At 73.1% G+C, this 55,005-nt stretch carries 54 protein-coding genes; 29 read left to right on the top strand and 25 right to left on the bottom strand.

From position 1 onward, the window contains the following. Nucleotides 1-114: 114 nt before the first annotated feature. From ABEA93_RS32370 to ABEA93_RS32340, 7 genes are all read right to left on the bottom strand, one after another. Entirely contained in the window at nucleotides 115-1,320 is a 1,206-nt protein-coding gene (locus tag ABEA93_RS32370; RefSeq protein ID WP_345679444.1) for a cytochrome P450 family protein, read from the bottom strand. 120 nt (nucleotides 1,321-1,440) lie between these two features. Further along, the gene (locus ABEA93_RS32365) at nucleotides 1,441-2,502 is read right to left on the bottom strand and encodes a phosphotransferase family protein (protein WP_345679443.1); all 1,062 of its coding nucleotides are present in this window, start codon (nucleotides 2,500-2,502) and stop codon (nucleotides 1,441-1,443) included. Continuing rightward, the gene (locus ABEA93_RS32360) at nucleotides 2,499-3,296 is read right to left on the bottom strand and encodes an SDR family NAD(P)-dependent oxidoreductase (protein ID WP_345679442.1); all 798 of its coding nucleotides are present in this window, start codon (nucleotides 3,294-3,296) and stop codon (nucleotides 2,499-2,501) included. The genes ABEA93_RS32365 and ABEA93_RS32360 overlap by 4 nt, the downstream gene beginning before the upstream one ends. 71 nt (nucleotides 3,297-3,367) lie before the next feature. Continuing rightward, nucleotides 3,368-4,420, bottom strand: a complete 1,053-nt coding sequence (locus ABEA93_RS32355; protein ID WP_345679441.1) for a fatty acid desaturase family protein — start codon at nucleotides 4,418-4,420, stop codon at nucleotides 3,368-3,370. A gap of 156 nt (nucleotides 4,421-4,576) precedes the next feature. Then, entirely contained in the window at nucleotides 4,577-6,355 is a 1,779-nt protein-coding gene (locus ABEA93_RS32350) for an arabinofuranosyltransferase AftB family protein (protein ID WP_345679440.1), read from the bottom strand. Between the two features lie 401 nt (nucleotides 6,356-6,756). Next, nucleotides 6,757-8,214 carry an argininosuccinate synthase gene (gene argG / locus ABEA93_RS32345; RefSeq protein WP_345679439.1) on the bottom strand — a complete coding sequence of 486 codons (1,458 nt, stop codon included), beginning with the start codon at nucleotides 8,212-8,214 and terminating at the stop codon, nucleotides 6,757-6,759. Between the two features lie 287 nt (nucleotides 8,215-8,501). Further along, on the bottom strand, nucleotides 8,502-10,364 hold the full coding sequence (locus ABEA93_RS32340; RefSeq protein ID WP_345679438.1) for a glycoside hydrolase family 3 protein: 1,863 nt from the start codon (nucleotides 10,362-10,364) through the stop codon (nucleotides 8,502-8,504). A gap of 119 nt (nucleotides 10,365-10,483) precedes the next feature. On the opposite strand from ABEA93_RS32340, the gene ABEA93_RS32335 reads away from it, so the two are divergent. Next, on the top strand, nucleotides 10,484-11,563 hold the full coding sequence (locus ABEA93_RS32335) for an Lrp/AsnC family transcriptional regulator (protein WP_345679437.1): 1,080 nt from the start codon (nucleotides 10,484-10,486) through the stop codon (nucleotides 11,561-11,563). Nucleotides 11,564-11,584: 21 nt separating this feature from the next. On the opposite strand, the gene ABEA93_RS32330 is transcribed toward ABEA93_RS32335, so the two are convergent. Beyond that, a complete protein-coding gene (locus ABEA93_RS32330; RefSeq protein ID WP_345679436.1) occupies nucleotides 11,585-12,112 on the bottom strand; it encodes a nuclear transport factor 2 family protein in 528 nt (175 codons plus the stop codon). A gap of 69 nt (nucleotides 12,113-12,181) precedes the next feature. Further along, nucleotides 12,182-12,772, bottom strand: coding sequence for a TetR/AcrR family transcriptional regulator (locus ABEA93_RS32325; protein ID WP_345679435.1), 591 nt, complete (start codon nucleotides 12,770-12,772; stop codon nucleotides 12,182-12,184). Between the two features lie 101 nt (nucleotides 12,773-12,873). Here ABEA93_RS32325 and ABEA93_RS32320 point away from each other — a divergent pair, with 101 nt between their 5' ends. From ABEA93_RS32320 to ABEA93_RS32300, 5 genes are all read left to right on the top strand, one after another. Continuing rightward, the gene (locus ABEA93_RS32320; RefSeq protein WP_345679434.1) at nucleotides 12,874-13,287 is read left to right on the top strand and encodes a VOC family protein; all 414 of its coding nucleotides are present in this window, start codon (nucleotides 12,874-12,876) and stop codon (nucleotides 13,285-13,287) included. Between the two features lie 40 nt (nucleotides 13,288-13,327). Next, nucleotides 13,328-13,507 (top strand): ribbon-helix-helix domain-containing protein, encoded by a 180-nt coding sequence (locus tag ABEA93_RS32315; protein ID WP_345679433.1) that lies wholly within the window; start codon nucleotides 13,328-13,330, stop codon nucleotides 13,505-13,507. Then, nucleotides 13,497-13,871, top strand: a complete 375-nt coding sequence (locus ABEA93_RS32310; RefSeq protein ID WP_345679432.1) for a VOC family protein — start codon at nucleotides 13,497-13,499, stop codon at nucleotides 13,869-13,871. Before ABEA93_RS32315 ends, ABEA93_RS32310 begins: the two co-directional genes overlap by 11 nt. After that, nucleotides 13,864-14,733: a class I SAM-dependent methyltransferase gene (locus ABEA93_RS32305; RefSeq protein WP_345679431.1), complete on the top strand. Its 870-nt coding sequence runs from the start codon at nucleotides 13,864-13,866 to the stop codon at nucleotides 14,731-14,733. The genes ABEA93_RS32310 and ABEA93_RS32305 overlap by 8 nt, the downstream gene beginning before the upstream one ends. 153 nt (nucleotides 14,734-14,886) lie before the next feature. Then, a complete protein-coding gene (locus tag ABEA93_RS32300; RefSeq protein ID WP_345679430.1) occupies nucleotides 14,887-15,639 on the top strand; it encodes a dienelactone hydrolase family protein in 753 nt (250 codons plus the stop codon). A gap of 23 nt (nucleotides 15,640-15,662) precedes the next feature. Here ABEA93_RS32300 and ABEA93_RS32295 read toward each other — a convergent pair whose 3' ends face one another. Continuing rightward, nucleotides 15,663-16,481: a YqjF family protein gene (locus ABEA93_RS32295; RefSeq protein ID WP_345679429.1), complete on the bottom strand. Its 819-nt coding sequence runs from the start codon at nucleotides 16,479-16,481 to the stop codon at nucleotides 15,663-15,665. Between the two features lie 234 nt (nucleotides 16,482-16,715). On the opposite strand from ABEA93_RS32295, the gene ABEA93_RS32290 reads away from it, so the two are divergent. After that, nucleotides 16,716-17,117 (top strand): hypothetical protein, encoded by a 402-nt coding sequence (locus ABEA93_RS32290; protein ID WP_345679428.1) that lies wholly within the window; start codon nucleotides 16,716-16,718, stop codon nucleotides 17,115-17,117. 24 nt (nucleotides 17,118-17,141) lie between these two features. Here ABEA93_RS32290 and ABEA93_RS32285 read toward each other — a convergent pair whose 3' ends face one another. Then, nucleotides 17,142-17,510, bottom strand: coding sequence for a YciI family protein (locus ABEA93_RS32285; RefSeq protein WP_345679427.1), 369 nt, complete (start codon nucleotides 17,508-17,510; stop codon nucleotides 17,142-17,144). Between the two features lie 156 nt (nucleotides 17,511-17,666). On the opposite strand from ABEA93_RS32285, the gene ABEA93_RS32280 reads away from it, so the two are divergent. Continuing rightward, nucleotides 17,667-19,100: a pyridoxal phosphate-dependent decarboxylase family protein gene (locus tag ABEA93_RS32280; protein WP_345679426.1), complete on the top strand. Its 1,434-nt coding sequence runs from the start codon at nucleotides 17,667-17,669 to the stop codon at nucleotides 19,098-19,100. 67 nt (nucleotides 19,101-19,167) lie between these two features. On the opposite strand, the gene ABEA93_RS32275 is transcribed toward ABEA93_RS32280, so the two are convergent. After that, a complete protein-coding gene (locus ABEA93_RS32275) occupies nucleotides 19,168-19,617 on the bottom strand; it encodes a PPOX class F420-dependent oxidoreductase (RefSeq protein WP_345679425.1) in 450 nt (149 codons plus the stop codon). A gap of 199 nt (nucleotides 19,618-19,816) precedes the next feature. On the opposite strand from ABEA93_RS32275, the gene ABEA93_RS32270 reads away from it, so the two are divergent. After that, entirely contained in the window at nucleotides 19,817-20,347 is a 531-nt protein-coding gene (locus ABEA93_RS32270) for a GNAT family N-acetyltransferase (RefSeq protein WP_345679424.1), read from the top strand. Between the two features lie 457 nt (nucleotides 20,348-20,804). Here the strand turns inward: ABEA93_RS32270 and ABEA93_RS32265 are convergent, their stop codons facing one another. Beyond that, a complete protein-coding gene (locus ABEA93_RS32265) occupies nucleotides 20,805-21,230 on the bottom strand; it encodes a glutaredoxin family protein (protein ID WP_345679423.1) in 426 nt (141 codons plus the stop codon). A gap of 74 nt (nucleotides 21,231-21,304) precedes the next feature. Beyond that, nucleotides 21,305-22,747 carry an MFS transporter gene (locus ABEA93_RS32260; RefSeq protein WP_345679422.1) on the bottom strand — a complete coding sequence of 481 codons (1,443 nt, stop codon included), beginning with the start codon at nucleotides 22,745-22,747 and terminating at the stop codon, nucleotides 21,305-21,307. A 109-nt stretch (nucleotides 22,748-22,856) separates the two neighbouring features. Between ABEA93_RS32260 and ABEA93_RS32255 the strand changes: the two genes are divergently transcribed. The 6 genes from ABEA93_RS32255 to ABEA93_RS32230 all read left to right on the top strand — a co-directional run bounded on the left by ABEA93_RS32255 (nucleotide 22,857) and on the right by ABEA93_RS32230 (nucleotide 28,368). Then, the gene (locus tag ABEA93_RS32255; RefSeq protein ID WP_345679421.1) at nucleotides 22,857-23,138 is read left to right on the top strand and encodes a metal-sensitive transcriptional regulator; all 282 of its coding nucleotides are present in this window, start codon (nucleotides 22,857-22,859) and stop codon (nucleotides 23,136-23,138) included. Nucleotides 23,139-23,286: 148 nt separating this feature from the next. Beyond that, nucleotides 23,287-23,556, top strand: coding sequence for a heavy-metal-associated domain-containing protein (locus ABEA93_RS32250; protein ID WP_345679420.1), 270 nt, complete (start codon nucleotides 23,287-23,289; stop codon nucleotides 23,554-23,556). Between the two features lie 148 nt (nucleotides 23,557-23,704). After that, nucleotides 23,705-24,727: a hypothetical protein gene (locus ABEA93_RS32245; RefSeq protein ID WP_345679419.1), complete on the top strand. Its 1,023-nt coding sequence runs from the start codon at nucleotides 23,705-23,707 to the stop codon at nucleotides 24,725-24,727. A 180-nt stretch (nucleotides 24,728-24,907) separates the two neighbouring features. Next, the gene (locus ABEA93_RS32240) at nucleotides 24,908-27,256 is read left to right on the top strand and encodes a heavy metal translocating P-type ATPase (protein ID WP_345679418.1); all 2,349 of its coding nucleotides are present in this window, start codon (nucleotides 24,908-24,910) and stop codon (nucleotides 27,254-27,256) included. Between the two features lie 163 nt (nucleotides 27,257-27,419). Then, nucleotides 27,420-27,845, top strand: coding sequence for an SRPBCC family protein (locus ABEA93_RS32235; RefSeq protein WP_345679417.1), 426 nt, complete (start codon nucleotides 27,420-27,422; stop codon nucleotides 27,843-27,845). 73 nt (nucleotides 27,846-27,918) lie between these two features. Then, nucleotides 27,919-28,368 (top strand): GNAT family N-acetyltransferase, encoded by a 450-nt coding sequence (locus ABEA93_RS32230; protein ID WP_345679416.1) that lies wholly within the window; start codon nucleotides 27,919-27,921, stop codon nucleotides 28,366-28,368. On the opposite strand, the gene ABEA93_RS32225 is transcribed toward ABEA93_RS32230, so the two are convergent. The 4 genes from ABEA93_RS32225 to ABEA93_RS32210 form a co-directional block, all read right to left on the bottom strand. Continuing rightward, nucleotides 28,352-28,837 (bottom strand): carboxymuconolactone decarboxylase family protein, encoded by a 486-nt coding sequence (locus ABEA93_RS32225; RefSeq protein WP_345679415.1) that lies wholly within the window; start codon nucleotides 28,835-28,837, stop codon nucleotides 28,352-28,354. The two genes, ABEA93_RS32230 and ABEA93_RS32225, sit on opposite strands and share 17 nt — an antisense overlap. 103 nt (nucleotides 28,838-28,940) lie before the next feature. Continuing rightward, a complete protein-coding gene (locus ABEA93_RS32220) occupies nucleotides 28,941-29,225 on the bottom strand; it encodes an SHOCT domain-containing protein (protein ID WP_345679414.1) in 285 nt (94 codons plus the stop codon). Between the two features lie 47 nt (nucleotides 29,226-29,272). Next, nucleotides 29,273-29,725: a DUF6325 family protein gene (locus tag ABEA93_RS32215; protein WP_345679413.1), complete on the bottom strand. Its 453-nt coding sequence runs from the start codon at nucleotides 29,723-29,725 to the stop codon at nucleotides 29,273-29,275. Nucleotides 29,726-29,926: 201 nt separating this feature from the next. After that, on the bottom strand, nucleotides 29,927-31,435 hold the full coding sequence (locus ABEA93_RS32210; RefSeq protein ID WP_345679412.1) for an MFS transporter: 1,509 nt from the start codon (nucleotides 31,433-31,435) through the stop codon (nucleotides 29,927-29,929). 229 nt (nucleotides 31,436-31,664) lie between these two features. On the opposite strand from ABEA93_RS32210, the gene ABEA93_RS32205 reads away from it, so the two are divergent. Further along, complete coding sequence (locus ABEA93_RS32205; protein ID WP_345679411.1) at nucleotides 31,665-32,036, top strand: YciI family protein; 372 nt, start codon at nucleotides 31,665-31,667, stop codon at nucleotides 32,034-32,036. Beyond that, nucleotides 32,033-33,283 (top strand): RNA polymerase sigma factor, encoded by a 1,251-nt coding sequence (locus ABEA93_RS32200; protein WP_345679410.1) that lies wholly within the window; start codon nucleotides 32,033-32,035, stop codon nucleotides 33,281-33,283. The genes ABEA93_RS32205 and ABEA93_RS32200 overlap by 4 nt, the downstream gene beginning before the upstream one ends. Here the strand turns inward: ABEA93_RS32200 and ABEA93_RS32195 are convergent. Further along, nucleotides 33,280-34,170 carry an IclR family transcriptional regulator gene (locus ABEA93_RS32195; RefSeq protein WP_345679409.1) on the bottom strand — a complete coding sequence of 297 codons (891 nt, stop codon included), beginning with the start codon at nucleotides 34,168-34,170 and terminating at the stop codon, nucleotides 33,280-33,282. The two genes, ABEA93_RS32200 and ABEA93_RS32195, sit on opposite strands and share 4 nt — an antisense overlap. A 144-nt stretch (nucleotides 34,171-34,314) precedes the next feature. Between ABEA93_RS32195 and ABEA93_RS32190 the strand changes: the two genes are divergently transcribed. Together ABEA93_RS32190 and ABEA93_RS32185 are read left to right on the top strand one after the other, a co-directional pair. Next, nucleotides 34,315-35,352 carry a carboxymuconolactone decarboxylase family protein gene (locus ABEA93_RS32190; RefSeq protein ID WP_345679408.1) on the top strand — a complete coding sequence of 346 codons (1,038 nt, stop codon included), beginning with the start codon at nucleotides 34,315-34,317 and terminating at the stop codon, nucleotides 35,350-35,352. Between the two features lie 126 nt (nucleotides 35,353-35,478). Beyond that, nucleotides 35,479-36,015 (top strand): hypothetical protein, encoded by a 537-nt coding sequence (locus ABEA93_RS32185; RefSeq protein WP_345679407.1) that lies wholly within the window; start codon nucleotides 35,479-35,481, stop codon nucleotides 36,013-36,015. A gap of 30 nt (nucleotides 36,016-36,045) precedes the next feature. Here ABEA93_RS32185 and ABEA93_RS32180 read toward each other — a convergent pair whose 3' ends face one another. Both ABEA93_RS32180 and ABEA93_RS32175 read right to left on the bottom strand, forming a co-directional pair. Next, nucleotides 36,046-37,152 carry an acyl-CoA dehydrogenase family protein gene (locus tag ABEA93_RS32180; RefSeq protein WP_345679406.1) on the bottom strand — a complete coding sequence of 369 codons (1,107 nt, stop codon included), beginning with the start codon at nucleotides 37,150-37,152 and terminating at the stop codon, nucleotides 36,046-36,048. Continuing rightward, nucleotides 37,149-37,817 (bottom strand): hypothetical protein, encoded by a 669-nt coding sequence (locus tag ABEA93_RS32175; RefSeq protein WP_345679405.1) that lies wholly within the window; start codon nucleotides 37,815-37,817, stop codon nucleotides 37,149-37,151. The genes ABEA93_RS32180 and ABEA93_RS32175 overlap by 4 nt, the downstream gene beginning before the upstream one ends. A gap of 108 nt (nucleotides 37,818-37,925) precedes the next feature. On the opposite strand from ABEA93_RS32175, the gene ABEA93_RS32170 reads away from it, so the two are divergent. From ABEA93_RS32170 to ABEA93_RS32155, 4 genes are all read left to right on the top strand, one after another. Further along, on the top strand, nucleotides 37,926-39,437 hold the full coding sequence (locus tag ABEA93_RS32170) for a flavin monoamine oxidase family protein (RefSeq protein ID WP_345679404.1): 1,512 nt from the start codon (nucleotides 37,926-37,928) through the stop codon (nucleotides 39,435-39,437). 35 nt (nucleotides 39,438-39,472) lie between these two features. Continuing rightward, on the top strand, nucleotides 39,473-40,702 hold the full coding sequence (mtnK, locus tag ABEA93_RS32165; protein ID WP_345679403.1) for an S-methyl-5-thioribose kinase: 1,230 nt from the start codon (nucleotides 39,473-39,475) through the stop codon (nucleotides 40,700-40,702). 345 nt (nucleotides 40,703-41,047) lie between these two features. Beyond that, nucleotides 41,048-42,238, top strand: a complete 1,191-nt coding sequence (locus ABEA93_RS32160) for a PfkB family carbohydrate kinase (protein ID WP_345679402.1) — start codon at nucleotides 41,048-41,050, stop codon at nucleotides 42,236-42,238. Beyond that, nucleotides 42,235-43,167 carry a pseudouridine-5'-phosphate glycosidase gene (locus tag ABEA93_RS32155; protein ID WP_345679401.1) on the top strand — a complete coding sequence of 311 codons (933 nt, stop codon included), beginning with the start codon at nucleotides 42,235-42,237 and terminating at the stop codon, nucleotides 43,165-43,167. The genes ABEA93_RS32160 and ABEA93_RS32155 overlap by 4 nt, the downstream gene beginning before the upstream one ends. Nucleotides 43,168-43,189: 22 nt before the next feature. On the opposite strand, the gene ABEA93_RS32150 is transcribed toward ABEA93_RS32155, so the two are convergent. From ABEA93_RS32150 to ABEA93_RS32140, 3 genes are all read right to left on the bottom strand, one after another. Continuing rightward, nucleotides 43,190-44,929, bottom strand: coding sequence for a serine/threonine-protein kinase (locus ABEA93_RS32150; protein ID WP_345679400.1), 1,740 nt, complete (start codon nucleotides 44,927-44,929; stop codon nucleotides 43,190-43,192). 121 nt (nucleotides 44,930-45,050) lie between these two features. Beyond that, nucleotides 45,051-45,734 (bottom strand): hypothetical protein, encoded by a 684-nt coding sequence (locus ABEA93_RS32145; protein ID WP_345679399.1) that lies wholly within the window; start codon nucleotides 45,732-45,734, stop codon nucleotides 45,051-45,053. 66 nt (nucleotides 45,735-45,800) lie between these two features. Continuing rightward, nucleotides 45,801-46,787 (bottom strand): intradiol ring-cleavage dioxygenase, encoded by a 987-nt coding sequence (locus ABEA93_RS32140; protein ID WP_345679398.1) that lies wholly within the window; start codon nucleotides 46,785-46,787, stop codon nucleotides 45,801-45,803. 125 nt (nucleotides 46,788-46,912) lie between these two features. Here ABEA93_RS32140 and ABEA93_RS32135 point away from each other — a divergent pair, with 125 nt between their 5' ends. The 5 genes from ABEA93_RS32135 to ABEA93_RS32115 all read left to right on the top strand — a co-directional run bounded on the left by ABEA93_RS32135 (nucleotide 46,913) and on the right by ABEA93_RS32115 (nucleotide 52,229). Next, nucleotides 46,913-48,214, top strand: coding sequence for a CaiB/BaiF CoA transferase family protein (locus tag ABEA93_RS32135; protein ID WP_345679397.1), 1,302 nt, complete (start codon nucleotides 46,913-46,915; stop codon nucleotides 48,212-48,214). A gap of 78 nt (nucleotides 48,215-48,292) precedes the next feature. Beyond that, nucleotides 48,293-49,003 (top strand): TetR/AcrR family transcriptional regulator, encoded by a 711-nt coding sequence (locus ABEA93_RS32130; protein ID WP_345679396.1) that lies wholly within the window; start codon nucleotides 48,293-48,295, stop codon nucleotides 49,001-49,003. A 137-nt stretch (nucleotides 49,004-49,140) separates the two neighbouring features. Then, complete coding sequence (locus ABEA93_RS32125; protein WP_345679395.1) at nucleotides 49,141-49,593, top strand: large conductance mechanosensitive channel protein MscL; 453 nt, start codon at nucleotides 49,141-49,143, stop codon at nucleotides 49,591-49,593. Nucleotides 49,594-49,783: 190 nt separating this feature from the next. Beyond that, a complete protein-coding gene (locus tag ABEA93_RS32120; RefSeq protein ID WP_345679394.1) occupies nucleotides 49,784-51,238 on the top strand; it encodes an aldehyde dehydrogenase family protein in 1,455 nt (484 codons plus the stop codon). Nucleotides 51,239-51,359: 121 nt separating this feature from the next. Continuing rightward, nucleotides 51,360-52,229 (top strand): eCIS core domain-containing protein, encoded by an 870-nt coding sequence (locus ABEA93_RS32115; RefSeq protein WP_345679393.1) that lies wholly within the window; start codon nucleotides 51,360-51,362, stop codon nucleotides 52,227-52,229. Nucleotides 52,230-52,344: 115 nt separating this feature from the next. Here the strand turns inward: ABEA93_RS32115 and ABEA93_RS32110 are convergent, their stop codons facing one another. Continuing rightward, complete coding sequence (locus ABEA93_RS32110) at nucleotides 52,345-53,862, bottom strand: COG1470 family protein (protein WP_345679392.1); 1,518 nt, start codon at nucleotides 53,860-53,862, stop codon at nucleotides 52,345-52,347. Between the two features lie 259 nt (nucleotides 53,863-54,121). Between ABEA93_RS32110 and ABEA93_RS32105 the strand changes: the two genes are divergently transcribed. Next, complete coding sequence (locus tag ABEA93_RS32105) at nucleotides 54,122-54,745, top strand: response regulator transcription factor (RefSeq protein WP_345679391.1); 624 nt, start codon at nucleotides 54,122-54,124, stop codon at nucleotides 54,743-54,745. Nucleotides 54,746-55,005 lie beyond the last annotated feature (260 nt).

Here is a 55,005-nt window from a genome sequence, read left to right as displayed (position 1 = left end):
CACCGCGCACACGAATTGTGCGGCACCGGGGGGCGAAAGTAAACGTGAGGGCCATCACGCCAATTCATCCAAATGGTTGATCGAAATGCCGTTTCCGGGAATGGAATCGGTCATTTACCGATGACCGGGGCGGGCGGGCTCGCCGGTGGCGACCGGCAGCGCGGCCAATCCGCGTACCCGCAGCGACTGTTGCCAGACGGCGGGGTTCCCGTCCGGCAGGCACAGGTCCGGCAGCCGGTCGAGCAGCGCGGTCAGCGCGACCTCGGCTTCGAGGCGGGCCAGGGGAGCACCGATGCAGTAGTGGACGCCTTGGCCGAAGCTCAGGTGGCGGTGCAGGTCGTCGCGGCCGGGGTCCACGGTGTCCGGGTCGGTGAAGCGCCGCGGGTCGCGGTTGGCGGTGGCGAGCGCGAGCATGACGGTCTCGCCGGCCGGGACCACCGCGCCGCCGATCTCGACGTCCTCGACCGGGAAGCGGCGGATGGCGAGCAGCGCGGGGGACTCGTGCCGGGCGACTTCCTCGACCAGGGCGGCGATGCCGTCGCCGCGGGCGGCGGCCCGGACGCGTTCGTCGGCGAGCACGGCGTAGGCGGCACCGGCGATCAGGTTGGCCGAGTTCTCGTAGCCCGCGAACAGCAGCAGGAACGCCAGCGAGGTGAGTTCGTCCTCGCCGAGCCGGTCGTCCGCGTCGCGTGCCGCGACGAGGTCCGACAGCAGGTCGCCGGACGGGTTCGCCCGCTTGTCCGCGACCAGGGCGGTGAAGAAGGCGTACATCTCCCGGACGATCGCCGCCATGCCCTCGCGGGTCGCCTCGGCGCCCAGCAGCCCGGCCGTCCACTCCCGGAATCGGCCGCGCGACGCCGCGGGCACGCCGAGCAGTTCGGAGATCGCCAGGACGGCGTACGGTGTCGCGAAATCGGCGACCAAGTCCGCCGACCCCTCGGCCGCCAGCCGCGCCGCCACGGCGTCGGCCAGCCCCCGCGCCGCGTCCGTCAGCGCCGGGCGCAGCTCCGCCACCCGCCGCGCGGTGAACGCGGACCCGGCGAGGCGGCGCAGCCGGGTGTGGTCCGGCGCGTCCATGTTGAGCAGGTTCGCGTCGAGCGCGGGCGGCAGCGAAAAGCCCTGGTAACCGCCGGGTTTGGCGTTCCGCTTGGACAGCGAGAGCCGCGGGTCGGCGAGCGCCCTGTGGACGTCCGCGTAGCGGGTGACCAGCCACACCGACGTCCCGTCCGGCATCGTCACCTGGTGCACGGGCCCGGCCTCCCGCAGCCGCGAGCCGATGCCGTGCGGATCCGCCGCGTATGCCGCCGCCATATCGCTCATGGCGGCGATCATCCCATCGCGGCGGACCCGCGGCGGACCCGCGGCGGACCTCGAACAGGTGTGGCTCAGGCGTTGCTCCGGCCTCGGACGGCCGTCGAACGGCCTTCGGCCGGACCGGAATCAGGCCCCGATCTCGTCCAGGAGCTGCCGCAGCGCCGTGGCCGGCGGGTTGTCGCGCCAGATCGTCTGAGCGGCCGGGATTTCACCGCGGGCGACACGGCGGTTCATGGCGCGGACGACGATGGCGGCGTAGCGGAAGCCCGCGAGGACCTCGAAGGGGGTGGTGTCGCCGGGGCCGCGCCCGGCCGCCGCAGCGTAGAGGGCCCGCTGTTCGGCGCGGTCCGGCTCGCCGTCGAGGCGGGCGATGCCGAGGGCCTCGTGCATCGTGCGGTCGAAGAACAGCCACCAGCCGAGGTCGAGTTCCGGCGGGGCGATGGCGACGGCCTCGAAGTCGGTCACGCACACCGGCTCGATGCCGCGCCAGATGATGTTGCCGGGGCGGGCGTCGCCCCAGGCGATGCCGGGTTCGCCGCCCTCGGGCAGGTTGGCGTGCAGCCAGGTGCGGGCCCGGTCGAGGACTGGGTGGTCGCGGCCGTCGAGTTCCCGGTCGGCGTATTCCGACCAGATGGCGAACTGGCGGGCGGCTGTGGGCTTTTCGCCGGGAGGCACGAGCCAGTCGAGGTCGGCGGCGTGCCGGTCGGCCCGGTGCAGCCGGGCGAGGACGTCGAGGCCGTTCGCGATCATCGTGCGCCGGTCGGCGGGAGCGGCGTCGAGGAACGGGCCCGCGGCGGTGTAGGGCGGGTTCTCGACCGGCACCCAGCCGTCCACGAAGCCCATGACGAAGAACGCCGACCCCAGCACGGCCGGGTCGTCCTCGTAGCCGATCAGCGGTGCGACGGGGATGTCCGCCGCTGCGGCCAGGCCGCGCATCGTGCGGTACTGGATGGCGATCTCAGGGCCGTCGTTCGCCGCCTGCGCGGGGTACATCGCCGGGTCGGCGGTCTCCCGGCGCAGCACGAGCCGGTGTTCGGTGTCGGCGGTGGTCGCGCGCAGGAGCACCGTTTCGGCGGAGAATCCGCTGCCGGGGCGGCCGTCCAGGGCGACCCGGACGTCGCCGCCGAGGTGCGGGGACAGCCAGCGGGCGAGCGCGTCGAGGGCGTCGCCGGTGAGGTCGCGGGTCACGACGCCGCCCTTCCCGCCGCGCCGTTCGCGGCCGCCGGGGCGGACACCGCGGTCACGTCGCGCAGCCACACCGGGGACGTCAGGACGCCGAGGATCGCCGCGGCGGCCTGGTCGAGGGTCATCGGGCCGCCCGGTCCGTTGTCGTGGACGTAGCCCAAGGCCTGCCACTGCGGGGACAGTTCGAGGAGCAGGTCGCGGTCCCACGACGCCATGATGTCGCTGCCGAGCGCCGAGCCGATCCGGACGTTCGCGACGCAGACGTCGGGGTGCTCGGCCTGCCACGCGCGGGCCATCGCTTCCAGGGCGGCCTTGCTGGCCGCGTACACGCCCATGCCCGGCAGCGGCCGGTCGACCGACGACGCGGACACCAGCACCGCCCGGCCTCCCGACGCGCGCAGGTGGGGGAGCGCGGCGGCGGTGACACGTGCCGCGCCGAAGACGTTGGTGGCGAAGGTGTCCGCCCACGTGTCCATGTCGGCGTCCGCGACGCGGCACAGCACGTCGACGGCCGCCGCGTACACCACCGCGTCCAGGCCGCCGAGCGCCGCGGCGGCGTCCGCGACCACGGCCGCGCAGGAATCCTCGTCGCGGACGTCGCACCGCAATGCGACCGCGCCGCCGCCCGCCTCCGCCGCGGCCGCCTCCACCCGGTCGGCCCGCCGCGCCGCGAACGCCACCGCGGCGCCCGCCTCCGCGGCCTGCGCGCCGAGCGCGCGGCCGATTCCCGAGGACGCACCGATGATCAGGATCCGCGAGCCGTCGAGGGCGCCCGTGCCCTTGCCGTCCCTGCCCATACGACCGCCTTCCGTTCTGCCGTGCCGATCAGGCGGTTTGTATCTTGACCAAGTCAAATAGACAAGCGGGCTCAGTGTGACGTCCGCAGCCCCGCGCCGACCCCGTGCATGTGGGACAGCGCCTGCCGGTACGACTCCACCGCCCCGGTCTCCAGGTACGGCACCCCCAGGCGCGCGCAGTACGCCCGCACGATCGGCTGCGCCCGCCGCAGGCCGAACCGCGGCATGTTCGGCACCAGGTGGTGCTCGATCTGGTAGTTGAGCCCGCCCATCAGCCAGTCGGTGACGCGGCCGCCGCGCACGTTGCGGGACGTCAGCACCTGGCGGCGCAGGTGGTCCCACTTCTCGCCCGGACCCGGCATCGGCATGCCCTTGTGGTTCGGCGCGAACACGAGGCCCAGGTGCACCCCCATCAGCGCGTGCTGGAGCAGGAGGAACGCGATCGCCTTGCCGGGAGACATCGCCGAGAACAACACCCCGAAGTACAGGCCGGCGTTCGCCGCGATCAGCGCCCCTTCGACGCGCCGCTCCGCACGCGACCGGTTCCGCAGATCGACGATGCTGCCGATCTTCAGGTTGAGGCCTTCGAGGAGCAGCAGCGGGAGGAACAGCCGCGCCTGGTGCCGGGTCAGCCATCCGGCGAAGCCGCGCCGGGAGGCGGCCTGTCCGGCGTCCCACACCAGGACGCCGGCCCGCACGTCCGGGTCCTTGTCGAGGTGGTTCGGGTTGGCGTGGTGCCGGTTGTGCTTGGCGATCCACCAGCCGCTGCTCATGCCCATGAGGAGATTGCCGTGCAGCAGCGCCATCGCCCGGTCGGTGCGGTGGCTTCGGCCGATCTGGCGGTGTCCGGCGTCGTGGCCGACGAACATCGCCCGCACCCCGAACAGCGCGGCCGGAACGGCCAGCGCGAGCTGCCACCAGCTGTCGCCGAGCAGCGCGACGCCGGCGAACGTGCCGACGAGCAGCGCGATACCGGTGCCGATCGACAGCGCGTAGCGGAGCGGGCGGCGGTCCAGCAGCCCGGCGGTCTTGAGGTCGGCGAGGAGCGGGGCGAAGTCGCTGCCGCGCCGCCGTTCCTCCGCGGTCTTCGGTGGGGCAGGGGCGGCCAGTGCGGTCGGTGCCATGGGAACTCCCGGGAGCGGATTGCGGGTTCCCTGGCGACGCTAGGTGCGCGGATGGTGCTGCTTCGATCCGGCGAGCCCCCGGACTGCGGCGGACCGACCCCCGGGGAAAGGTGGGGCCAGACCCCCCATGCCGGGGGCCTGGCCTCCTGGACGCCGTCAGTGCGCTCCGCAGAATTTCGCCTCCGCGGCGAACGGGTCGCGGGGGATGCGCAGCGCCGTGCGGTGGTAGGCCCCGGTCAGGTTGCGGAGGAAGCGGGACGCGGTGAGGGGTTCGCGGACGGACGCGAGGAGTTCGCGCAGGTCCCCGCACCCGAGCGCGTGCCGGGCGGCGGCCAGCGATGCCGGGGTCACGGCGGCGATCCCGGGGACGTCGGTGACCGACGGGTCCAGTTCCAGCGCGAGCAGCCACACGTCGCCGAGGGGCTTGCGGTGCCCGGGCCAGTTGCGGTGCGCGCCGGGTGCGTACTCCAGGTGGGCGCCGACGGTGTTGGCGAGGCCCCAGGTCTCCACGATGTACTGGTCGAGCGGCACCAACGCGCCGGTGACGCCGAGGAATCCGCCGGGGAACGACACCCGGCTCGACCCGTGCCCGGGGCCGAGCGGCAGCAGTTGCCCGACGCTCATGTCGGGGGCGAGGCGGACGAGCACGGGGCGGTCGGCGGCCATGCCCGCCGCAACCGCGTCGCGCAGCTTCGGGAACGCGGCCGTCCACGCGGCGACGTGGTCGGCGTTCGGCGAACCGGTCAGTGCGATGTCGCTGTCCCGGACCCGGATCGAAATCGTGGTGTCCCGAGCGTGGTACGCCGCCGGATGCCACGGCCCGACCACGGCCACGGCCCATACGGACGTCGCCGCCGCGACCGCGATCGTCCCGGCGCGCACGGGCACCAGCAGGACCGGCACCAGCGCGAGGAACAGGGCGGGGAGCAGCATGCGTCCGTGCATGTAGTCGCCGCCGATCCGCACGACGTACCCGGCGTGCAGCGCGGCGGCCGCGACCGGGACGAGCGGCACGACCCACCGGACGGGCGCCGGACGGGAGCGGAGCAAGTGCGCCACGGCCAAGGCACCCAGGAGGGCGAGGGGCACGTACAGCCACAGCGGCCCGGCGAAGTCCGCCGCGTAGCGCAGCCCGCGGACGGGATCGCTGTCGCCCGGCTCCTTGGTGAGGCCGGGCATCGGAACGAGCAGGCCGTAGTAGCCCGCCCGGAACACCTCGTACGCGGCGGGCAGTGCGAGTGCCGCGGCGAGTTGCCCGGCGGCCTGCCGCGGACGGGGCCGCCGCACCCACCACAGTCCGGCGAGGAACACCACCGTCGTGATCGCGTAGTCGGGCCGGACGAGGAATCCGAGACCCGCCCACACCGCGTACCCCGCCCGGCCGCGGGCCTCGGGGGAGCGGTACGCGCGGACCAGCAGCCACCAGCATCCGGCGAGCCAGAACGTGCCCAGCCCACTGTCCAGTCCGGACCCGGCGAAGTCCCAGAACACCGGGACGGCGAGCAGCACGAGCGCCCCGGCGGGCAGCAGGTGCCGCGGGCCGGCCGCGGTGTGCAGGCGACGGGTGGCGTCGAGCGCGACCGCGAACCCCGCGGCGGTGAGGAGGATGCCGGCGAGGACCGCGGTGAAGCCGAGGTCGCCGGGGGTCACCGCACCGAACGCGACGAGCAGCCACTGCCACAGCGTGCTGGTGTCGGCTTCGACGCGCTCGCTCAGGTTCACGGTGGGCCCGTGCCCGGCGAGGATCTGCCGGACGGTCCGCAGGAAGATCGTGCCGTCGTCGGTGAGCGCACGGTGCCGCCACCCGAGCACCGCCAGGGCGAGGACGGGCAGCACGACGGCAAGCGCGTTCCCCCACCGGGCGCGGGGTACGCGCGGGGACTCCGGAACGGTGGATTCCGCGGGTGCGGCGGAGATCGCCGTGGCGGTGGTCACGAAGGCTCCTGGGGTGGGTGTGGCGCGCCGACGGGCGTCGTGAGCAGGCGCTCCAGTGCCCGTTTCCCCACCCCCCGAACCGCCCCAGCCGAGACACGCCCCAATTCCGCCGAATCCCCGCCGACTCGCCCGCTTGCCTGGGCGCGGCTGGTGCGGGCCCGCCCGCGCCGGCCCGTCCGCCTACGCGATCACTTCGCCACGCGCTCGTCCGTGCGCGGCCTCCCGTGTCCGGCTTCCGTCCGTGGCCGCGTCTCGACGGGGAACGTTCCGACCGGTGGCCGCCTCCCGTGCGCGACAACGCGAAACGCCGGGCTCCGCAAGGGCAGTGCCCTTGCGGAGCCCGGCGTCGTGTGCGCGGGGTGCCGTCCGGATCGCGGTCGTCCGGATTCGGCGCGTCCGGCTTAGTCCACGCCGAATTCCATCGCGGCGCGGTCCAGCAGCTGGTCCTCGATCTGCTCTTCCTCGTCGACCTCGCCGCGGGCCGCGATGGCCTCGGCGCCGCCCTCGGGCAGGTTGCCGATCAGGCCGGTCGCGGCCGCCTGGGCGGCGCCCATCGCGGGGTGCGCGGTGCCGATCAGGCCGATGCCGGTGTAGAGCTCCAGCTTGGCGCGCGAGTCGGCGATGTCGAGGTTGCGCATGGTCAGCTGGCCGATCCGGTCGACCGGGCCGAACGCGGCGTCCTCGGTGCGCTCCATCGACAGCTTGTCCGGGTGGTAGCTGAACGCCGGGCCGGTGGTGTTGAGGATCGAGTAGTCCTCGCCGCGGCGCAGCCGCAGGGTGACCTCGCCGGTGACGGCCGCGCCGACCCACCGCTGGAGCGACTCGCGGACCATCAGCGCCTGCGGGTCCAGCCAGCGGCCCTCGTACATCAGGCGGCCGAGGCGGCGGCCTTCGATGTGGTACTGCGCGAGGGTGTCCTCGTTGTGGATCGCGTTGACCAGCCGCTCGTAGGCGGCGTGCAGCAGAGCCATGCCCGGCGCCTCGTAGATGCCGCGGCTCTTGGCCTCGATGATCCGGTTCTCGATCTGGTCCGACATGCCCAGGCCGTGCCGGCCGCCGATGGCGTTGGCTTCCATGACCAGGTCGACGGCGGAGGGGAACTCCTTGCCGTTGATGCTGACCGGGCGGCCCTGCACGAAGCCGATCGTGACGTCCTCGGTGGGGATCTCCACGGAGGGGTCCCAGAACCGCACGCCCATGATCGGGTCGACGGTCTCGACGCCGGTGTCCAGGTGCTCGAGGGTCTTGGCCTCGTGGGTGGCGCCCCAGATGTTGGCGTCCGTCGAGTAGGCCTTCTCGGTGCTGTCCCGGTAGGGGAGGTCGTGCGCGACCAGCCACTCGGACATTTCCTTGCGGCCGCCCAGCTCGGTCACGAAGTCCGCGTCGAGCCAGGGCTTGTAGATCCGCAGGTTCGGGTTGGCGAGCAGGCCGTAGCGGTAGAACCGCTCGATGTCGTTGCCCTTGAACGTCGACCCGTCGCCCCAGATCTGCACGTCGTCCTCGAGCATGGCCTGCACCAGCAGGGTGCCCGTGACGGCGCGGCCGAGCGGCGTCGTGTTGAAGTAGGCGCGGCCGCCGGAGCGGATGTGGAACGCGCCGCAGGCGAGCGCGGCCAGGCCCTCCTCGACCAGCGCCGCACGGCAGTCGACCAGGCGTGCGACCTCGGCGCCGTACGTCTTGGCGCGGCCGGGCACCGACGCGATGTCGGGCTCGTCGTACTGGCCGATGTCGGCGGTGTAGGTGCACGGGACGGCACCCTTGTCGCGCATCCACGCGACCGCGACCGACGTGTCGAGCCCGCCGGAGAAGGCAATGCCGACCCGCTCGCCCGCGGGAAGAGAGGTGAGGACCTTGGACATGGGAAGAGTATGCAGGGTTTCGCATGAACATGCAAAGCCGGTTTCTGCGGCGCGTCGGCGGGATCCCCGCCGCAGAGCCGCCGAGCGCTCCGCCTAAGCCCCGGCGGTCTCGTCGCGTCGTACGGACAATACGCCCTGAAAGTCGGACAACCGGCCGAACGCCGCCACCAGGTAGAGCAGGGTCGCCGCGCCCATCTACGCCGGCCCAGCCACGCCGGCCATCGCCACCGCGCAGGTCAGCCACACGCCCGCGGCGGCGATCCGCGTGGGACGCGCGAGGGAGCGGATCACGCGTAGTCCTCGCCTTCTGCAGAAGCGTCGGGCTGTGCGTGGGGTCCTGTGCCGGCTGATCTGCCGGGCGGTGCGTCGGGGGTGGTGCGCGGCGCGGACGGGTGCCCGAACCGGAACAGCGGGTCGGCGGTGTCGAACGGCACGTCCTCGCGCGATTCCTCGACGGCGCGCATCGACGACGGCAGGTCGAACGGCAGCCGCCCGACGGCCTGCGCGCGGCCGAACACGACGTCCAGCACGAGGTCGTCCGCCGCGCCGAAGTCGCCGAGCAGCAGCGCCGTGCCGTCCACCAGCCCGGTGAGCACCGCCGGCCGGTCGAGGCACACGCTCACCGCGAGCGGCACCGCGGCGCCGAGCTTGCGGAGCCGGTCGAGTTCCTCGGCCGGGAACTCCAGGGACCCGGCGTGGAAGCCGCCCTCCAGGAAGCCGTCGCGTTCCTCGTAAGGGGCGCCGAGGCGCACGACCGCGGCGTCGGCGTCCTCGGGTCGGGCGACGACGGTGCCGTACGCGGCGGCGGCCTCCGGGCCGACGTTCTCCACGTAGATCCGGCCGCCCGCGGGCAGCGGATCCCCGGTCAGCCGGACGAGGGCGCGCTGTTGGACGGTCCGCCCGAGCGCGCGCGTTTCCGCGGCGCCCACCAGCTCCTCGGCGGCGTCCGCGTCGACGTACGGGTCGTCGAACAGCCCGAGCCGGAACTTGTCGCGCAGGATCCGCCGCACCGACGCGTCGATCCGCACCTCGGTCACCGCGCCGGACCGCACCGCGTCCACGATCAGCTCCGGCCGCGTCTCGCCGCCGAACTGGTCCACGTCCGCGTCGAGCAGCATCCGCACCTGCTCCTCCAGCGGCAGGTGCTCGACGCCCCAGTTGCGGGCGGGCAGCGTGCCGCGGCCGGGGATCGTCATCCCGGCGAGCAGGTTGAAGTCGGTGCAGATGACGCCGTCGAAGCCGAAGCGCTCACGCAGCAGCCCGACGAGGACGTCGCGGTTGAAGCACGCGCCGACCTCCGCCATGCCCGTGCCGGCCGGGATGCCGTAGCCGGGCATGACCTGCGCGCAGCCGGCCTCCAGCGCGGCCCGGAACGGCCGCAGGTGGTAGTCGAGGTTGCCGCCCGGATAGGCGCCGAAGCGGCCGTACGAGAAGTGCGGGTCCTCACCGTCCGCGGTCGCCCCGCCGCCCGGGAAGTGCTTGACCATGCACGCGACGCTGTCCGGCCCCAGGTCCGCGCCGCCCTGGAAGCCCTGGATGTACGCGACGAGCATCCGCGACGCCAGGCCGGCGTCCTCGCCGAACGTGCCGTGGATCCGCGCCCACCGCGGCTCGGTCGCCAGGTCCGCCATCGGGTGCACCGCGACCCGGATGCCCACCGCGCGCAGCTCGCGCGCCGCCGCGGCGGCGAACTCCTCGACGAGTGCGCCGTCGGCCGTCGCGGCCAGCCCGATCGGCTCCGGACCGCGGCTGAACCCGCCGGTCAGATGCGCGACCAGCGGATTCGCCGCGAAGCCGTGCCGCGGGTCGGACGCCAGCGTGACCGGGATGCCGAGCCGCCGAGCCGCCGCCAGATCTTGCAGGTGATTGTTCCAGCGGGCCATCACCCCCGGCCCGGGCATGGTCATCAGCAGGAAGTTGGTGATGCCCAGGTCGCTCAGCTCGGCGGATTCCTCTGGGAACACGCCGGGGTTGAGGGTAAAAATGCGCCCGTGGCACATCTGCGCGGCCTTTTCGGCCAACGTCATGCGGGCGAGCAGGTCCGCGACCCGGTCCGCCACGGGCAGGCGCGGGTCCTCGTACGGCTCCATCGTGCCGTTGTGGTTCAGATCGCGGAACAACGTCCCGTCGTGATGGCGCAGCAGTTTCACCGTTCGTCCTTGCGGGTGTCGTCGGCGGTACACGGACCGGCCGGGGATCACCGCCAGAGTTGCCGGTGCACGCCGCACGTCCGCGCGGATGGCCGAAGTCGTCCTGAGGGGCCCTACCGATGCGCGATTTGAACGCCTCACCCGGCCCCGATGCTCTGGATGAACTCGACCTGGCGCTGGTGAACGCCCTCCAGCTCGCGCCGCGCGCGTCCTGGTCCGACCTGGCCCCGGTCCTCGGCGCCGCTCCCGCCACGCTGGCGCGGCGGTGGCGGCGGCTGACCGGGACGGGGGCGGCCTGGATGACCGGCTTCATGGGCGTGCCGCAGGGGATTCCCTCGCAGGTCGGCAAGGCGGTGCTGGTCGAGATCACCGTCGCACCCGGCCGCATCCCGCACGTGGCCGCCGAGCTGTCGCGGCAGCCGAACATCATCAACATCGAGTACCTGACCGGGGGGCGCGACCTCTTCGCCTGCGTGTACGCGCCGGACGCGGGGCGCCTCGCGCACTACCTCCAGGTGCGGCTGCCCGCGGTGCCGGGCATCACCGGGATCCGCGTGCAGATGCCGCTGCGCCTCTACAAGGACTCGGCCGCGTGGCGGCTGCGGGCGCTGGACCGCGACCAGCGGCGGCAGCTCGTCGAGCTGGGCCGGGTGACCGCGCCGGCGCCGTTCGCCCTGGACGCCGACGACCTGGCGATCGTCGGGCAGCTCGGGCCGGACGGCCGGCTCAGCACCGCCGAACTCTCCCGGCGCCTGGGACTGAGCGGCGTGACGGTGGCGCGGCGGCTTTCACGGCTGATGGGGGCCGGATATGCGCGGTTCCGGTGCGAGGTCGCCCGGTCGTTGACCGGCTGGCCGTGCACGGCGACCTGGTGGCTGCGGGTGCCGCCGGACGAGCTGGACGCCACCGCCGCCGAGCTGTCCGAGGGCGGGGACGTGCGGATGTGTGCGACGGTCACGGGCCCCGCGAACCTGATCCTGGTGATGTACCTGCGGTCCGCGGCCGACGCCGGCCTGCTGGAAGCCGACTGGGCGCGCCGCTTTCCGCGGATGGCCGTGCAGGACTCGGCGATGACGCTGCAGGTCGTGAAGTGCCTCGGCCGGCTCGTCGACACGAACGGGTTCGGCACCGGGTTCGTGCCGCTGGGGATGGCCGACGAGGGCGGAGCGGAGCGGGGGAAGGCATCGGTGCCGGCGTGACCGCGCCGGCACCGCACGGCCTCAGCCCAGGAACTGCCGCGACGGGTCGGCGCCGTCCCGGGACGACCCGCCGTCGTGCTTCTCGATCGCGGTCATCGCCGCGTCGTGGAGCGTCACCGACTGCAAGTCCGGGACGTGGCGGCGCTCGTCGATGGCCCAGCGGCCGTCCCGCAGCGACCAGCGGTCGAGGTAGCGGCCGCGTACGACCGTCTCCGCCGTGCGGTCGGGGCCCGCGGCGGACTGCAGGGTGACCGTCACGTACGACTCGCTGACCGCGGTGTCGCCGTCGACCTCGACGAGGGCGTTGGTGATCTGGTGCGAGTGCCCGGTCATCCCCTCGTGCTGGACCCACACCCAGTCGACGAACTCCGCGCCGGTGCCCTGGAAGAACGGCCGGTAGTCGGCGGTCCCGCCGGTATGCCAGACGGCCAGGGCCGCGTCGCGGTCCATCCGGTCCAAGGCGCGGCAGTAGCGGTACAAGACCTCGGTGATGGCCTGCTTGGCGAGCAGGACGGACAGGGCATTGCCGGACACGGCGTCGTCGGTCATGGCGCCCGAGTATTGCCTGACGACCTATCAGAAACAAGGTGATCGGAAAGCCCCGTGCGGCGGCCTTCGTCAGGTCCGGAGCGACCGCAGCATTCGCCCCAACGCGGCCTGGGTGTCCGCCAAGGCGCCGTTCGGCGGTGCGGTGGCGAGCCACAGCGCGGCCTCGTTCATCGCGCCGGACAGCAGGTGGACCAGCGGTGGGATCGGCTGCCGCGCGATCACCCCCGCCTCGGCCAGCTCGGTCAGCGCCTCGGCCAGGTGCCGGGCGGACGCGGCCTCGTCCATGGCCCGCCACTCGCTCCAGCCCAGCACCGCGGGCCCGTCGACGAGCATGATCCGCTGCCGCCGCGGATCGGTGGCGGCGGCCAGGAACTCCTCGCATCCGGCGGTGAGGCGGGTCCACGGGTCGTTGTGCGCCTCGGCCGCCTCGGCGACCTGCCCTCCGACCTCGTGCTGCACCTCGTCCAGCACCGCCCGGAAGAGGTCGGCCTTGTTGGCGAAGTGGTGGTACAGAGCCCCCTTGGTCACCTGCGCGGCAGCCACGATCTCCGCCAATCCGACCGCGCCGTAGCCCCGTTCGGCGAACAGACCGCGCGCCGCGCGCACCAGTGCCCGCCGGGTCTCCTCCCGCTGCCGTGCCCGCACGCCCTCGTTCCGCATGCCGCTCCCTCCGCGACCGACCGGTCGGCCCGCCGGTTGACATACCGATGGTACGCGAATAGCTTCTTTCGCATACCGATGGTATGCGAAAGGGGAGCGCCATGCGTCCGACCAGCCTTTATCCCGTGATCGGTACCGCGAAGATCGACGAGTCGCGCGACTTCTACACCCGCCTCCTGGGCTTCGAAACGACGTTCGCCGCGGACTGGTACGTGAGCCTCCGCCTCCCCGGCGACCCCGGCCACGAACTGGCCCTGCTCGACCACGCCCACCCGACCATCCCGGCCGGCTACCGGGTGCCCGCCCAGGGCGTCCTGCTCAACTTCGAAGTGCCGGACGTGGACGCGGAATGGGACCGCCTGGTCGTCCGCGGCGGGCTCGCGCCGCTGCTCCCGATCCGCGACGAGGACTTCGGGCAGCGCCATTTCATCGTTGCCGACCCGAACGGCGTGCTGATCGACGTCATCACCCCCATCCCGCCCACCGCCGAGTTCGCGGAGCAGTACACGGATTAAGGGCGTGCGCGCCGACGACTAGATTGCTAGCATCCTAGTTATGGCGGCCGAACGACAGGTCAAGCAGTTCAACGTCTACCTACCGGTCGACCTCGTCCGCGAGGTCAAGCATCACGCCGTCGACACGGAGCAGTCACTCTCCGCAATAGTCGAAGCGGCACTCACGCAATACCTCCAACGCGCGGCGGACGCCGGAAAGGAGCACACCGATGGCGACTGAAGGCATCGAAGGATTCCTCGTCGAGACCCGCAACTACGGTGCGACGGCGGCGTTCTGGAAGTCCCTGGGCTTCCGGAGCGTGCTGGAGACCGAGCACGGCTCCGGGCACTGGGCCCACCCGTCCGGCGGGCCGTACGTGTTCATCGTCGAGCAGCAGGACCGCGAGCTGACCACGTACCCGGTCCTCAAGGTCGCCGACTCCGCGGCGTTCGCCCCCGAACGGGAGCCCGACTTCGCGCAGCCGTTCACGCCCACCCACTGGGGTGTCGACCAGGCACTCGTCCGCGACCCGGACGGGCGGATCGTCGCCCTCGAAGCCCCGCTGCCGGAAGACAGGCAAGCGGACGGACACCATCATGGCTGAGCCCGTGCGCCCGGACGGCGAGCAGGAGCCCGACCACACCGCCGTGCGCGTCGCCCTGTGGCGCGCCCTGCACGTGCAGGCCGACGCGCCGCCGCACGTCCTCGACGACGAGGTCGGCCTGAAGCTCGCCGACCCGGGCGACGACTGGCGGGCGCGCGGCGACATGACGATGCCCGGCGTCGAAGGGGTCCGTGCGTCGATCGCCGCCCGCGCCCGGTTCGTCGAGGACCTGGTCGCCGAACAGGCCGACGCGGGCGCGACGCAGTACGTTGTGCTCGGCGCGGGCCTGGACACCTTCGCCCAGCGGCGCCCCGAAATCGGCTCCCGGATCCGGGTGTTCGAGGTCGACCAGCCCGGCACCCAGGCGTGGAAGCGGCGCCGGCTCGCCGAACTCGGCTATGCCGTCCCGCCGTGGCTGAGCTTCGTCCCCGTCGATTTCGAAGCGGGCGACTCGTGGTGGGAGCGCCTCAAGGCCGCCGGCTTCGACCCGGCGCAGCGGACGGTCGTCGCGTCGACCGGAGTCAGCATGTACCTGACGCGCGAAGCCAACATGGCGACGCTGCGGCAGGTCGCCGAGCTGGCACCCGGGTCGGTGTTCGCGGGCACGTTCCTGCTGCCGCTGGACATGCTCGAGCCGGACCAGCGGGCGGTGCAGGACTTCTCGATGCGGAACGCCGCCGCGTCGGGCACGCCGTTCCTGAGCCTCTACGCGCCGGACGACATGAAGTGGGCGGCGTGGGACGCCGGGTTCTCGAAGGCCCGGCACGTGTCCCCGGACGAGTTGGCGGAGCGCTACTTCGCGGGCCGCCCGGACGGGCTCCGGCCGCCGCGGGCCGAGCAGTTCCTGGTCGCCGAGGTGTGACCCGGCGGGGGCCCGGCACCGGGCCCCCGCCTGCGGGTTGTCCGCTGCACGCGGACCGGCCGCGTTTCCCGCCGCGGGAGCGATCACCGGCGCATATCGTGGCGCACGCGGCTCGGTGGGGCCGCGTCCGCTACGGGGAGAGGCAGCGCCGGAATGAACGTCGTCGGGCAGGACGTGGAGATCGATGTCGACGGTTCGGCCATGGCCGCCTACACCGCCCGGCCGGCCGACGCCCGGCTGCGGCCCACGGTGCTGGTGTGCTCGGAGCTGTGGGGGCTGACCGACGACGTCCGGGCGCTCGTCCGGGACGTCGCCGCGCTCGGCTACGTCGCCGTGGCGCCGGACCTGTACCACCGCCTCGACGCCGACACCGCGCGCGGATTCGCCGAGACCGACGCCAACCGCACGCGCGCCTTCGAACTGGTCGCGCAACTGACCCCTGAAGGCGTCGAGCAGGACCTGCGCGCGTCCCTCGACTACGCGCACGCGCGGGCGGACGCCGCGGGAAAGCCGGGCATCCTCGGCATGAGCCTCGGCGGCCACCTGGCGTTCTACGCCGCGAGCCGCCTCGACCTCGCCGCGGCGGCGATCTACTACCCGGGCTGGCTGCCGGTCGCCGGGACGGCGCTCAGCCGTCCCGAACCGCTGCTCACCGTGGCCCCCGCGATCGCGGAACGCGAGGTGCGGCTGGAGCTGTTCTTCGCCGAACTCGACCACGTCATCGACGCCGGGCAGCGCGACACGATCGCCGCCGGGCTCACCGCGGCGGGCGTGCGCCACGAGATCACGGTGTACGAAGGCGCGGCCCACGCCTTCTTCTTCCCGGGGCGGGAGCCGTACGACAAGGCGGCGGCGGACGACTCGTGGCAGCGCGTGTCGGGACTGTTCAGGGCCGAACTGGGCTGACGCGCGGGCACCTCGCCGGTCGCCTAAGGGCACCGCAGCGGCGGCCCGAACCGGGTCCGCACCCCCGGCGAGAACAGCACGCTGACCGGGGGACCGGACACCGGCGGGAGACCCGCGCCGACCAGCAGGTCGTCCTCCCACGCCAGCAGCTCGGCGTGCCGCAGCGGCCACGGCGGGTGCTCGTTCGGCAGGTACAGCGTGCGGCCGTGCCAGGCCACGTGCAGGCCCCAGCGGGCGGTGAGGAAATCGGCCAGTTCGTCGGCCTCGTACGGGGGGCCGACGCGGATGTGGACGCTGCCGCCCGCGCCGCGCGGTCCGGGAGCGCGGCGGACCGTCGTGTAGCGGAATTCCGGGTGTTCCGCCGTCCCGAGCCGCTCGACGCGCATCCGCGCCCACATGTACGGCAGCGCGAACGCCGCCCGCGCCACGGCCACCGGCAGCAGCCGCGCGGCCTCCAGGGAGCGGAAGACGACGCCGCGCCGCCCGGCCCGGTCGACCGAGTACAGCCGCACGTTGGTCTCGGCGAAGCTGCCGAAGTAGGGGATCGCCGGGCGCGGGCCGAGCGAGATGCGGTCCATGCGGAAGGGCACCAGGCCGACGTAGGTGACGCCGTCGATCGTGTCCGGCACCGTGCCGGGCGGCAACAGCGGTGCGACGAGGGCAGGTTCGACCGGCCAGTGGAGGAACGTCAGGTCCAGCCAGCCCTGCGCGAGCAGGATGGGACGCACGGGGCGCGGCGCGGTGCGGGTGACCGGCTCGGGCTCGGGGGACAGCGGCGACGAGGGGGCCGACGGGTGCGGCGCCTCCGGGTGCTCGGGCTGCCGCGGCGGGGAGGTGGCCATGCCCCAGTGTGCCGCGGACGGGCGCCCGGCGCCCCGCCCGCGTGCCCGCGCATTGCGCCGCACCCCGCACCCACGCCCCAAGGTCCCGGTCGGCCGAACGCACGGCGGCCAAATGGGTGCACAGGCAGCGACGACGGACTCCGCCCCGTCACCCGGCGTAAGCGCTCGAACCGGTCGGCTGCTTTGCCGTGCCGATTGCGGTGCAGGGCCCGCCCGGCCGGGTAGCCCGACAGTATGCGACTCGGTAAGAAAACCCCGCCGCCGATGCGCGTGGCGGTGATCGTCCACGAGCCCGAGTCCGGCCCGGCCTCGCCGCGCGGCGCCCGGCGCCCCGGCAAGCGTGTCGTCGTCGCGGGCTCCCTCGCGGTACTCCTCGCGTGGCCCGCCGTGCGGGCCGCCCGTGCCCGCTGGAACCCGCCGCCGCCGGAACTCGACCCCCCTATTCCCCCGACCCGCGCCGACCCCGAGCGTCCGCCGCCGCAGTTCCACCTCGCGCCGGGACCGCTCGCGGGCCACTTCGAGCCCCGCGAACCGATGGAGATGCCGCACAAGCACATGCGCGACCGGACACTGCCGCAGGAGCTGACCGGATACGGCAACTTCGGAACGCGGCCGCGGCACCCGCCGGAGGAGTGAAGCAGACCGCCGACGACGGCCGCGTCACTCGCCGCCCATGCCGAACCAGTCGTGGACGGCGCGCACCTCCACCGCCACCACATGGAAGTCCAGGACCCGCCGGGCGATCTCCACCGCCCGCTCCCGCGACGCGCACTCGACCACGTAGTACGCCGTGACCTGCTCGGTCGCGGACGTCAGCGGCCCGCCCGCCGAGGATGCCGGCTTGGCGCCGCGCCACCGCAGCGCGGTCGTGTCGGCCGGATAGCCCAGTCCCGCGCCGTTGAGCATCTCGCCCGTCTCCGCCAGATCGCGGTGCAGCGCTTCGTGGCGGGCGAACACGTCGGCGCGCTCCGCCTCGGTCATCGCGGCGGTGGCGGCCGGGTCGGCGTACATCAGCACCAGGAACTTCATGCCGTGGTCCTCACCGCGAACTCCATGCCGGGCTCCTCACCGGGGACGTCCATTCCGCGATCCTCGCATCGATCCGCCAACTTCCCTGGCATTCCAGGCCAGTTCGCGCGTTATGCAATCGGTGCGCGGCGGCTGCCGGGCTGATTGACTGGCAATATGACCGACCCGATCGACGACCGCGACGAAGCCGCCGCCGCGCTGGAGCGGGTGTTCCGGGCCGCGGGCCCCTACCTCGACGGGCTGCCCGACCGGCCCGTGCGCGACGCCAAGGCCGAAGACCTGCTGCTCGGCCACCTCGGCGGGCCGCTCCCGGAAACCGGCGACGGCACTCTTGCCAGCGTCGAAGAGCTGCTCCGGATCGCCACCGAAGCCGCCACCGGAACCTCCGGCCCGCGCTTCTTCCACCTGGTCGTCGGCGGGGCGACCCCCGCCGCGATGGCCGGCGACTGGATCACGTCACTGGTCGACCAGGCCGCCGGGCTGCACGTGGCGTCACCGCTCGCCGCGCGCGCCGAGACGACCGTCCTCGCGTGGCTCAAGGACCTCTTCGGCATCCCCGCCTCCTACGGCGGCGTGCTCACCCCCAGCGCCACCCTCGCCCACGTCACCGGACTCGCCTGCGCCCGCACCTGGTGGGCCGGGCAGCACGGCGTCGACGTCGCCGCCGACGGGCTCTCCGGCCTGCCCGCGATGCCCGTCCTCACCAGCGGCCTCGTGCACCCGAGCACGCGCAAGGCCCTGCAGATCCTCGGTTGCGGACGCGACACCCTCCGCACGTTCTCCCGCGACGACACCGGACGCCTGGACCTCCGCGCGCTGGCCGACGCCCTCGCCGTACTCGACGGCGCCCCCGCGGTGGTCGTCGGCAACCTCGGCGACGTCTACTCGGGCGACTCCGACCCGCTCGACGCGCTGGCCGACCTCGTGGAACGCCACAACGCCTGGCTGCACGTGGACGGCGCGTTCGGCCTGTTCGCCGCCCTGTCGCCGCGCACCGCGCACTTCGCCCGGGGTGTCGAACGCGCCCACTCCGTCACCGCGGACGGCCACAAGTGGCTGAACGTCCCCTATGAGAGCGGCTTTTCCTTCGTCCGCGACCGTGAGTTCCTCGCCCGCGCCTTCGGCGGCTGGGGCGTCTCCTACCTGCCGGAGGCCGACGGCGCGGAAGTCGACTACAACACGCTCGGCCCGGAATCCTCGCGCCGCGCCCGCGCCCTGCCGATCTGGGCGACCCTGCGCGCGTACGGCCGCGACGGCTACCGCGCGATGGTGGAACGCCACCTCGACGCCGCCGCCCACCTCGGGCGCCTCCTCGACGCGTCCGACGACTTCGAACTCCTCGCCCCCGTACGGCTCTCCATCGTCTGCTTCCGCTACCGCCCGCCAGGCGTCCCGGACGACCGCCTCGACGACTTCAACACCCGGCTCGGCGAAGCCGTCCTGCGCGACGGCCGCTTCTTCGTCGGCACGGCCGCCTACCGCGGGGCGAAAGTCCTGCGGTGCGCGCTGGTCAACTGGCGGACGACGGACGCCGACGTGGAGGCGCTGCTGCCGGTACTGCGCGAGGTGGGGCGGCAACTGGCGGAATGACCGCGCGCCGGCTTCCGCGGGGCCGCCGGATCCCGGCCGCCCCGCGAAGCCGGCGCCAGGGCGCTCGTCAGTCTTCCGCGGCGATCTGCCGGGCGCCGCCCGGCTGGTCGCTGTCCTTGAGCCCGCCCCAGCCGTGCCAGCGGTCGATCTCGATCCAGGCGCTGACCCGGGCCCGGTCGCGGATCGCGTACGCCTCGCCGCCGTAGTGCCGGGAGAGCCGGTCGATGTCCGCCAGGTCCTTGTCGTCGCGGAACTCCACGACCCGGCCGATGAGGGACAGGTGGGTGTACCAGTTGCCCTCGTCGAGGATGGTCAGCGTCACGCGCGGGTCGTTGCGCACGTGGTCGAGGCGGCGGCGCCCTTCGTCCATGTTGACCAGGACGCGGCCGTCGTCCTCCCACAGGTACCAGGTGGCGGTGGAGACGGGCTGGCCGTCCTTGCGCAGCGTCGTGATGACGGCCGGGTTCGCCTTGCGTGCCATGGCGATCGCCTGCTCGGGCAGCGGCGGCTTGCTCACAGGGGTGTCCTTTCGGTCGCGCCGCGGCACCGGGGACCCGTGGTCGACGAACACGCCCGGCGGGTGCCCGCGGCTTCGGTCATGCCCCAGCCTTGCACCTGCCCGGGGGCAAGGCCGGGCGTGTCGCACCATGATCGGCAAAAAGAATGCGCGCCTGCCCCGCCCCGGCGCCGTCGGCCCCTCCGCGATGATGAGGATCATGAAGTACGACGTGCGCCGCATCGAGGCAGGGGAGTGGCGCGAACTCCGCGCCATCCGCCTGGAAGCCCTCGCGGACTCCCCGAACGCCTTCGGCACCAGCCACGGCGCCGCGGCCGCCCTCCCCGACAGCGCCTGGCGGGAACGGGCCGCCCGCGCCGCGACCGCCCCCGACGACGCGCTCTTCGTCGCCCTCGACGAAACCGGCACCTGGACCGGCACCGCCGCGGCCGCGCCGATCCCCGACATCCCCGGCACCGCCCATGTCCACGCCGTGTACGTCACCCCACCGCACCGCGGCCCCGACGGCCCCGCGCGCGCCCTCATGGACACCGCCGTCGACTTCGCCCGCGCCCACACCGCCTGCGCGTGGCTCACCCTGGGCGTCCACGAGGACAACCACCGTGCCCGCGCCTTCTACCGGCGCCTGGGCTTCACGGACACGGGCAAGCGGGTGCCGTACCCGCTGGACCCGGCGAAGGTGCTGCACATTCTGGGCTGCCCGGACTTCCGTGCGCCGCAGGGCGGTTGAACGTCGTCGAGGGAAGGCGGGGCCAAGAGAGGACCCGGCAGGCCCGCGTCGGGACGTGAGCGGGCTGGTCGGCCCGCCCACGCCGCGCGCGGCCTGCCGCGGCGGCGAGACGAACGGCGATGGGCGCTCGGTGGGAGGCCCGCCGACCGGCGGCGAGGATGGCCGATTCCCATAACTCGCCACGCGGGTGGGCTGGTTGCGCTGTCCGGTGGAGCCGGGCTGACAGCCTAGGCCCAGCCACGCGGAGCCGCTTGCGTTCAGCCGGGACAGCGCGGCGGAGGCAGGCCAAGGGGTGCCGGTGATCCCTGGCCTGCGCCGCGCGTGCCCGCGGCCTGCGGCATCGGGTGCGGTCCCGCTTGGGTCAACTTCCGCAGCGCGGCACTCAGCAGGCACGCCGCGAGGCATTTCGCCACGGGGTGCCGCAACGCCCGGCGCAAGGTCTCCGGGGGCGGCGGGGTCACCGGTCTTCGCCCGTCGGCCGCTCGCCGCACGGGCGAGGTGCCCGGCCGTCGGGCTGTTCCTCCGGCCGTTCCGCCTGCTCGCCGGGCCGATCGTCGTCGGGCCGACCACCGGCCAGGCCCCCGCGCCGCCCCTCGGGGACTCGATCGCCCGGTAGTTCCCCCGCCTTCCCGGCCCCCGCGCCGCCCCATCCGGCGATCATCCGCTCCACCTCCGCCGCGTCCGGCTCCACCACCAGCGTTCCGTCCGGCAGGGTGAGCGTGGGGACGCGCCGGCCGCCCTGTTGCAAGCGGTAGACGGCCTTGCGGGCCTTCTTGTCCTCGTCGATGTCGAAGTACTGGTAGGGGATGCCGCGTTCGTCGAGCAGGGCGCGGACTTCGGCGACGGTCGGGCACCAGGACGTTCCGTACATGCAGATCTCCACGGCGCGTACTCCTTCGTCAGGGGGATGGACACGTGCCGCCGACCGGGTCCGGTCGGCGGCACGGGGGCCGGGGCTCAGGCGACGTCGGCCGTCTCCCGCTCCGCGGCCTCGGCGTCGGCCGGGGCGGACGAGCCGCGCAGGGTGACGATCGCCAGCAGCGCACCCGCGGCGGCGATGCCCGCGGCGCCGAGGAAGGCTGCGGAGAAGCCGTCGGTCAGGGCGGACGCGTTGCCGATCCGCCGCGAACCGTGCGCGGCGGCGACCGCGGTCATCGCGGCCAGGCCGAGCGCCGAGCCGATCTGGTACGAGGTGTTGACGATGCCGGACGCCAAGCCGCCCTCTTCCGGCCGCGCGCTGGAGATCGCGGTGCCGAGCGACGGGATGAAGGCCAGGGACATGCCGGTCGCGGCCACCAGCGACGCGGGCAGCACGTCGACCCAGAAAGTGCCGTCGGCCCGGACGAACGACAGCCACAGCATGCCGCCCGCGAGCAGCGCCATGCCGGCGACGATCAGGTTCTTCGGCCCGAACTTGGCGATCAGGCGGGGCGCCACCGTGATCATCATGACCATGATCGCGACGGTCATCGGCAGCAGCGCAGAGCCGCTCGCGAACGCCCCCAGACCCAGCACCTGCTGCAGGTAGAGGTTGAGGAAGAACCACATCGGCACCCACGCGCCCGCCATCAGCAGCTGGGCGAGGTTCGCGCCGCCGAGGTCCGGGGTGCGCAGGATCCGCAGCGGCATCAGCGGCTCGGCCTTCTTCGCCTGGACCAGCAGGAACAGCAGCACCAGGGCGAGGCCGCCGGCCAGCACCAGCAGGGTCTCCGCCGAGCCCCAGCCGACCTCGGGCGCGCGGACCACCGAGTACACGACGACGGCGAGGCCGCCGGTGGCCAGGATCGCCCCCAGCCAGTCGATCGAGCCGCGGCGCGCCGGGGCGGACGGCATCAGCGACGGAGTGAGGACCAGGGTGAGCGCGACGACCGGCAGGTTGATGTAGAACACCCACGGCCAGCTCGCGTACTCGGTGATCAGGCCGCCGAGGAACACGCCCGCGGTACCGCCCGCGGGGGCCGCCGCGCCGTACAGCGCGAACGCCTTCGTCAGTTCCTTCGGGTTGCCGCCGAACAGCATCATCAGCAAGGTCAGCGCGGACGGGGCGATCAGCGCGGCACCGGCGCCCTGTACGGCGCGGCCGGCCAGCTCGACCCACACTTCGCCGGCCAGTCCGGCGACCAGCGACCCGACGCCGAGCACCACCCATCCGGCGGTGAACATCCGCTTGGCGCCGAACAGGTCGGACAGCCGGCCGCCGAGCAGCAGCAGGCCGCCGAAGGCGATCACGTAGGCATTGAAGACCCAGGACAGGTTCTCCTGCGAGAAGCCCAGGTCGGTCTGCATGTCGGGCAGCGCCACGCCGATGATCGACGTGTCCATGATGACCATGAACTGGGCGAGCGCGATGAGCGCGAGTGCCGCCCAGCGGCGCGGGTTGGGTACATCGGGCGCGGACATCTCCACCACTTCCGATACGGGGTATAGGTACCTCTGGATTTCCGAACGGCGCCGAACATACCCTAGGGGGGTACCGTATGTGAAGACGAAAGTTCGAGGAGGAGCTCCGATGGCCGGATATGCGGCGGACAAGAAGGCCTGCATGGCGCGGTTGAAGCGGGCAGAAGGCCAGGTCAGGGGCCTGCAACGGATGGTGGAAGAGGACGCCTACTGCCTGGATGTACTGACTCAGGTCTCCGCGATCACCAAGGCCTTGCAGGCTGTGGCGCTCAAATTGATGGACGACCACCTGGGTCATTGCGTGGCCGCGGAGGCGGTCGAGGGCCGCGGCGCGATCGAGGTGAAAGTGCGCGAAGCGACCGAGGCGATCGCCCAACTGGTGCACGCCTGAGGGGTGTTCGTCGAACCTGCGGACCCATCGCCGGGGATCGGGTCGGGGGGACGGCTTGACAAGATACCCGAGGGGGGTATGTTGTGAGTCGTGAAGCCGCCCGGACCGACCGGCGGCGCCCCCCACGATCCCGCCCAGGAGGCATCCCATGAGCACCACCACCGCGACCACCGCCGAGTACTCCGTCTCCGGCATGACCTGCGGGCACTGCGTCTCGTCGGTCACGGCCGAGGTGAGCAGGCTCGACGGCGTCACGGCCGTGAACGTCGACCTGGCAGCGGGCCGGGTGACGGTGTCCGCGGCTGGGGCGATCGACGACGCCGCGGTCGCCGCCGCGGTCGCCGAGGCCGGCTACCGGGTCGTCGAGGCCCCGAAGGACGAGAACCCGGGCACGTCCTGCTGCGGGAGCTGCCACTGAGCGGCGCCGATACCCGGCCGGGGTGTCGGCGAGCCGAGCCGGCACCCCGGCCGACACTCCGGCCGGGACCGTGGCCCGCGCACGCCGGCGCCCGAGCGCCCCCCCATGACCGAACCCCGAGCACCACCCCACGAAAAGGAGAACGGCCATGAACACGGCCACTCGCGTCGGCGCGTTCGCGGCCGGCCTCGCCCTGGCATTCGGCGCCGCGTACGGCGTCGGCAACGCGGTCGGCCCGGTCGGCGGCGGTTCGTCGCCGCACGGTCACAACTCGGCCGCGTCCCCGAGCGCCACGGGCGACGGCCACTCCGGGCACACCGCCCCGACGGCCGCCGGAAACGCGGCAGCCGCCAATGCCGCGGTCGCGGGCGGCCTCCAGGTCTCCGAACGCGGCTACACGCTGGTGCCCCAGCAGGAGCCCCTGCCGGCAGGTGTCCCGACCGAGTTCCGCTTCCAGGTCCTCGGCCCCGACGGCCGCCCCTGGACCCGCTACGACCGCGCCCACGACAAGGACCTGCACCTCATCGTCGCGCGCCGCGACATGTCCGGCTTCCGGCACGTCCACCCGACGCTCGGCGCGGACGGCACGTGGCGGGTCCCGCTCACCTTCGAGGCCGCGGGCGACTACCGGGTGTTCGCCGACTTCACGCCGTCCGGCGACCCGGCCGGCGGGCTGACCCTCGGCGCCGACGTGGCGGTGCCCGGCGACTACCGCACCGTGCCGCTGCCCGCGCCGTCGCGGACCGCCGAAGTCGACGGCTACACCGTCACGCTGAACGGCGACCTGGCGACCTCGGCGAGCATGCTGACGCTGTCGGTGAGCAAGAACGGCGTGCCGGTCACCGACCTCCAGCCCTACCTCGGCGCGTTCGGCCACCTTGTCGCGCTGCGCCAAGGCGACCTCGCCTACCTGCACGTGCACCCCGAGGGCGCGCCCGGCGACGGCAAGACGCCCGCGGGCCCCGGCATCTCGTTCCACGCCGGAGCGCCCAGCGCGGGCACCTACCGGCTGTACCTCGACTTCCAGCACGAAGGCATCGTGCGCACCGCCGAGTTCACCGTGACGGTCGACCCGGGCGCGGCCTCCGCCGCCTCGCCGACCCCGCCGGCCCCGAACGGCATGACCGGCCCGACCAGCCCGAGCGGCGAAGACGCCGGCCACGAGCACTGACCGCACGCCGCACCACCACTCCCGGCCGGCCTCGCGCCCCCGCGGAGCCAAGGCCGACGGCTGTTGACTACATACCCCCCTAGGGTATGCTGAGCAGGTGATCGCGGGACGGCGTGGGCCGCCACCGCCGGAGCACCACCCGTACCCCCGCACCACCGGGACATGACGAAGGAGCAGGCGATGAGTCCGGACACCGGGACCTCGGCGCCGCAGGACGCCGCGCGGATCGAATTGGCGATCGGCGGCATGACCTGCGCGTCGTGCGCCAACCGGATCGAGCGCAAGCTCAACAAGCTCGACGGCGTCACCGCGACCGTCAACTACGCCACCGAGAAGGCCAAGGTCACCTACGAGGGCGACGTGACCCCCGAAGACCTGGTCGCCCAGGTCGAGGCGGCCGGCTACACCGCGGAACTCCCGCCCCCGCCCAAGGCGCCCGGCGCCGCGGCGGACCCCGCGCCGGAGACCGACGCCGAGGGCGGCAGGATCCGCGCGCTGCGCGACCGGCTGATCGCGTCCGCGGTGCTCACCGTCCCGGTGATCGCGATGGCGATGGTCCCGGCCTGGCAGTTCACCAACTGGCAGTGGCTGTCGCTGGCGCTCGCGTGGCCGGTCGTGCTGTGGGGGGCCTGGCCGTTCCACAAGGCGGCGTGGACCAACCTCAAGCACGGCACCTCGACGATGGACACGCTGGTGTCGATGGGCACCCTGGCCGCGCTCGCCTGGTCGGTGTACGCGCTGTTCTGGGGCACCGCGGGCGAGGCCGGCATGACCCACCCGTTCTCGTTCGCCATCGAACGCAGCGACGGCGCCGGGAACATCTACCTCGAAGCCGCCGCGGGCGTCACCACGTTCATCCTGGCCGGCCGCTACTTCGAGGCCCGCGCCAAGCGCCGCTCCGGTGCGGCGCTGAAGGCGCTGCTCGAACTCGGCGCCCGCGACGTGGCGGTGCTCCGGGACGGCCGCGAGACCCGCATCCCGGTCGAACAGCTCGCCGTCGGCGACCTGTTCGTGGTCCGCCCGGGCGAGAAGATCGCCACCGACGGCACCGTCGAACAGGGCACGTCCGCGGTCGACGCGTCCATGCTCACCGGCGAATCGGTGCCCGTCGAGGTCGGCCCCGGCGACACCGTCACCGGCGCGACCGTCAACGCCGGCGGCCGCCTGGTGGTCCGCGCCACCCGGATCGGCGCCGACACCCAGCTCGCCCAGATGGCCAAGCTCGTCGAGGACGCGCAGAACGGCAAGGCGCAGGTCCAGCGGCTCGCCGACCGGATCTCCGGGGTGTTCGTGCCGATCGTCATCGCCCTCGCCATCGCCACGCTCGGCTTCTGGCTGGGCACCGGCGAAGGCATCGCGGCGGCGTTCACCGCCACGGTCGCCGTGCTGATCATCGCCTGCCCGTGCGCCCTCGGCCTGGCCACCCCGACCGCGCTCATGGTCGGCACCGGCCGCGGCGCCCAGCTCGGCATCCTCATCAAGGGCCCCGAAGTCCTGGAGTCCACCCGCCGCGTCGACACCGTCGTCCTGGACAAGACCGGCACCGTCACCACCGGCCGCATGACCCTCGTCGACACCCGCCTCGCGGAAGGAGAGACCGAGGCCGACGTGCTGCGTCTCGCGGGCGCCTTGGAGAACGCCTCCGAGCACCCCATCGCGCAGGCGATCGCCAAGGCCGCCGCCGAACGCACCGGCGACCTGCCCGAGCCGGAGGACTTCGCCAACGTCGAAGGCCTGGGCGTGCAGGGCATCGTGGACGGGCACGCGGTCCTGGTCGGCCGCACCCGGCTGCTCACCGAATGGGCCCTCGACCTGCCCGCCGACCTCGAACGCGCCAAGGCCGACGCGGAAGCCCTCGGCCGCACCGCGGTCGCGGTCGCCTGGGACGGCAAGGCCCGCGCGATCCTCGTGGTCGCCGACGCCGTCAAGCCGACCTCGGCGGAAGCCATCCGCCGGTTCAAGGAACTCGGCCTCACTCCGATCCTGCTCACCGGCGACAACACCACGGTTGCGCAGGCCGTCGCCGCGCAGGTCGGCATCGACCCCGACAACGTGTTCGCCGAGGTCATGCCGAAGGACAAGGTCGACGTGGTGACCCGGCTGCAGAGCCAGGGCCAGGTCGTCGCGATGGTCGGCGACGGCGTCAACGACGCCGCGGCGCTCGCCAAGGCCGACCTCGGCCTGGCGATGGGCACCGGCACCGACGTCGCGATCGAAGCCTCGGACCTGACCCTGGTCCGCGGCGACCTCCGCGCCGCCGCCGACGCCATCCGGCTGTCCCGCAAGACGCTCCAGACCATCAAGTCCAACCTGTTCTGGGCGTTCGCCTACAACATCGCGGCCCTGCCGCTGGCCGCCTCCGGCATGCTCAACCCGATGCTCGCCGGCGGCGCGATGGCCTTCAGCTCGGTCTTCGTCGTCTCCAACAGCCTCCGCCTGACCCGCTTCAAGGCACTGGCCGACAAGACGCCGGTCCTGGACGGCCCGGTGCCCCTCGCGGAGAACCCTCGGGTGGAGGCCGCGGTCTGACCGCGGCACCCGAAGAGTGGCCCCGTCGCAACACGCGGCGGGGCCGCTCGGCATTGTGGTCCAGGTCACATCGGGCCCGGCGATGACTCCGCGGACCCGCCCCGGTCTACCCCTTCGACCGCAGCAGCCGCGCAACGCGGCGCCGAACACGAGAGGTTCCGACATGAGCGAGAACGCCACCACCGGCTTCCCCTACACCGTCACCCGCGTCATGAACGCCTCCGTCGCCCGCGCGTGGGCCGCGTACACCACCGCCGCCGAGTGGCCGGCCTGGTTCGGCGCCGCCGAAGGCAGCGTCGAGATCGACGTCCGCCCCGGCGGCGCCTGGAAGTCCACGCTGCTCACCCCCGACGGCGGGCAGTTCCCGCTCACCGGCACGTTCCTCGAGGTCGAGGACGGGCACCGGATCGTCCTGTGGATGGACGTGCCGGGCGCCCCCGCCGAGGTCATGGCGATCACGTTCGCCGCGCACCCGGACGGCGTCGAGGTCGTCATCGACCAGACCAACGCCACCGAGGAAGCCCGCGACATGGCCCGCGAGGGCAGCACGATGATCCTGGCGGGCCTCGCCGCGCACATCGAAGCCTGACCGGGCGCCGACGGAGCCGTCTCTCCCCAGGGCTCGGACGGCCGTCCGGAACGGCCCGCTAGCGTGGGCCCCCATGCACGCCTGGCACCTGCGCCCCGCCTCGGCGGCCGACGTCGAGCCGGCCGCCGAACTGCGCGCCGTCGTGATGCGGCCCGACCTCGAACGGCTCGGCCGCTACGACGACCACCGCGTCCGGCAGCGCCTCCGCGACGCCTTCGAGCCCGCGCACACGTGGGTCGTCGAAGCGGGCGGAGCGTTCGCCGGATGCGTGGCGCTGCGCCCCGCCGACGGCGGCTATTGGCTGGAGCACTTCTACCTGGCGCCCGACGCGCAGGGCGCCGGCGTCGGCTCGGGTGTGCTGCGCGGCCTGCTCGACCGGTGCGACCGCGAACGGGCGGTGGTCCGGCTGAACGTCCTGCAAGGGAGTCCGGCGCGGCGCCTCTACGAGCGGCACGGGTTCGTCCCGGAGTCCGAGGACGCCGTGGACGTGTTCATGGTGCGGCCGCTCAGCCCTGCGCCGTGACGGCCGGGCGCACCGGGTGCTTGCTGAGGATCGACACCCGGTTGAAGGTGTTCATCGTGATGGCGACCCACAGGACGGCGGCGATCTCGTCGTCGGTCAGGACCGGCCGGGCCGCGGCGTAGGCGCTGTCCTGCGCGGCGGCGTCCGCGATGGCGGTGGCGGCTTCGGCGAGCGCCAGCGCGGCGCGCTCCCGGTCGCTGAACAGCTCGGTGTCCCGCCACGCGCTCAGCGTGCCGAGGCGCTGCGTCGTCTCGCCCGCGCGCAGCGCCTTGCGGGTGTGCAGGCTCAGGCAGTACGCGCAGCCGTTGATCTGCGAGACCCGCAGGTTGACGAGCTCGATCAGCAGCGGTTCCAGGCCGGTGTCCGCGGCGCCTTGGCGGACCGTCTCCCGGGCGGCGACGAACGCCTTGAACGCCTCGGGCGTCTGCTTGTCCAGGTAGATCCGGGCGGGCGGCGTCGGGACGGCCATGGGGACTCCTCGCTGAACAGGCGGAACACGCGTCGATGCGGCGCCTTCAGGGGCGCCGCATCGACTAGTGGATCACGCTCGGTACCGCAGCGGGCGCGGGCCCTCAGCCGTTCAGAATGCGCTGCTTCTGCGCCTCGAACTCGGCGTCGGACAGGACGCCCTGCTCCTTCAGGTCGCCGAGCTGCTTGAGCTGGGCGAGCTTGTCGTTCATCGGGTCGGACGGCGCCTCGGCGGGCGGCTGCTGCGCGTACACGACCTGCTGCGGCTGCTGCGGGGCTTCCTGCTGCGCCCAGCGGCCGGCCTGGCGCCGCGAGACCCGGTTGGACACGGCGGTGGCGGTGCCGGCGACGACGGCGGTCCGGGCGACGCCGCGGAGAAGACCTGGCATGGTTTCTGCCTCCTGCTTTCGGTGCGGGCGAACGGGTGCGGCGGGGTTCAGCCGCCGGCTTCGGCGGCCTCGAGCGCTTCGAGCGCGTCGACGACGGCTTCCACCGGGATGCGGCCGCTCGCGACGACCCGCGCCCCGTTGCGGCGCAGCGCGGTCGCGAAGGGGGCGGCCCACAGGTTCTCGTAGACGATGACGCCCGCGGCGGTGCCGGTCTCCAGGGCGGCGCCGGCCTCGGCGAGGTCGTCGTCGCCGAGCAGCCCGGAGGACGCGCCTTCGAAGACGGCCAGGTCGAGCTGCCCGTCCGCGTCGAAGTCGGCGATGTCGATGCCGACGATGGAGCCGTCCGGCTGCTTCGTGACGAACAGCAGGTCGAGAATGCGGATGATGCCGCGGTCGACCAGGTCGACGAGCAGGGGCAGCCCCTCGCCCTTCATACCCTCGCTGGGGAACTCGACGACGAGATAGTCGATCGGGCCCGTTTCGATGAGATCCTCGCTCACCTTGACTCCTCCGGTGGGTGGCCGCCTGCGGCGGGGGAACGTCGACGGCCGTGGTGCGGTCGCGGCACAGCCGAACGAGGCAGTCGTCGGTTTTTGAAACCGGCGCGGCCTTATCCCTCCACCATGCGCACCGCGGCTCCGGCCTCGCCACCGGAGCCGCGGTGCGGAACCCGCCGCCGTGGCCGGGTCCGTTCGAACGGCTTAGGCGTCGACCTCTTCGCGCACCGGGGTTTCCGTGCCGGTCGCGTCTGCGCCCGCGGCGGCGGGCCGCATCGTGGCGACCAGGACCGCCGCCAGGACGAAGATGCCCGCCGCGACCAGACCGGTGACGTGCAGGCTCGTGGTGAAGGCGTCCCGGGCGTCGTGCAGCAGCGACGCGCTCCGGTCGGCCGCGAGGGTGCGGCTGGTGGCGACGGCGTCGGCGACGGTCTCGGACGTGCCGCCCATGTGGTCGCGGTAGACGGCCGCGGCGAGCACGCCGAGGAACGCGAGGCCGAGGGACCCGCCGAAGTAGTTGCCGGTCTCCGACATCGACGCCGCCGAGCCGGCGCGCTCGGGCGGCACGGACCCGACGACCAGCCCGGTGCCCAGTGCGAACAGCGGCCCGGCGCCGAGGGCCAGGACGGTGATCCCGGTGATGACCAGCGGCAGCGCGACCGCGCTGCCGGGTTCGACGGCGACCAGCAGGACGCCGCCGAGCGCCGACACGACCAGGCCGCCCGCGATGGCGGTGGTCTGCGGGATGCGGCGGGCCAGCGCCGGGGCGGCCATCGTGCCGCCGGCCACGCCGAGCCCCATCGGCGCGAAGAGCAGCGCCGACACCGCGGGGGAGTAGCCGAGGACGCTCTGCAGGTACTGGGTCACCAGCAGCCCGGTGCCCGCCATGGCGATCCCGGCCAGCACCAGGCCGACGAGGACGGCGGTGAAGGGGCGGTTGCGCAGCAGCCGCAGATCGAGCAGCGGCGTGGCCGAGCGCAGCTGGCGGCGGACGAAGACCACGCCGATCGCAGCGCCCGCGATCAGCGCGACGGCGGGACCCGCGGACGCGTTCTCCACGGCGAGCTGCTTGATCCCGTAGATCATCGGGAGGACCGAGGCGAGCGACAGGGCGACGCTCGCCGGGTCGAGCCGCCCGGCGTGGTCGCTGCGGAACTCCGGGAGCAGGATCGGTGCGGCGACGAGCAGCAGCAGCATCGCGGGCACGGCGGCCAGGAAGACCGAGCCCCACCAGAAGTGCTGGAGCAGCAGCCCGGCGAGCACCGGGCCGAGGGCGCCGCCCGCGAACTGCCCGGTGGCCCAGATCGCGATCGCCTTCCCGCGTTGCCGGTCGTCGCGGAACATGTTGGTGATCAAGGCCAGCGTCGACGGCGCCAAGGTCGCCCCGGCGACCCCCAGCAGCGCCCGGACGACGATGAGCATCTCGGGACTGGTGGAGAACGCGGCCACGACCGACAGCACCGCGAACGCCGCGGCACCGATCATCAGCAGGCGCCGTCGGCCGATCCGGTCGCCGAGCGTGCCCATGGTGATGACGAGGCCCGCCACCATCAGCCCGTAACTGTCGCTGATCCACAGCTGTTGCACGCCGTCCGCGCCCAGGTCGGCGCTGAGCTGGGGGAGCGCGAGCAGCAGCGCCGTCATGTCCATGGCCACGAGGAACGTCGGTAGGACGAGGAGGCCCAGTCCCAGCCATGCCCGGTCGACTCGCATGTCGGAAGCTCTCTTCTGTCGTGGTGTCACTGTCGTGATGCCGTGGTGCCGTGTGCGTGTGTCGACCGGTGGTCGGAGCGGCGCCGGGCTTCTTGACGTCGGGCGGCGGAAAATCGGTGGCGGAAAATGCGTGCGGAAAATCGGGCGGGGGATGTCAAGACGACGGCGCCGGCTCCGACCACCACGCGAAGGGCCCCGCCGGGGGCCCGCGCACCACGAGGAGAACGAGATGCAGTTCCTGATCAGCATGCACGTCAACCCGGCCGTGCTGGACGCGCTGACCGACGCGGAGAAGGCGGCGATCGGCGACGGCCACGGCAAGTTCATCGCCGGCCTCAAGCAGTCCGGGGAGCTGATCACCACGCAGGCGCTGGTCGACCCGTCGCAGGCCGTGGTCGTGAAGGTCCGCAACGGGCAGCCGGTGGTGACCGACGGGCCGTTCCTGGAGGCGAAGGAATACCTGGGCGGCTTCTACCTGGTCGACTGCGAGAACAAGGAGCGGGCGATCGAGCTGGCCGCGCAGATTCCGGACACGGCCGTCGAAGGCCTGGGTGTCGAGGTGCGTCAGGTGATGTTCGCCGACGGACAATTGGAGGCATGACGGCCCCACCCTTCGAGGACCTGCTGCGTGAACTCACGCCGCAGGTCCTCGGCACGTTGATCCGCAGGTACGGGCAGTTCGAAGGCTGCGAGGACGCCGTCCAGGAAGCCGTCCTCGCGGCCGCCGTGCAGTGGCCCGCCGAGGGCGTGCCCGACAACCCGCGCGGCTGGCTGGTCACGGTGGCCTCGCGACGGCTGATCGACGCGATGCGCAGCGACCACGCGCGCCGCGAACGGGAGACCGCGGTGGCGGCCGAGGTGGTGCCGGAGGACGTCCCGGACACCGACGACACGCTCGTGCTGCTGTTCCTGTGCTGCCATCCGACGTTGACCGCGGCATCGCAGACCGCGCTGACGCTGCGCGCGGTCGGCGGCCTGACCACCGCGGAGATCGCCCGCGCGTTCCTGGTGCCGGAAGCGACGATGGCCGCCCGGATCAGCCGGGCGAAGCAGCGCATCAAGGCCGCGGGCAGCTCCTTCCGGCTGCCGGAGCCCGCGGAACGCGAAGACCGGCTGCGCGTCGTGCTGCACGTGCTCTACCTGATCTTCAACGAGGGCTACACCGCGTCCTCCGGCACCGAACTCCACCGCGCCGACCTCGCCCGCGAGGCGATCCGGCTGACCCGCATGGTCCACGCGCAGTTGCCCGACGACCCCGAAGTCACCGGCCTGCTGGCCCTCATGCTCCTCACCCACGCGCGCCGCGCGGCCCGCACGACGCCGTCCGGCGACTTGATCCCGCTGGACGAGCAGGACCGGACGCGGTGGGACGCGGAGCTGACGGGGGAGGGGATAACGCTGGCGAAGACCGCGCTGGGCGGCGCCGCCCTCGGCCCGTACCAACTCCAGGCCGCCATCGCCGCCACCCACGCCGACGCGGCCGCCGCCGAGGACACCAACTGGCAGCAGGTGCACGCCCTCTACATGATCCTGGAGCGCATCGCCCCGAACCCGATGGTGACCCTGAACCGCGCCATCGCCCTGGCGGAGGTGGAAGGCCCCGTGGCCGGAATGGAGTTGCTCGCGACTCTGGACGACGACGACCGCATGGCCGGCCACCACCGCCTGCTGTCGGTCCGCGCCCACCTCCTGGAAGAGACCGGCGACCGGGCCGCCGCCTACGACCACTACCGGCGCGCGGCCAAGGCGACGGCGAGTCTGGCGGAGCGGCGGTACTTGGAGATGCGCGCGGGACGGGTGCGGCCGGATGCGGAGAGCGCGGGTCGGCCCATGTCCGACCCGGTCTAGGCCGTCCAGGGGTTGACGCCGCCGAGGGCTTGCGTGGCCGCTGTGGCGGTGGCGACGAGGGTGTCGGCGATGCGGCGGCGGCTGCCGGGGTCCGGAGTGCCGTCGACGACGACGGTGAAGACGTACGGCTGGCGGCCGTGGCGGTCGAAGATCGGCGCGGTCATGTGCCGGACGACCGCGTTCGGGACTTCCTCGCCGGGCAGTTCGTACTCGGTGAAGGTCAGCGGCGGCAGGTGGCGGAACAGCTTGCGGAGGACCGCCTGGGGAAGGTGCGAGGAGACGAGCTGGGCGATGACGGCGTGGCCGATGTCGTCCGGACCCGCCTCGCACTCGACGACGTAGCCGCGCTGCCGGGCGTCCGCGGCGAGGGCGAAGACCCGGTCGGGGCTGCCCGCGAGGGGGACCAGCGGGGTGCGGGCGAGCCACGCGTGGAGGTCGGCGTCCGGGTTCCAGAGATTGTTGACCAGGCCCAACGGCGCCGCGGCGGGGAAGCGTTCGCCGACGAAGTCGCGCGTGTCGCCGGTGGCGAGGACGCCGCGGCGGTCGAGCACGACCACGTGGGCGTCGATGTTGGCGACCAGCATGCAGCTGCCGGCTTCCCGGTGCAGGGCCTCCAGGTGCGGGCGGATGAGGTCGAGCGGTGCCACGCTGCTCTCCGCCGCGGTGCCCATGCGCAGCAGGGCCGGGCCGGGGCCGTACGTCTTGGCGTCGTCGCGGGTGAGCAGACCCGCCGAGCTGAGGCTGGCCAGCACGCCGAGGCAGGTCGGCTTGCTCATCTCCAGCCGCTCGGCGATCTGCGTGAGCGTCAGGCGTTCGCCGGGGTGGTCGGTGAGCAGCGTGAGAATCCGCACCACGCGGTCGGCGGACGGGGATTGCCGGTCGGTCATCGTGCGCACGCCTCCCGCGGCCGGTCGATGGTTGACGGTGTGTCAGATCCGAACCTAGCATCGAATTCTCATATGCGAATCTCACATTCAGCATATGGAATCTGGCTGAGCAGGCAAGCGGACGTCGACCCGACAGGAGCGCACATGGCCGGCTGGTTGTCCCGTATCGAGGCGGAAGCGACGGACTTCCCGGGGACGTTGGGGTTGTTCCCGGAATTGCGGACGAGCTACGCCGACTACTTCACCCGGCTGTGGAACCCCGTGGTGCTCGATCCGCGGACCACCGAACTCGTCCGGCTGCGCATCGCCCAACTCCACGAGTGCGAGACGGAACTCGCGGTACGGACGCGTCCCGCAGTCGACGCCGGTCTCGACGACGCCAAGGTCGCGGCGCTGGCGAAGGGCGGGGGCGATCCGGCGTTCGACGCCGTGGAGTCGGCCTGCCTGGACTTCGCCGAGCAGTTCGTCATGGCGCCGGGCGGGGTCTCCGACGAGGACCGCACGCGCCTGACCGACCTGCTCGGGATGCCGCGCGTCGTGGGCCTGGCGATGGCTTGCGCGGTGTTCGACGGCTTCGCCCGGTTCCAGGTGGTGCTCGGCACGCACACCGTCGCACCCGCGCTTCCCGGTACCGCCGTCACCGTCGCCGAACTGCCCGGACTCGACCCGGCGGCGCCGGCCACGCCGCCGCCCACCGACCCGGCGGACCCGATCGCGTCCAGCCCGTTCGCCCTGCAGCCGGATCTGCTGGCGTCGTTCCTGCGCCTGTACGGGACGCTGTGGTCGAACGGCGTCGTGGACCACGCCTCGAAGGAAGTCGCCCGGCTCCGCAACGCGCGTGTCACCGACTGCCGCTTCTGCCGCGCGGTCCGGTACGACCAGGCCACGGCGGCCGGGCTCACCGAGGACTTCGTCGAACTCATCGACGACGGATTCGAAGCCAGCGCCCTCCAGGAGCGCCACAAGACGGTGATCCGGCTCGCCGACGTCTTCCTCGGCAACCCGCACGGCGTCACGGGCGAACTGCGGAACGAACTGGTGGCCGCCTACGGCGCCGCCGGGACGGCGGAACTGACCGCCGGGCTGGCTTTGTTCATGGGCTTCTCGAAGATCGCCGTGAGCCTGGGAACGATCCCGGAGGGCCTCCCGACCCGGATTCCCCTGCCGACGCCGCGGCGCTAGGGGGAGTTTGCGGGCGGGCGGGGCGGGTTGGCAAACGCTGGGTGGTTGCTTGGTGCGGCCTTGACCAAATGCGAGGGGATCAGCAAGATCGCTCTCCGGTTCAGGATCCGTATCGGGGGGCGTTCCATGCCTGCGAAGAAGTCCACGAAGGTTGTCGTCGGCGGGGTTGCCGCGGCGGCCATGGTGCTGGTGTCGGGGTGTTCGTCGCCGGCCAAGGCCAAGAAGGTGCCGGACGACCTGTGCGCGGTGATGACCGCCCCGCCGCTCACCCGGCTCCTGGCCGGGGGAACGCCGCAGCACCGGGCGAAGAACGACAAGCTGACCTCGCGGGCCGACTGCGAGCTGTCGAGCGGCGCCGACGACTTCGAGGTCGACCTCGAACGGCACGGCGGCACGAAGAAGCACGGGGCGAGCTACTGGTCCCAGCGCGCTTACAAGTCCACGAAGGACTCGCACACCTGGACGTACCGCTGCTCGAACCCGCCCGCCTCGCCGCGCCTGGGCAAGGACTCGTTCGAATGCCGGTCGGACAAGCGGCTGGAGATCACCGTCCGGAAGGGCAAGGACGTGCTCTCGCTGGTCCTCACGGGTCCCCGGGCGGCACAGCCGGACGCGGTCGAGGTGCTGCGGGGGTATGCGGACCAGATCGTGAAGGTGCTGTAGGCAGGCTGATCGGCGGCCGGGTGCCGTTGCTCAACCCTCGTGCCACGCAGGGCCGTTCCTCTCCCTTGCACATGCCTGCCGTGCCTCGGCGTTCTGCCCGTGGACCGCGTGGAAGGACGCCTCCGCCAGCAGCCGGGCCGCGGTCGCGTCGCGGGTCATCGCCTGGGCCCCGGAAGCGATGACGCACGCCGTCGCGGTGCGGAGCGCCAGGTCGACGGCGGCGGCGCGGACCGCCAGGCGTTCGGCGAGGGCCTCGCTGGGCGGTTGATGGTCCGTCAGGGCGTAGGCGCGCGTGCGGAGTTCGGCCGCTCGGCGGGTCGCGTGCGCGGCCCGTGCGGTGAACGGCTCATGGGCGCCCAGGAAGGCTGTCGTGGCGTGCAGGTTGCCGAAGAGGGCGGGGTGGGTGTTCGCGCTCTGCGCGTGGTGGTCGCGGAGCCACGGGGCCGCGGGCCGGAGCGACACGATCTGCGGCGGCGCGACGCGCAACCCGGTGACGCGGACGGAGACCGCGTAGGTGGCGTTCATGCTCCACAGATCGTGGGGGCGGACCGTGCCCGCCTCGGCGAGTTCGGCGGATGAGAGCAGGGCGAACAGGATCCGCCGGTCGGGCGTCGAAGCCCCCAGGAGGACCGCGTCGACCAGTCCCCAGCCGGTCAGCCACGGGATGCGACCGGACACCCGCCACCCGCCCGCGCCGTCGGGCGTCGCGGTGAGCATCGGCGGGCCCGGGCGGGCGAGGTGCGAGACCGCGTGCCCGCACAGGACCCGGCCGGTGCGCAGGGGAGTGAGCCGGTTTTCGCGCAGCTCCCGGTTGTCCGAAGCGGCGACCGCGCGCAGCGGCCGGTGGTGTTGGGCGTATACGAACCACGTCGCCCCGTCGGCGGCCGACACCGCCTCGACGGCGTCCCGGAGCACGCCCGGCGCACGCAGCGCGAGGCCGAACGCGCCCGCGTCGGCCAGCGCGTCCAGATGCGACCGCGGTACCCCGTCCCGGGCCGTGCGGTCCGCGAGCGGGCGCAGTAGTTCGGCGGCCACTCGCCGGGTCGCGGCCAGCACCTCGGCGTCGGAGGACGACGGGGCGGGGGTGTGGCGGCCCGGCGCATGTGCCGGACCGCCGGACGGCCCCGTGGGCCTCACGGGTTCGCGGTCGTGGCCAGGCTGCTGAACTTCTCGCCGAGGGGCCGGATGATGTGGCGTTCGACCTCGTAGTAGCTGGTCAGTTCGGCCATCGGGGTGCGGCGCAGGTACCAGCGGCCGGTGAGGTTGCAGCCGATGTCGCGGCCGGCGAAGGTGCCGGTCGCCCAGCCGTCGCGTTCGTCGTCGCGGGTGCGCTCGATGCGGAAGTAGTTGAAGAGGCTGGTGGACGTGGTCGCCACCGTCTCGTCCGGGTCGTCCGGGCGCGGGTCGGCGACGCCGAACCAGCACTCGGGGCCGTCGGCGTCCTGCACGTACGCGTCGTTGAACCCGAGCCACGGCCAGATGAACGCGATCAGCCCCGCCTTGTCCGTCGGACAGTCGTCCACCTTGCAGTCCGGCGGCACCCGGTCGGCGTCGACGTAGAACCGCCCCAGCCAGGTCGGCAGCCACAGGTAGAACGGGTACGAACTGTTGTCCGACAGCAGGTAGCTGTTCGCGTTGGAGTGCAGTTCGTTGCCGGCGATCGGGGTGAGGCGGACCCCGTACTCGGGAATCGCGAAGCGGACGCCGACCACTTCGTAGAAGGCCCGGATATCCCGGAAGTACTCGGACAATGCGTCGTAGGCGGAAGGCGCTTGGGCGAGTACGTCGGTCCGGAAGATCACGTGTGCCCCCGATGTCGACAACAACGTATTTGCTTACTCGATGTTGCATCCCGGGTACGGAACGGTAAAGGCCTGCCGGAGGAATGGCCGGTAACGGGGGGTCGGGGGATGACCGAAGTCGCCGTCGTGGGCGCCGGGTTCGGCGGATGCTACGCCGCGTACCGGCTCGCCGCGGCCGGGCGCCGTGTCGCGGTGTACGAACGCACGTACCGCATCGGCGGCCGCATCCGTTCCGCTCCGCTGCGCGCGGGCGGGTGGGCCGAGTTGGGCGCGATGCGGCTCAACACCGAGGCGGCCGCGGTGATGGCGTTGGTCGAGCACCTGGGGCTGGCCGCCGCGCTCGAGCCGTTCCCCTTCGGCCGCCCCGAGACGTTCGCGCATACGCACGGCGGACTGCGCCGCCGCCGCGACCTGGCCGCGATGCCGGACAGCGATGCCGACATGCTGGTGGCGCGGGCGGTCGAGGCCGCCGTGCCGGGCTTCGCGCGGATGCGGGCCGCCTTCCATGCGGCGCGCGGCGGGGGCCGGGAAGCCGCTGCGGTGCACGAGCACGCCGCCTACCGGGCGGCCGTCCACACGGCCGCGGTGCACGGCGTGCCGCTGCGCCGGGTTTCCTGGCCGCGGCTGCTCGATGCCGCGCTCACTCCCGACGCCGTGCGCCGCATCACGCACACCGGCGGTTACGACGTGCACACCGGCGGCGCGGCCGAGTGGATCGACGTCCTGTTCGACACGCCGCCCGACGCCCACTACGTCGCCCTGTCGTGCGGCATGCAGGCCCTGCCGACGATTCTGGCCACCCGCTGCGCGGGTGCGGGCGGCCGAACCCGCCTGGGACACCGTCTGGTGCGTCTCGAGACGACCGGAAAGCGTTATGAACTCACCTTCGCCGTCGAGGATTTCGCGGGAAGAGACACCGGCGGACGCGAGTGCGCCACCGCCGACGCGGTCGTTCTCGCCCTCCCGCAAGCCGCACTCCAGGCCATCGAGTTTGCGCCACACCTGGCCGCGCGGCTGAGGCCGCAGTGGCGTGCGGACCTGGCCGCCGTGCAACCGGTCCGCGCCCTGAAGCTCTTCCTCGCCTACCCCGAGCCCTGGTGGCAGGCCTGCGGCGTCACCGAAGGACGCAGCACCACTGAACTCCCGCTGCGCCAAGTGTGGTACGCCCCCGGCGGCGCGTCCCACCTGCTGCTCGCCGCCTACCCCAGCGGGCCGTCGACCGCGATGTGGGACCGCTTCGCCGCCGATCCCGAGCGCTACCCGGTCGACCCCGCGGACGGGACGGGCTTCGCCGACGCCCCGCCCGCCCCGGCCGCGGCCGTCGCCCACGCCCACCGGCTGCTCTGCCGCATGCACGGCGTCGACGCCCCGCCGCCGGTGGCGGCCTGCCTGCAGGACTGGGCGGGTCCGCGGCACGCCGCGGCGTGGCACGTGTGGCGGACCGGGCGTTCCCCCGGGCAGGTCGCCCCGCGCATGCGGGCGCCGGTGCCCGGGGAAGCCGTGTACGTCGTCAGCGACTGCTGGACCGGCGACCCCGGCTCGATCCCCGGCGTCCTCGGCTGCGCGGAGGACGTCCTGCGGGACCACCTGGGCCTGCCGGAACCGCCGTGGCTCGGGTAGCCCGGCAGCGCCACATCCCACCGACGAGGAGGACCATGACCGACCCCGCCGCCCCGACCGACCCCGCCGCTCTGCTGGGGCACCTCGCCGGGCATCCCGCGCTGGCCGACCGGCTCGGGGGCGACCCGGCACGCTGGTCGGTCCGGGAAATCGGCGACGGCAACGTCAATTTCGTGTACGTCGTCCGCGGCCCGAACGGCGCCGTCTGCGTGAAGCAGGCCCCGCCGTACGTGCGCGTCGCGGGACCGAGCTGGGCCCTGACCCCGCGCCGTGTCCTGTTCGAGCACCGGGCCGTCGTGGAACACCGCCTACATGCACCCGAGTTCGTTCCGAAGCCGTGGTACGTCGACGCCGAATCCCACCTGCTCGCCGTCGATTTCCTCGAAGGTCACACCGTCATGCGCGGCGAGCTGGTCGACGGAGCCCTCCACCCGCACTTCGCCGCGCAGGCCGCGCGCTATCTGGCGGACACCCTCTTCGGCACCTCCGATCTTGCGCTGACCGCGACCCGGAAGCGCGAGCTGGCCGCGTTCTTCGAGACCAACACGGCCATGTGCCGGATCATGGAGGACATGGTCTTCACCGAGATCTACCTGCCGCACCCGCGGAACCGGTGGACCAGTCCGGAACTCGACGACGACGTAAGGCGGTTGCGTGACGACACCGAGCTGAAGCTGGCCGTGTCCCGCCTGAAGTCCCGCTATCTGTCGTCGCGGGACGCGCTGCTGCACGGTGATCTGCACACCGGGTCGATCATGGTCTCGGCCGACGGAATCGCCGTGATCGACCAGGAGTTCGCATGCTACGGGCCGATGGGGTTCGACATCGGCACGCTGCTGGCGCACCTGCTCATCGGCTACTTCGCGGCGGGCGCGCACGGGCCGGAGCGGGCGGCGCAGCGCGCGTGGCTGCTGTCGGCGGTCGAGGAGGTGTGGGAGGGCTTCCGCGCCCGGTTCGCGGAGCTGTGGCGGACGCGGGCGGCCGGGGACGCCTACCCGGCGGCGCTCTTCGACGGCGTCGATCTGGAACCCGAACGGCAGCGCTACCTCGATGCGCTGTTCGCCGAGTCCCTGGGCTTCTGCGGCGCCGAGATCCTCCGCCGCGTGATCGGCTTCGCCCGCCCGGACGACTTCACCACGCTGAAGGACCCGGCGACCCGCGCGGCCGCGGAACGCCGCGCGCTGGCGTTGGCGAGGTCTTTGGTCACGGAGCCGGGGCGCTATCGGACGGCGGCGGAGGTGACGGAGGCGGCGCGGCAGGCGTGAGGCGGCGCGGCGGTGCAAGGGGAAGGGGCGCGAAGCGACCGCCCGGTGTCCCGGTGTCCCGGTGTCCGCCCCGGCCCAACCGCCCCCAGTCCGCAGCGCCGCCGCGCCCGTCCCGCTCCGTCCCTCCGTCCCTCCGGCCCCACCCGGCCTCGCTTCCCGCTGTGGCCGCGTCGGCTTGGACGGCTCCGCGCCCCGCCCTCGCGCTTCACCCCGCCCCTCCAGCCCGACCCGGCCGGCCCGACCCGCCTCCCGTCCCGGCGGCCTCGGTCTGGAAGCCTCCGTGCCCGCCCAGCATTCGACTCTCGTGTTTGCATACATATCTAAAGGAGCTTTACTCTTCTAAACATGGCCCTGACCGACCGAGAGCGTGAGATCGTCGACCTGCTGCGGGTCGACCCCCTCCTCGCGCCTGCCGAGATCGCCGACCGCCTGGGCACCACGCGTGCGGCGGTCAACGTGCATCTGTCGCATCTCACCCGCAAGGGCGTGCTCCGGGGCCGCGGCTACATCCTCAGCGAGGAGCCGTCCGCCGTGGTGATCGGAGGCGCGAACCTGGACATCAAGGCGCGCAGCGCCGCCCCCGCGATCCTCGCCACCAGCAATCCGGGCTCGGGCTCGATGGCGGCCGGCGGGGTGGGCCGCAACATCGCGGAGAACCTCGCCCGGCTCGGCACCCCCACGTACCTGGTCGCCGCGGTCGGCAACGACGCGATGGGGGAGCGGCTGCTCGCCGACACGTCCGCGGCGGGGGTCCGGCTCGACCACGTGCACCGCAGCGGGCATCCGACCGGCACCTACACCGCCGTCCTCGACGCCACCGGCGAACTCGTGCTCGCCGTCGCCGACATGACCGCCACCGGTAACCTCATGCCGGAACACCTCGGCCCGCTGCGCGAACTCCTCGCGCACGCCGGGCTCCTCGTGGTCGACGGCAACCTCTCCACAGCGACCGCCTCGCACGCCCTCGACCTCGCGCTCGCCGCAGGCGTACCCGCCCTCTTCGAGCCGGTGAGCGTGCCGAAGGCCGCCGTGCTGGCCCCGCTGATCGCCGCGGACCGCCCGCTGTTCGCCGTCACCCCGAACCGCGAGGAACTCACCGCGCTGACCGGTCTGCCCAGCGGCACCGACGCGGAACTCCTGGCCGCCGCGGCGAGTCTGCACGAGCGCGGCGTGGCGCACGTGTGGGTCCGCCTCGGCTCCCGCGGCAGCCTGCTGAGCAGCGTGGACGACGAACCCGCCTTCGTCCCGGCGCTGTCCGCGGCCGTCGAGGACGTCACCGGCGCGGGCGACGCGATGCTCGCCGCGTTCGCGCACGCGCTGCTGGCCGGGCACGCCCCGCGGCAGGCCGTCGAGCACGGCACCGCGGCCGCCGCGCTGACCATCGAAAGCGCGCACACCGTCCGCCCCGACCTGTCGCCGCGCCTGCTCGCCCAAGCCCTCGCCGAGCGCACCGACCGCCGGCCGACCCCGGCCTGGACCCGCGACTCCGCGACTCCGCACCTCCGACCCCGCCACGAGCACCAGGAGCACCAGTGACCCGCACCCCGCACCCCGACCTCGTCCTCACCGAGGAAGTCCGGGACGCCCTCGCGGCCGGCCGGCCGGTCGTCGCGCTGGAGAGCACGATCATCAGCCACGGCATGCCTTACCCGCAGAACGTCGCGATGGCCACCGAGGTCGAGGACATCATCCGCGCCCACGGCGCGGTCCCCGCGACCATCGCGGTGCTCGGCGGCCGGGCCCGCATCGGCCTCACCCCGGACGACCTGGAACTCCTCGCCACCGCGCCGGACGTGGCCAAGGCCAGCGTGCGCGACCTGCCGTACGTGATGGCCCGCGGCGCGCACGGCGCCACCACCGTCGCCGCCACCATGCGCCTCGCCGCGCTCGCCGGGATCCGGGTCTTCGTCACCGGCGGCCTGGGCGGCGTGCACCGCGGCGCCCCGCAGAGCTTCGACATCAGCGCCGACCTCGTCGAACTCGCGCAGACCGACGTGGCCGTGGTCAGCGCCGGGGTGAAGAGCATCCTCGACATCGGCCTGACGCTCGAACACCTGGAGACCGGCGGGGTCCCGGTGATCGCCTACGGCACCGACGAGTTCCCGGCGTTCTTCTCCCGCAGCAGCGGCTTCGCGGCCCCGATGCGCGCCGACTCCGCCGAGGAGATCGCCGCCATGATGCGCGTCAAGTGGGACCTCGGCATCGCGGGCGGCCTGAACATCGCCAACCCGATCCCCGAGGCCGACGAGATCCCGGTCGCCGAGATGGACGTCGTCATCGACCAGGCCCTCGCCGACATGCGCGCGCTCGGCATCACGGGCAAGGAGACCACGCCGTACCTGCTCGGCCGGATCGTGGAGATCTCCGGCGGCGCAAGCCTCAAGGCCAACATCGCGCTGGTGGAGAACAACGCGCGGCTGGGCGCCGCGATCGCCATCGCCTACGCGGCCGACCCGGCCCGCTGACGGGGCGGGCGGGGCCGGTCGATCAGCCGGGCGTCCTGTCCAGCGGTCCCGTCGGGTTGCCGGTGTTGACGTCGACCGCGGTGAACTGGAGCTTGCCGTCCGAGCGGAGCGACAGCGTGATGTCGCCGCCGCTCGTGCAGAACGGGTTGGCCGCGTTGCCGCTGCCCTGGACATCGGTCAGCTTCACCGCGTTTCCGTCGACGCCGGTGAGCTTCATGTTGCCCTTGCACTCGATGCCGTAGGCGCTCATGGTGCTCGACGCCACGACGTCGCCGTACTTGCCGGCGCTCACGGTGATGGTGACCTGTTCCTTGAGGACCCCGTCCCGCGTCGTCGCCGTGCCGGTCCACGTGCCGACGAGGGCGGCCGGGAGGCTGCCTTGCCCGGTCGGCAGCCCCGGCGGAGCCGTGGAAGGCGGGGGCGACGGCGTGCCGTTCCCCCCGCCGGTGACCGGCGTGACGGCGGCCGTGGCCGGAGCGGTGGGGGTCGGCGTCGACGCCCCGGACCCGCCGTCGTCGGTGCCGTTGTCGCCGGTGGCGAAGTAGATCCCGGCGGCGATACCGCCGATCACGAGCACGGTGACGTACGGGACGAGCCGCTGCCACGTCGGTTTGTCGCGCTGCTCGCCCTCGCCCGGCGGGTGCCGCGGCGGATCCCCGAACGGCCGGGCGTCGTAGGGACCCGGCCCCGCGGCCCGCGGTGATCCGGCGTCCCGGCCCTGCGTCGGCAGCGCGTCCGGCCCCGGTGCGGTGACCTTGTCCCGCGCCCAGTCGGGCACGGCGTCCGCGGGTCCGGAAGGCTCGGAGGGTTCGGGTGCGCCGACGTAGGCGGTGTCCGTCTCTGCCGCGTTGCCCGGATCCTCCGCGTCGTGTTCCAGTTCCAGCAGCGCCACCGCGCGGCGGCTGACGTCGTTGGCCACCTCCGGCGGCAGCCACGCCGCGGCGAGCAGCGCGTCGATGTCACCGTCCGGGACGGCCGCGCGCCGGACTTCGCCGGGCGTCGGGCGGTCGGCCGGGTCCTTGGCCAGGCAGGCCTCGACGATCGGGCGCAGTGCTTCGGGGACGTCGTCGAGCTGGGGTTCCTGGGCGATGAGACGGAACAGCAGGGCCTGCGCGTTGCCGTCGCCGAAGGGGCCGGTGCCGGTCGCGGCGTACGCGAGCACCGCGCCGAGCGCGAAGACGTCCGCGGCCGGGCCGATCGGTTCGCCGCGGACCTGTTCGGGGGAGAGGAAGCCCGGCGAGCCGAGGATCGTGTCCGTGCCGGTGAGCACGGTGGCGTCCATGGCGCGCGAGATGCCGAAGTCGATCACGCGCGGGCCGTCCGGCGACACCATCACGTTCGACGGCTTCAGGTCCCGGTGCACGACGCCCGCTTCGTGGATCGCGGTGAGCGCCGCGGCGAGACCGCCGGCGAGGACCCGCACCGCGGGTTCGGGCAGGGGACCGCGTGTGGCGACCGCCTCGTGCAGGGAGACGCCGGGGACGTAGCCGGTCGCCAGCCACGGCCGCTCGCCCTCGGTGTCGGCGTCCAGCACCGGCGCCGTCCACACCCCGGCGACCCGCCGCGCGGACTCGACCTCGCGGCGGAACCGGCTGCGGAAGCCCGGGTCGTCGGCGTAGCCCGGGTGCACCACCTTGAGCGCGACGGTGCGCCCGGTACGGCTGCGGCCCACGTAGACGCGCCCCATGCCGCCCGAACCGAGCAGCGCCAGCACGCGGTACGTGCCGAGCCGACGCGGATCGTCGGCCCCGAGAGACCTCATGTTCCTCCTCACCCGGGTCGTGCCCGGACCTGCTCCGCCCTCGACCCTACGGTGTGGCGCGGGGCGGGAGGCCGGGGAAAACCCTCGGATGACCGCGCCCGCGCCGCGGCCGAACGCCCGTTCAGCCGCGGCGGAACCAGCGCCGCTCGGCGTCCGCGTGCGGGGCCGGGGCCGCGTCCGGGGCCGCGGAGCCGCCGGTCTGCGCCGGGACGAACGGCGCCGTGGACCGGAACGTTTCCGCAACGCGGACCGCGGCGGCCTGCCGGGCGAGCACGGCCCGGACCCGGGTGAGCGGGTGGTCGGGGAACCGGGCGTCCCACTCGGGGGCGTCGGCCGCGCTGTAGGGGAGGGGGAGTTGCGCGTCGGGCGCGTAGGGGTGCGGCAGGAACACCTTGTCGGGGGCGCCCAGGGAGTTGAACACCAAGGCCTCGCGCAGGCCGGTCATGCCCTGCTCGGCGGCCTGCACCTTGACGACCACGCTGCGGTCGGCGCGGGGGAGGGTGAAGGAGCCGATGAACACGAGCCCGTGGTCGCGGCCCGGGATCCGGGTCTTCAGCACCTGGCGCATCGCCGGAAGCCCGTCGACGGCGACCACGTCGATCTCGATGGCCGCGACGCCCTGCCCGGCCGCGTCCAGCGTGTTGAGGCGACGCAGCGAGGCAAGGTCGTCGAGGGCCGCGGGCACGTCCGGGACCAGGCCGAATTCGTGGACGCTGAGCACGCTGCCGGCGTCGTCCGTCCAGAAGTCCGGCCGGTCCGGGACCGGGGTGAAGCCGTCGAGGTCGAGTGCGGTGAGGAAGTGCATCGGTCGATCATGGCGTGCCGCGGCGACGGGTTCCAGGGCGGAGGCGGCCGGACCCGGTCGGGCGCGCTATCCGGCCGGAGGCTGTGCGCCTTCCGGCGGTTGCCCGCCTTGCGGGGGTTGGCCGGTGGGCGGTTGGCCGGTCGGCGGTTGTCCGCCCCCGGGCGGTTGTCCGCCGGGTGCCCCGCCGCCGGATGCGCCGCCGGGGGCCTGCCCGCCGCCGTCCGTCCGGTTCGCGGACGGGTCGATGCCGAGGGTGAGGGTGCCGACGTACCCGGCCGCGGGGTCGGCGGAGTCGACCGCCGTGACCGTCATCAGGCCGTCCTTCGCGCCGCCGCCCGTGTAGACCATGTCGCCCGCCAGCTTGGTCGGCGTGCCGGTGTGCCGGGTGTACGGGGCGAGCTTGTAGACCGCCTCGCCGATCGCGTCGTCGAAGAACAACTGCCCGGTGAAGTTCGTCTTGCCGCCTTGGTAGGTGCCGTCGGCCTGCTGCCCGCCGGTGTGCACCTTGACGTGGATGTGCGTGACGCGCGGCGTGTACCAGCCCGGCACGATCGTGGCGAACTCGACGACGCCGTCCGCGCCGGCGATCTGGTAGCCGCGCAGATACGTTTTGTCGTTCGCGCCGCTGGTGTCCTCGCTCTCCGCCGGCGCGTTCCCGCCCGGGCTCGCCGTGGTGTAGCCCGAGTAGTACCCCCACGCGTCGCAGTGCCAGATCTCCACGGCGGCGCCGGCCACCGGATTGCAGGAAGCCGTCGTGTCCTGCACGGTCAGGCGCACGGTGAGCGGCACCCCGGCCTTCCCTTCCCGGATGTCGCGTCTGACCAGCGCTTTGTCCAGGTAGTACGGGCCCTGGGTGACGTTCGTGGACAGCACGCACTGCGCCGTACCGGCGGAACCGCCCGCGGACACGCTCGCGCTCGGCTGCGCACCGCCCGCCGCGCCGTCCTTCCCGCTCCCGGAGGAGTCGCTGCAGGCGGTCAGGGCCAGCCCGGTCGCCGCCGCGCCCGCACCGAGGACCAGGAAACGCCGCCGGTTCATGTCGTGTTCGGTCATGTCGCCAGGATCCCGGCCGCGGATGAGAAGGCGGTGAGAACCGTATGAGGAACACGACATCGCGATCACTATGCGATTGTCCTGGGCAGGATGACCACCGGAGTTCGGCGGACGACGGGAGTGCCATGAGCGGCTGGGGCAACGCGGAGAGTGCGGCGTACCGCGAGGCGGCGTACACCGAGGTGGAGGGCGACGGCGGTTCGCGCGGGTTCGGGAGGCCGCTGGACGGCGTGCGGGTCCTGGCCGTCGAGCAGATGCAGGCATTGCCGTACGCGACCCAGATGCTGGCGCGGCTCGGCGCCGAGGTGATCAAGGTCGAGGCGCGGGACGGCGGGGATTCCGGCCGCGGCTCGCTGCCGTCGATGGCCGATCCGGACGGCCGTCCGGTGGGCGCCACGTTCCTGCGCAACAACTTCGGCAAGCGCAGCATCGCCGTCGACCTGAAGAACCCGGAGGGGCTTGCGGTCGTCCACGCGCTGGCGGCCAAGGCCGACGTGGTGTGCGAGAACTTCAAGGCGGGTGTGGCGGGGCGCCTCGGCCTCGGGTTCGAGGACATCGCGGCGATCAACCCGCGTGCGGTGTACCTGTCGGTGTCCGGGTTCGGCAACACGCGGGAGACGCCGTACGCGACCTGGCCCGCCTACGCGCCGGTCGTCGAAGGCATGGCCGGCCTGTACGAGTTCAAGCGCCCGCCCGGCGTGCCCCCGATCGTGTCGCCGCTCGGCGGCCTCGGCGACACCGGTTCCGCGCTGTTCGCGGTCATCGGCGTCCTGGCCGCGCTGCGGCACCGCGAGGCGACCGGGCGCGGCCAGTACGTCGACATCGCCATGTACGACGCGATGATCGCGCTCAACGACACCGGCATCGGCTACTGGTCGATGGGCCTAGAACACGGCGGCCTCGCCCCGCTGATCAACGACGCCTTCATGGCGCGCGACGGCTATGTGATCGTGCAGTGCGGCCGCCCGCACATGTTCGAGGCGCTTGCCCGCCTCGTCGGCCGCACCGAGTGGCTCGACGACCCGCGCCTGGCGGGTCCGCAGGACTGGTTCGACCACCTCGACGACGTCATCCGCCCCGGCATCGAGGCGTGGGCCGCCGACAAGACCCGCCGCGAGGCGTGCGCCGCCCTCACCGCCGCGGGCATCGCCTCCGGGCCGGTCAACACGCCCGCCGACGTCATCGCCGACCCGCACGTCAAAAGCCGCGACATGCTCGTCGCCATGGACCGCACCGACGACGTCCCGGGCCCGGTCCTGACCCCCGGAAACCCGGTCAAACTGTCCCTCGCCGAAGAACAGCCGGAGACCCGCGTCCCGTGGCTGGGCGAACACACGGACGACGTCCTCCGCGACGAACTCGGCCTGAGTGACGCGGAGATCACCCACCTGCGGGAGGCGGGGGCGGTGGGGGCGGCGGACGCCTGAGCCGTCGCCGCCCCCGGGCCGCCGCGGTCACTCCGCCGCGGCGGCCGGGAGGCCTCCGGGTGCCGTAAGGTCGCGGGTATGGCGGAGCGTGTGGTTTCCGAGCCGCAGCGGCGGCGCCGACGGCCGACCCGGAAGGGAGCGGTGCTGTCACATGCGCTGATCGTGGAGACGGCGCTGGCGCTGGTGGACGAGCACGGTGCGGACGCCCTGTCGGTCCGGCGCCTCGGCGCCGCGCTCGGCGCCGACCCGACCTCGATCTACCGGTACTTCCGCAACACCGACGACCTGCTGCTCGCGGTGGCCGACGAACTCCTGGGCCACGCCCAGGAAGGCTGGGCCGAGACCGGCGACTGGCGCGCCGATGTACGGGACCTCTCCCTGCGCCTGCACGCCGCCTACGCCAAACACCCGCGGGCGGCCACCCTCGCCGGGCACCGCACCACCGGCCGCGCCCACGAGATCCAGGCCGTCGAGACCCTGCTGCGCCTGCTCCGCGCGGCGGGCTTCCCGGACGGCGAGGCCGTGCGGTACTACCACGCCCTGGCCGACCAGACCCTCGCCTTCGCCGTCCAGCACGCCGCGGCGCTGAGCCTCCCGCCGGACGCCCTGGCCGCGGACCGCGAGGTCTGGCAGGGCACCTACGCGAAACTCGCCCCGGAAACCCACCCGAACATCGCCGCCACCATGCCGCTGCTCGACGCGGAAATGCAGCACGGGGCCTTCGCATTCGCGCTCGACCTGCTCCTGGACGCGATCGCGGCACGGCTTCCGGCCGTCGCGAGCGACTGACGGGGCGCTCGCGGCCGGGTTCCGCCGGTTGGGGGATTGCCCGGGTATTTTCGGCGAGTTGAACCGATTATCGGGATATCAACTGGCAATCTGAGCCCGGAAAGTCGTATTAATTCGGGCTTAGGTGGGTGGCGATTGTGCTCAAAAGCTTCAAAGGCTTCCTCATGCGGGGCGACATCGTCACGGTTGCCGTAGCGCTGATCATCGCGCTGGCGTTCAGCACCCTGATCAAGGCCTTCACGGACTTCGTGATCAACCCGATCGTCACCCGGTTCCAGGGCGGTTCGTCGGTCGGCCTGGGCTGGCAGCTCGGCAAGTCCGGCAACGTGGCGACCTACCTGAACGTCGGCCAGTTCATCTCGGCGGTGATCTACTTCATCATCTTCATGGCGGTCGTGTTCTTCCTGATCGTGCTGCCGTACAAGTCGTACCAGCAGCGGCGCGGCGTGAGCGTGTTCAAGGAGGACGGCCCGGAGAAGACCTGCCCCGCGTGCCTGTCGGAGGACCTGCCGAAGGCCGCGAGCAAGTGCAAGTACTGCGGCACCGACCAGCCGTCCCCGGGCGCCACCACGGCGGGCGCCTCGATGTAGCCGGTCAGGGCCGGTCGCAGTCCCTCGCGGCAGGTCGTGATCCGTTGCGATCGGTCGCGGACGCAGGGCCGTCGGGGCCCGGGTGGGAACGGCGGGTGCTCTCTCTCACAGTTGGTGCTTGATTCGATCAACCTCAAGGGATTGGGTTTAGCCTCCGCAGGACGCCGTACTACCTGACAGGGGTTAATCCGTGCACCTGAGCCTCGACGCCCTCGAAACCACCGGCCTGCTCGTCGACGGCGCGTGGCGGCCCGGCGGGCTCGGCCGGTTCGACGACGTGTCGCCGGGCACCGGGGCCGCGTTCGCGACCGTGCCGGACGGCGACACCGCGGACATGGCGGCCGCCGTCGAGGCCGCCCGCCGCGCGTTCGACGCCGGGCCGTGGCCGCGCATGTCGGGCGCCGAGCGGTCCGCGTGCCTGACGCAGCTGGCCGAGGCGCTGAAGCGGCACGAGCCGTTCTTCGACCACCTCGCCCGGGTCGAGTGGGGCGTCGCCAACGACCGGCCCGGCCAGGTCATGGCGGCCGCGATGATCACCGCGGGGGCGGCGCAGCTCGCGCTCGTGCCCGCCGAGGAGGAGCTGACCGCGCCCGGCACGTCCGGCACCCTCGTGCACGAACCGCACGGCGTCGTCGCGGCCATCACCCCGTGGAACTACCCGCACACGCTCAACCTCACGAAGGTCGCGTCGGCCATCGCCGCGGGAAACACGCTCGTCCTCAAGCCGTCGCCGCTCAGCCCGCTGGCCGCGGTGGCGCTCGCGTGGATCGTGGCGAACGAGACCGACATCCCGGCGGGCGTGGTCAACATCGTGCCGACCACGTCGCTGGAAGCCGCCCAGGCGCTGACCGCCGACCGGCGCGTCGACATGATCTCGTTCACCGGCAGCACCGCCGTCGGAAAGACCATCGCCGCGGACGCGGCGGGCACCCTCAAGCGGCTGGTCCTCGAACTCGGCGGCAAGTCCGCGGCGATCCACTTGGACGACCTCGACGACGTCGCGTACGACGCGCTCGCCGCCCGCGCGCTCTTCGACGGCTGCCTGCGCCACGCCGGGCAGGCCTGCCTGCTGCAGAGCCGCCTGCTCGTCCCCGCGGACCGCGAACAGGACATCGTGGCGCGCCTGGTGGCGGCTGCCGAGAAGGTCCGCGTGGGCGACCCGCTCGACGACACCAGCGACATGGGCCCGCTGATCAGCCCCGTGCAGACCGACCGCGTCCTCGCCGACATCGCCGACGCGGTGGCCGACGGTGCCACCGTCGCCTACGGCGGCACCCGCGTGGAAGGGCCGGGTACGGGCAACTACCTGGCGCCGACGATCCTCACCGGCGTCGCCAACGACATGCGGATCGCGCAGGACGAGGTCTTCGGACCGGTCCTCGCGGTCATCCCCTACCGCGACGAAGAGGAAGCCGTCGCGCTCGCGAACGACTCCCGGTTCGGCCTGGTCGGCTCGGTGTGGGGTGCGGACACCGACCGCGCGGCCGGGGTCGCCAAGCGGCTGCGCGCCGGGCAGGTCACGGTGAACGGCGCCCGCGCCCTCGGCCCGTTCGGCGGGTTCAAGGAATCCGGCATCGGCCGGGAGCAGGGACTGGAAGGCCTGCGCGAGTACACCGAGACCAAGACGGTCAGCCGGCCTGCGTGATCCGGTGCCCTTGCGGGCAAGCCGCGGTGTCCGGGAGCAGGGCACCGCGGGATGGACGGCGGGGCGGCACGCGCGGAGGGTCGTGGGGAGGGCGGTTCGCCGAGTGGCCCCGGAGGTGTCCATGCGCGCGCACGACCACGACCACGACCACGACGAGGACCGGACGGGAACCCGCGCCGGCCCGGAACACGACCACGAGCACGCCGCCCTGGTGTACCGCGCGGCAGCGCTCGGCCGACCGGACGTGGTCGGGCGCGCGGGCCTGAGCAGCCTGCAGCGGGCCGCGGGCAACGGCGCCGTGCGGGCGATGCTGGCCGACGACGAGAAGGACCGCGCGCCCGCGGCACAGCGGGCCGCCGCGGAACCCGCGCCCCGGTCGCGCGTGCACGAGGTCGTCGGGTCGGGCGGCGGCGCGCCGATGGACGGGGACACCCGCGCCGACATGGAAGCCCGGCTCGGCGCCGACTTCGGGGACGTGCGCATCCACACGGACGGGCGGGCCCACGAATCGGCCGCCGAGGTCGGCGCGCACGCCTACACCGTCGGCAGCGACGTGGTGTTCCAGCGCGGCATGTACGACCCGGGCTCGCACGACGGCAAGACGATGCTCGCGCACGAACTCACCCACGTCGTCCAGCAGCGCAGCGGGCCCGTGGAGGGCACGGAGACCGCGGGCGGCATCCGGGTGAGCGACCCGTCGGACCGGTTCGAGCGCGAGGCGGTGGCCAACGCGGACCGGGTGATGTCCCTCCCGGCCCCGACCGCGCCCACGCCGGACGTCGGAACGGGCGCAACGAGCGCGGCCGCCGCACCCGCGGGACCGTCGGCACCCGTGCAGCGGGCCGTCGACGAAGGCGCCGAGGGGGCCGCGACCGCGGCGGCGGTGCAGCGCGAGGAAGACGAGGACGAGGAACCGGCGGACGTGCAGGGGGCGTTCGTGCAGCGGGCGGAGGACAAGACGGACGAGGAAGAGGACGAGCCGGCGGAGTGACGAGCCGCGCCGGGATCCGATTCGGGGCCCGAGTCGGCGGGGCGACGAGCAGCGTAGGCAACCGACCGGGTCCCGAGGCGGCCTCGCCTCGGGACCCGGATCGGGCTCCGCGCCGCTACGACCCCGGCTTCAATATCCCGCCCAGCAGCAGCGATTCCACACACCCCGACGGCGCCGGGGCGGCCACCGGGCGGCCGACCTGGGCGCAGTTCACCGTCATGGTCAGCGACGCGCCGCCGGGCACCACGACCGGGGTGACGAAGTGGTAGTCCTGGTCGCGGAAGTTCTCCAGCGCCAGGCTCAGAATCGGCTTGTCCTGGTTGGCGATCACCAGCGTGCCCGCGTCTCCCTGCGGGTTCTGCACGACCAGGTCGGTGAGTTCGAACGCCTGCCCGGCCGGCACTTCGTACGCCGACGAACTGCTGTCCCCGCCCGCGGCATCCGTGACCTCGAGGCGCGCGCTCGTGGGCTTGGCGCTCGCCCCACCGCCGGGCGCCCCGCCGCCGGGCTGGCCCGGGTCGCCGCCCGGGTTCTGGCCCGGCTGTCCGCCGCTCTGGCCCGGGCGCGGGCTGGTGCCGCCGGAGCCGCCCGAGCCGCCGCCGTTCAGCTGCCCGCCGTTGGCACCGCCGTTGGCGCCCGGGGACGGTGTCGCGCCCTTGCCTTCCGGGTTCTGCGCCTTCTCCTGCGCGGCGTTGACCACGTCGGGGGTGACCGCGTCGCGCGCGGCGGAGCGCACCGTCGGGCGGAGCACGCCGAACCACAGGCCGACCAGCAGGCCGGCGACGACGACCAGGGCGATGAGGGCGCGCGGCGTCCACCGGGGCAGCAGGGCGCGCTGCTCGAACGTCCCGTCCAGCAGCACGGTCACCGGCGCCGGAGCATGTGCTGCCTCGCCGGACGGCCGGGGCGGCACGGGCGGGGGAGCCGAGGCGGGGGCCGACGCGGGCGGCGAGGGCGCCGGGGGAGCGGCGGGCTCGCCGGGCTTGGCGCCGTCCGTGGCGCCCGTTGTCGTGGCAGCGGCGGCCGCCGCCATCGTCGTCGTCACCGCGATCTGGAACGGGTGCGTCCGCGGCGGCCCGAACCACACCAGCTTGGCCGGCCGCATGCCGACGTCCGCGAACTCGGCACGCCCCGGCGGAATGGCGAACTCGGCCTTGGCGAACCGCGGCAGGGCACTCCGCCAGCCCGGCTGCCCGGCCAGTTTCGCGGTGACCGGCGTGTTGCCGCGGTTGTCGACCGCGACGCGGTGCTTGCCCTTTCGGGCGGACCGCGATGACCGCGGGAGCAGTTCCGCGGTGATCTCGGTGAACGGCAGGACGGTCACGGTGCCCTCGGGGACGACCGCGGTGTCCGGGTTGTTCGTCGGCACGACCCGGATCCCGTACGGCGCTTCGCCGGCGGCCGTGCCCGGGTCGCGCGGCGGCCGCAGCCGCACCGTGACGGTCTCCGCCGTCTCCGGGTACAGCGACACGCGGTCCGGTTCGACCGTCGTCCACGCCGCGCACGGGCCGACCACCTCGAAGCGGTATTCCTCGACGGTGCTGCCGGAGTTGCGGATCTGCAGGGGGACGTCGGCCGCGCCGCCGGGCTCGACGGAGACCTCCGGCGTGTCCAGGGTTGCCGTAGCACTCATGAACCGCACCGTAGGGGCGGGCGGGTGCCCCTGGCAGGAGTGCGCGAGGAACACTTTCGGGCACCGGGGATGCCCGTCGAGTCCCCGCCGTTGAGCGCTTGTTGACCGCTCGTGGACCGCCTTTCGGCATACTGCGAGTCCGGAATCCGGGCAGCGGGCACCGCTCCCCGGATTCCGACGGCTGCCCGCACGGGCGAGCCGACCGGGGGCGGTGGGGAGAGGACGGGAAGACGGACGGGAAGACCACGGGGAGGAAGCGGTGGAACGCATCACGGTCGGACTACGGGCGCAGGATCCGGTCCTGGAGGCGGGACTTGCCAGCCAGGTCCGGGCCAGGCCGGAACTGTCCCTGCACAAAGGGGAAGAGGAGGAGTCCGCGGTGGTCATCGTGGTCGTCGTCGACCACGTCGACGACAACGCGCTGCGGGTACTGCGGAACGTCAAACGCACCACGTCCTCCCGCGTCGTGCTGGTCGCCTCGCACCTGGACGACCAGCACCTGGTCAGCGCCGCGGAATGCGGCGTCGCGGGGATCATCCGCCGCACCGACGCCACCCCGGAACGCCTCACCAACGTGATCCGCGCGGTCGCCCGCGGCGAAGGCAGCGTCCCCGCGGACCTGCTCGGCCGGCTGCTGGAACAGGTCGGCCGCCTGCAAGGGCAAGTCCTCGGGCCGCTCGGCCTCAACGTCAACGGCCTCGCGGAACGCGAAATCGAGGTGCTGCGCCTGATTGCGGAGGGCTACGAGACCGCCGACATCGCCACCAAGCTGTCGTACTCGGAACGCACCATCAAGAACGTGCTGCACGGGATCATCTCCCGTCTGCACTTGCGCAACCGGGCTCATGCGGTGGCATATGCGCTGCGGCAGGGGCTGATCTGACGCCGGATCCATGACCGGACGCGGACCCCTACCGGCCGCCCGTCCGCGGCCCGACGCCCGCTTCCCGGCAGGCGACCGCGGCACGGGCGGCCGGCACGGCCGACAGCTCGGGCAACGCGAAGGACACGCCGCTCTAGGGCGCGTATCTGGTTGTGATCAACGAGTGGCTCGGGTGAGGTCGTTGATCCAGATCATGGAGGCGCGCAGGTGGAGGCCGGCGAGGTAGCTTTCCGGGGTCTTGTCGTACCGGGTCGCGATGC

The sequence above is a fragment of the Yinghuangia aomiensis genome, assembly GCF_039542225.1.
Taxonomy (GTDB): Bacteria; Actinomycetota; Actinomycetes; order Streptomycetales; family Streptomycetaceae; genus Yinghuangia; species Yinghuangia aomiensis.
This window is presented reverse-complemented; position numbering and strand designations above follow the sequence as displayed.

Bases quoted from the DNA above. Each gene is read 5' to 3' on its own strand.
- ABEA93_RS32370 (WP_345679444.1), bottom strand. From the start codon at position 1,320: ATGAGCGATATGGCGGCGGCATACGCGGCGGATCCGCACGGCATCGGC.
- ABEA93_RS32360 (WP_345679442.1), bottom strand. From the start codon at position 3,296: ATGGGCAGGGACGGCAAGGGCACGGGCGCCCTCGACGGCTCGCGGATC.
- ABEA93_RS32355 (WP_345679441.1), bottom strand. From the start codon at position 4,420: ATGGCACCGACCGCACTGGCCGCCCCTGCCCCACCGAAGACCGCGGAG.
- argG (WP_345679439.1), bottom strand. From the start codon at position 8,214: ATGTCCAAGGTCCTCACCTCTCTTCCCGCGGGCGAGCGGGTCGGCATT.
- ABEA93_RS32335 (WP_345679437.1), top strand. From the start codon at position 10,484: ATGCGCGATTTGAACGCCTCACCCGGCCCCGATGCTCTGGATGAACTC.
- ABEA93_RS32330 (WP_345679436.1), bottom strand. From the start codon at position 12,112: ATGACCGACGACGCCGTGTCCGGCAATGCCCTGTCCGTCCTGCTCGCC.
- ABEA93_RS32325 (WP_345679435.1), bottom strand. From the start codon at position 12,772: ATGCGGAACGAGGGCGTGCGGGCACGGCAGCGGGAGGAGACCCGGCGG.
- ABEA93_RS32320 (WP_345679434.1), top strand. From the start codon at position 12,874: ATGCGTCCGACCAGCCTTTATCCCGTGATCGGTACCGCGAAGATCGAC.
- ABEA93_RS32315 (WP_345679433.1), top strand. From the start codon at position 13,328: ATGGCGGCCGAACGACAGGTCAAGCAGTTCAACGTCTACCTACCGGTC.
- ABEA93_RS32310 (WP_345679432.1), top strand. From the start codon at position 13,497: ATGGCGACTGAAGGCATCGAAGGATTCCTCGTCGAGACCCGCAACTAC.
- ABEA93_RS32305 (WP_345679431.1), top strand. From the start codon at position 13,864: ATGGCTGAGCCCGTGCGCCCGGACGGCGAGCAGGAGCCCGACCACACC.
- ABEA93_RS32300 (WP_345679430.1), top strand. From the start codon at position 14,887: ATGAACGTCGTCGGGCAGGACGTGGAGATCGATGTCGACGGTTCGGCC.
- ABEA93_RS32295 (WP_345679429.1), bottom strand. From the start codon at position 16,481: ATGGCCACCTCCCCGCCGCGGCAGCCCGAGCACCCGGAGGCGCCGCAC.
- ABEA93_RS32290 (WP_345679428.1), top strand. From the start codon at position 16,716: ATGCGACTCGGTAAGAAAACCCCGCCGCCGATGCGCGTGGCGGTGATC.
- ABEA93_RS32285 (WP_345679427.1), bottom strand. From the start codon at position 17,510: ATGAAGTTCCTGGTGCTGATGTACGCCGACCCGGCCGCCACCGCCGCG.
- ABEA93_RS32280 (WP_345679426.1), top strand. From the start codon at position 17,667: ATGACCGACCCGATCGACGACCGCGACGAAGCCGCCGCCGCGCTGGAG.
- ABEA93_RS32270 (WP_345679424.1), top strand. From the start codon at position 19,817: ATGAAGTACGACGTGCGCCGCATCGAGGCAGGGGAGTGGCGCGAACTC.
- ABEA93_RS32260 (WP_345679422.1), bottom strand. From the start codon at position 22,747: ATGTCCGCGCCCGATGTACCCAACCCGCGCCGCTGGGCGGCACTCGCG.
- ABEA93_RS32255 (WP_345679421.1), top strand. From the start codon at position 22,857: ATGGCCGGATATGCGGCGGACAAGAAGGCCTGCATGGCGCGGTTGAAG.
- ABEA93_RS32250 (WP_345679420.1), top strand. From the start codon at position 23,287: ATGAGCACCACCACCGCGACCACCGCCGAGTACTCCGTCTCCGGCATG.
- ABEA93_RS32245 (WP_345679419.1), top strand. From the start codon at position 23,705: ATGAACACGGCCACTCGCGTCGGCGCGTTCGCGGCCGGCCTCGCCCTG.
- ABEA93_RS32240 (WP_345679418.1), top strand. From the start codon at position 24,908: ATGAGTCCGGACACCGGGACCTCGGCGCCGCAGGACGCCGCGCGGATC.
- ABEA93_RS32235 (WP_345679417.1), top strand. From the start codon at position 27,420: ATGAGCGAGAACGCCACCACCGGCTTCCCCTACACCGTCACCCGCGTC.
- ABEA93_RS32230 (WP_345679416.1), top strand. From the start codon at position 27,919: ATGCACGCCTGGCACCTGCGCCCCGCCTCGGCGGCCGACGTCGAGCCG.
- ABEA93_RS32225 (WP_345679415.1), bottom strand. From the start codon at position 28,837: ATGGCCGTCCCGACGCCGCCCGCCCGGATCTACCTGGACAAGCAGACG.
- ABEA93_RS32220 (WP_345679414.1), bottom strand. From the start codon at position 29,225: ATGCCAGGTCTTCTCCGCGGCGTCGCCCGGACCGCCGTCGTCGCCGGC.
- ABEA93_RS32210 (WP_345679412.1), bottom strand. From the start codon at position 31,435: ATGCGAGTCGACCGGGCATGGCTGGGACTGGGCCTCCTCGTCCTACCG.
- ABEA93_RS32205 (WP_345679411.1), top strand. From the start codon at position 31,665: ATGCAGTTCCTGATCAGCATGCACGTCAACCCGGCCGTGCTGGACGCG.
- ABEA93_RS32200 (WP_345679410.1), top strand. From the start codon at position 32,033: ATGACGGCCCCACCCTTCGAGGACCTGCTGCGTGAACTCACGCCGCAG.
- ABEA93_RS32195 (WP_345679409.1), bottom strand. From the start codon at position 34,170: ATGACCGACCGGCAATCCCCGTCCGCCGACCGCGTGGTGCGGATTCTC.
- ABEA93_RS32190 (WP_345679408.1), top strand. From the start codon at position 34,315: ATGGCCGGCTGGTTGTCCCGTATCGAGGCGGAAGCGACGGACTTCCCG.
- ABEA93_RS32185 (WP_345679407.1), top strand. From the start codon at position 35,479: ATGCCTGCGAAGAAGTCCACGAAGGTTGTCGTCGGCGGGGTTGCCGCG.
- ABEA93_RS32170 (WP_345679404.1), top strand. From the start codon at position 37,926: ATGACCGAAGTCGCCGTCGTGGGCGCCGGGTTCGGCGGATGCTACGCC.
- mtnK (WP_345679403.1), top strand. From the start codon at position 39,473: ATGACCGACCCCGCCGCCCCGACCGACCCCGCCGCTCTGCTGGGGCAC.
- ABEA93_RS32160 (WP_345679402.1), top strand. From the start codon at position 41,048: ATGGCCCTGACCGACCGAGAGCGTGAGATCGTCGACCTGCTGCGGGTC.
- ABEA93_RS32150 (WP_345679400.1), bottom strand. From the start codon at position 44,929: ATGAGGTCTCTCGGGGCCGACGATCCGCGTCGGCTCGGCACGTACCGC.
- ABEA93_RS32145 (WP_345679399.1), bottom strand. From the start codon at position 45,734: ATGCACTTCCTCACCGCACTCGACCTCGACGGCTTCACCCCGGTCCCG.
- ABEA93_RS32140 (WP_345679398.1), bottom strand. From the start codon at position 46,787: ATGACCGAACACGACATGAACCGGCGGCGTTTCCTGGTCCTCGGTGCG.
- ABEA93_RS32135 (WP_345679397.1), top strand. From the start codon at position 46,913: ATGAGCGGCTGGGGCAACGCGGAGAGTGCGGCGTACCGCGAGGCGGCG.
- ABEA93_RS32130 (WP_345679396.1), top strand. From the start codon at position 48,293: ATGGCGGAGCGTGTGGTTTCCGAGCCGCAGCGGCGGCGCCGACGGCCG.
- ABEA93_RS32115 (WP_345679393.1), top strand. From the start codon at position 51,360: ATGCGCGCGCACGACCACGACCACGACCACGACGAGGACCGGACGGGA.
- ABEA93_RS32110 (WP_345679392.1), bottom strand. From the start codon at position 53,862: ATGAGTGCTACGGCAACCCTGGACACGCCGGAGGTCTCCGTCGAGCCC.